The sequence below is a fragment of the Taklimakanibacter albus genome (genome assembly GCF_016595235.1).
In the GTDB taxonomy this organism is placed as follows: domain Bacteria; phylum Pseudomonadota; class Alphaproteobacteria; order Rhizobiales; family Aestuariivirgaceae; genus Taklimakanibacter; species Taklimakanibacter albus.
This window is the reverse complement of sequence record NZ_JAENHL010000008.1, coordinates 2,018,914-2,074,576: the sequence shown is the minus strand read 5'-3', so window position 1 is coordinate 2,074,576 and position 55,663 is coordinate 2,018,914. Positions and strand designations below refer to the sequence as shown.

The window sequence follows — 55,663 nt, the reverse complement described above, 5'->3', positions numbered from 1 at the left end:
CAGCCGGATCGAGCTTCTGATCAATGTCGCCGAGCCGGAAGAGCTTGCGGTTCTCGATCCCGGCCATTGCGACGGCATCGGCCTGATGCGCTCGGAATTCCTGTTTCGTGACGGCCGGCCTCTGCCGGACGAGGAGACGCAATATCGCGCTTATCGCCGCCTCCTCGACTGGGCGGGCGACAAGCCGGTCACCATCCGCACTCTCGATATCGGCGGCGACAAGCCGGTCAAAGGCCTGACGCCGGAAGGCGAGCGTAATCCGTTTCTGGGACTGCGCGGCGTGCGTCTGACGCTTCAGCGCAAGGACGTGTTCACGGCGCAATTGCGCGCGCTGGCGCGGGCCGCCACGCATGGCAATCTCAAGATCATGGTGCCGATGATCACGCTCTCAGCTGAGCTCGACGAAACGGCGGTGCTTCTCGATCAGGTCATGGCCGATCTGGCGCGCGACGGCGTCGCGGCGAAACGCCCGCCGCTCGGCATCATGGTGGAAGTGCCGGCGGTGGCGGTGGCGCCTGAGCTCCTCGCCAAGGCGGCATTCTTCTCGATCGGATCCAACGATCTCACCCAATATGTGATGGCGGCGGGCCGGGACGAGGCTTCCGTCGCTGCCTTGGGCGATCCGGCGCATCCGGCCGTGCTGCGCCTCATCGCCCATGTTGCAAATTATGGCCGCGAGCGGGGCATTTCCGTCAGCCTGTGCGGCGACATGGCAAGCGAGCCCAGGCATCTTGCGGCGCTCATCGCCGCGGGTTTACGAACGCTTTCCGTGTCGCCGGCCTCGATCGCGCGGGTGAAGGCGGCGCTGGCCGAGATCAAACCGATTTGAGGGGAAATGCCGATGAAGAAGCTCATCAACGATGTCGCGAATGTTTTGGCCGAAAGCCTCGACGGCTTCGCAGCAGCCCACGCCGATCTGGTGCAATTGGACGAGGAGCGCAAATTCATCCGCCGCAAGTCGCTGAAAGGCGGCAAGGTGGCGCTGATTTCAGGCGGCGGCTCCGGCCATGAGCCGCTGCATGGCGGCTTCGTCGGCCATGGCATGCTCGATGCGGCCTGTCCGGGCCAGGTCTTCACCTCGCCGACCCCCGACCAGATGATCGCCGCCGCCGAAGCGGTCGACCAGGGCGCAGGGGTTCTCTTCATCGTCAAGAACTATGAGGGCGACCTCATGAATTTCGAGATGGCGAAGGAGATGGCCGGCCGTGATATCGAAACCGTCATCACCAATGACGATGTCGCGGTGGAAGATTCACTCTATACGACGGGACGGCGTGGCGTCGCCGGCACGCTGGTGGTCGAGAAGATCGTCGGCGCCGCCGCGGAAACGGGCCAGGATCTTCAGACGCTGAAAAGCCTGGGCGAAAAGGTCAACAAGCGCTCACGCTCGATGGGGATCGCGCTGACCAGCTGCACCGTTCCCGCCGCCGGCAAACCGACTTTCTCGCTGGGCGACGATGAGATGGAAATGGGCGTCGGCATCCATGGCGAGCCGGGACGGCGGCGCGTGAAGCTGATGCCGGCCGACGCCATCGCCGAGGAGATGATCGTCGCCATCCTGGCCGATCTCGAGGCGGCGAAGAGCTCTCCCGTTCTGCTGTTCGTCAATGGCTTCGGCGGTACGCCGGCGATGGAGCTCTATCTCATGTATCACGCCGCGGCCGGCGCCCTGGCGCGGCGCGGCGTGAAGATCGCGCGCTCGCTGGTCGGCTCCTATGTGACCTCGCTCGACATGGCCGGCTGCTCGCTCACGGTGACGGCGCTCGATGAGGAGATGATATCCTTCTGGGACGCCCCGGTGCACACGCCGGGCCTGCGCTGGGGGATGTAGACACTCAATATTGTCATCCCGGCGAAAGCCGGGATCCATTGAATAGAAAGAACCGGCTGCCGTTCGCCGTGGTTGCGCTGGCCTATTGGATCCCGGCTTTCGCCGGGATGACGGGAGGAGGGCGCGTGCGAGATAGGATGAACGTACTTACCCCTTCCTGACCAGCTTCGGATTTTGTGCGGCGAAGCTGCGGAATTCCTGGTCCACGCGTTCGAGATGCTTGCGCATCGCGTCCTCGGCCTTGGCAACCGAGCGTGAGGCGATCGCCGCGGCGATGGCGCGATGCTCATCGAGCGTGCCCGCCATGCGGCCGCGCACCGGCAGCATCAGCAGGCGCACCCGGTCGAGATGGGCGCGGATCTCGTCCAGCACCATGTTGAATTTCCACAGGCCGCTCGCCTCGATGATGACGCGATGGAATTCGACATCGAGCTCGTAGAAGCGGGTGAGATCGGCGACGCCGCGCGCCGCTTCCTGATAAGCGAGATTGCGCGCCAGAAGCTGCCCGAGATCGGGTGGTGGATTCTTCGTCGTCTCGCACACGGCTTCGACTTCGAGCGCCCGACGGAGCCCCATGAATTGCAGGATGTCGTCGAAGACGATCGGCGCCACGAAGGAGCCGCGCTGCGGCTCGATGACCACCAGCTTCTCGTAACCGAGCCGGCTGATCGCGGCGGTCACGGGCGAAAGCGAGGCATGAAAGCGCCCGCGGATGTCGTTCTTGTCGATGGCGGCGCCCGGCGGCAGCGTGCCGGCGACGATGGCGGCCTTCAGCTCCACATAGATGCGCTCGCTCACCGAGGCGCTGGCGGAATCGCGGGCCGCAAGCTTCGGGGCAAGCTTCCGTCGCGCTCGTGCTGTCGTGCCGTCCACGTTCTCTCTCACCCAATCCCCAAGGTTCCGTATGCCATGCCGGCATCTTGACAGGCAAACCGTCCCTTGAGATACATCCTATATAACTAGAATATTAGTCAGATCAGACGGGAGGAACAAGTGGCGGAACCGGCCTCGGGTCCCGATCACGAACATTTCAGATCTCACCGGTCTGGAATGACGGAGGTGATCGGCTTCCTTCAGGACTTGCATGATCTTGTGGAATGCCGGTGTCCACGCTGCCCGCGCAAATACTGACCGCCGGCGCGGAAGCGGCCGACGGCCTCCTGCGCGTCCGGCGCATCGGCAAGAGTTTTGGTCCGGCACGCGTGCTCCAGGATGTGTCGCTCGACTTGAAGGCAGGCGAGATCCTCGCCGTCGTCGGCGAGAACGGCGCCGGCAAGTCGACGCTGATGAAGATCCTCGCCGGCATCCATGAGGAATATGACGGCGAGATCGCGCTGTCGGGCGCGCCCGTCCGTTTCACCGGCGTGCGCGACGCCGAGCGCCGCGGCATCGCCATCATCCATCAGGAGCTCAATCTCGTTCCGGGGCTCACCGTCGCGGAAAATATCTATCTCGGCCGCGAGCCGATGCGCTTCGGCCTGCTGGTCGACCGCAAGGCGCTTAGCGCCGCCGCCGGCAAGCTCCTGGTCGAGCTCGGCATCCGCATCGATCCCGCGGCGCAGCTCGGCCGGCTGCGCATCGGCGAGCAGCAGCTCGTCGAGATCGCCAAGGCGATTTCGGTCGGCGCCCGCATCCTGATCATGGATGAGCCGACATCGGCATTGTCGCCCGGCGAGACCGAGACGTTGTTCGCCATCGTCCGCCGCCTCGCCGCGGAAGGCGTGGCCGTCATTTATATCTCGCATCGCATGGACGAGATCATGGCGCTCGCCGATCAGGTCATGATCCTGCGCGACGGACGCCATGTCCTCACTGCTCCAATAGAGGATCTCACCCACGCGAGCATCATCACCGCCATGGTCGGCCGCGAGGTGACCTCGGCGCGCCAGCTCCATGAGATCAAAGCGGAAGAGCCTGTCCTGGCGGTGAAGGGCCTGTGGCTCGACGTCATGACGCGGCGCGGCGCCAAACGTGTCATCGACAATGTCAGCTTTGCCGTCAGGCCAGGCGAGATCTTCGGCATTGGCGGCTTGTTGGGCTCCGGCCGCACCGAGATTCTCGAGACGATCTTCGGCGCAGGCAGCGGACAGAGCGGTGGTGAGATCAGGCTCGCCGGCAAGCCGGTTGTCATCGCCTCGCCGCAGCGGGCGCGGGCCCTGGGTCTCGCTTTCGTGCCGGAAGACCGCTAGCTCAAGGGCCTCGTTCTCGCCGATACGATATCGGACAATATCGCTTTGCCGTCTTTCGCCGAGCTGTCACGTTTCGGCTTCAGACGCGTGACGCGCGAAGAACTGGCCGCCACGCGTCAGATCCGCAATCTCGCCATTGCCTGCCGCAGTCCGCGGCAGAAGAGCGCCACTTTGTCCGGCGGCAATCAGCAGAAGATCGTGCTCGGCAAATGGCTGGAGACGCGGCCGCGGGTGCTGCTGCTCGACGAGCCGACGCGCGGCATCGACGTCGGTGCCAAGCAGGAGATCCATGACCTCATTTTAGGGCTGGCGCGCGATGGTTTGGCCGTCATCGTGGTGAGCTCGGAGCTGCCGGAATTACTTCATCTGTCGGACCGCGTCCTGGTGATGAGCGAAGGGCGTCCGCAAGGCATTCTCAGCCGCGCGCAAGCGAGCGAGGAGGCGATCATGCGCCTCGCCGCGCGCGGCCATCGCGATGCGACCATGGCTCTGGAGGATCTGCCGTCATGACGTTGTGGCGCACTTTGTCGGCGACCAAGCTCTATTGGGGCCTCGTGCTGATCTTCGCCATCGGCGTGTTGTTCTCGCCCGAAACCTCGAGCGGCAAGAACATCTTTCTCTCTTACGGCAATCTCACCGACGTGCTGCGCCAGGTGTCGATCATCGGCCTTGCCGCCGTCGGCATGACCACCGTCATTCTCATCGCCGGCATCGATCTGTCGGTCGGCTCGCTGATGGCTTTCGCCTCCGTCGTCACCGGCATGCTGCTCACCCAGGAAGGCTGGACGCCGGCGGCCACCATGGCGGTGCCGGCGCTGGCTTTCGTGGCGTTCATGATCTTCGCCGGATTGACGCGCTTCGTTTTCACCAATCTGGCGCGCGGCGATGCGGCTGTCGGCCATCATGAAACCGTGACACTCGATCCCTTGCGCCGCATCTGGATCCCACTCGCCGCCGGCGCCATCGCGGCGATCCTCGCCGGGCTTTATGCCGCGAGCCAGGTCTCGACCAAATTCGGCGTCATCGCCGTGCTGCTCGTGGTGCCGGCATTGGGCCTTCTTCTCGGCGCGCTCAACGGCGTCATCATCGTGCGCGGGAAGCTTCAGCCCTTCATCGTGACGCTCGCAATGATGGTGGCGGCGCTCGGCATCGCGCGTCTCACCGCCGGCCAGAACAGCGCCGTGCTGCCGGTCTATCCGGGCTCCAACGCCACCGCCGACTTCAACAATCTGCGCTCCATGCTGTGGGGCGTGGCGCCGGTGCCGGGCCTTTTCTTCATCGCTGCGGCGATCATCTATGCCGCCCTTCTGCGTTTCACCGCCTTCGGCCGTTATGTCTATGCGATCGGTGGCAATGAGGAGGCGACGCGGCTGTCGGGCGTCAAGGTCGAGCGCGTCAAGATCGCCGTCTATGCTTTTTCCGGCATGCTCGCGTCGATCGCGGGCATCCTCTATGTGGCGCAATATCGCCAGGGCAAACCCGATGCCGGCTCGGGCCTCGAGCTCGATGCGATCGCCGCGGTGGTGATCGGCGGCACCAGCCTGATGGGCGGGCGCGGCAGCATCGCCGGCACCATCGTCGGCGTGCTCATTTTCGGGCTGCTCTCCAATATCCTGCAGCTCCACAACATCAATTCCAACCTCCAGCTCGTGCTCAAGGGTCTGATCATCGTGGTCACCGTGCTGGTGCAGGAACGCAATCTCGACGGGCTGTTCGGCCGCTGGTCTCTGAAGAGCCAGGACCGGAAGGCGCAAGCGGGGTCGGCTGCGGTGCAGCCGGACAATGGCAAGAAATCGTCATGACAGGAGGAAGACCCATGAAACGCCGTGACTTTATCAAAGTGTCGATGCTGGCGGCCGGGGCGCCCTTGGCCCTCTATCTGCCGCAGGGTTTTGCGCCCGCGCGGGCCCAGGCGAAGTGGAAGATCGGCTTCTCGCAGGTCACCACTATCGAGCCCTGGCGCGTCCAGTTCAACAAGGACATCGAGGCGGAGGCGAAGAAACACCCCGAAGTCGAGCTCATCGTCACCGATGGCGAGGACAAGACCGAAAAGCAGGTGGCAGATGTCGAAAATCTCATCCGCCAGGAGATCAACGCGCTGCTCATCTCGCCCAAGGAATCGGCGGGGCTGACCGGCGTCGTCGAGCAGGCGATCGACGCGAAAATCCCGGTCATCGTGCTCGACCGCAATGTCGAGACCGACCGGTACGCGCAATTCATCGGCGGCGACAATGTGGTGATCGGGCGCGCCGCCGGCGAGCATGCGGTGAAGCTGCTGGGTGGTGCGGGCGCCGCCAAGGGCAAGCTGGTCGAGATCTGGGGCGGCCTCGGCACCCAGGCCTCGCATGACCGCCACAATGGCTTCCATGAATTCACCGACAAGGAGAAGGGCATCGAAAATCTGCTCGACCAGCAATCGGCGGACTGGAAACAGGCGGCGGCCTATGACGTCATGGCCACCGCTCTGCGCAATCATGAGAAGATCGACATGGTCTATGGCCATAATGATCCCATGGCCTATGGCGCTTATCTCGCCGCCAAGGATGTCGGGCGCGAGAAGGAGATCAAGTTCCTCGGCGTCGACGCGCTGCCGAATGAAGGCGTGACCTGGGTTCACAATGGCGAGCTCGCGGCCACCTTCCTCTATCCCACACCGGGCGCCGAAGGCCTGCGCCAGGCGATCAAGCTCCTCAATGGCGAGAAGATCGAAAAGAAGATCGTGCTGCCCACCCTGACGGTGACGAAGGAAAATGCCGATCAGATCATGAAGGACAACGGCTTGTTGTAAGGCTTCCCGCGTCTTTCCCTTCTGCCCGTCCGGCAGAAGGGAAAGCCTGACACGATCACGTGCGGATGAGGGCGGCGAGCGCGCGAATGCGTTCCGCGCTGGTAAACCCGAACAAACGGCGGGCGATGCGCGCGGCGGCGCGATCGCCGCCCTCGCCGGCCTGATAAGCGAGCAAAGCGATCACCAACTTCAAGGGTGTAAGGCCGAGCTCGGCGGCGGCCGCTTTCATGCCATCCCGCTGCGCCAGTGTCTTGAGCTCCTCCTGCAGCGCCGGTGCAAGCTGCGTGAGATCGCCGGCCAGAAGACGCTCAGGCTCGGACGCCCAGTCCATCTTGAGGATGAGCCTTCTGGTCGTTTCCCGATGGTCCAGCTTCGTCGAGACACGCTCGCTGCGGCGGCGCATGAGCATGGCGGGTGCGGGCGCCATCAGCTCGGCGAAGTCCATGACGGACTCGGCCAGAGCGGGCGCCGGCAGGCCGACCGGCCGCTGGCCGGGCAGCATCTCCTGTGTGACGCCGGCTTCATCGACCAGGACCAGGCTGGTCAGATGCGACACGAGGCCTTCGCGTTCGGCGAGCTCGGCCGCTTCGGCCTCGTTCAAGGTCGGCAGCAGGAAGCTCGCCGCGGCGGCGGCCACGGCGCGGCTCGTGGTGGCCGGCGCGCCGGCCGTGGGAGAAACGTCATGGCTCACCGTCACCATCATGCCGGAGCGCCGGAAGGTCGTCGGGTCCGTCCGGCGGCCGGCACCGCGAAGGCTGCCGAGTGAAGCCGCGAGAAGGTCGTCGAGATCAGCGCCGCCGCTCACGAAGATGTCGCCGCCGGTCAGCGCGGCGAGATGGCCGACATTGGCCTCGAGACTGTCCTCCCCGACCAGCACGACGCTGATCGGGCGACCCATGCGGGCCAGTTCCTGCACGTCGAGCGCGTGGCTTTTGCCGTCGGTGATCAGCAGGATGCTGTCGGCGACAGATCCCTGGATCACCGCCGTGAGGGCCGCGCCGATTTCCGTTCCGCCCGCGGGCGCCGAGAGGTGGTCGATAAGCCGGCCGAGCCTGCCGGTGCCGACCCAGCGCACGCGGCTGTCGAACTCCCACAGATCGACGGCATCGTTGGGCGACAGACCATTGGCGAGCTTCCGCAGGGCCGCCACGACGTGATCATGCTTGCTCGCGGCGTCGCGGCCCGCGCGCACCTGGTCCCGCATGGAGCCTGAATGATCCACCAGGATGGCGATGTTCAGGGAGGCGTCCGGTGCGGGCGCCGGCAGCAGCGCGAGAGACACGGCGCGGCCATCGGCGGCTGTTCCCCGCGCTGTCCCTGAGCGCCAGCCATCGATGACGAGATCGATCGGGCGGTTCAGGACAAGCTTCGCTCTTCCATCGGCGAGAGGTCCGCCGGCGAGACGAACCTGTGCGCCGGGGGCGTGAACCGTGAGGGTGCCGGACAAAAGCGCGCCGCCGGTTTTGAGATCATCCGACTCGGCGAGTGGCGACCTGCCATAGACATCGCCGACGGTGACCGGGATGCGTAAGTGCCCCGTGGCCGCAACGACGGTAAGTGTCGTGACCCATTGCGTCCTGACCTCGATCTCCGCGCCGGCCGGAATATTGGCCACCGAGAGCATATGGATGCCGCGCAGAACTTCCTCGTGGAGAACCGCCGATTTGCCGCGTTCGATGGCGTCTTCATAGGTCGACCGCGCCTTGTTGCGGATTTGCGCCCGGGCGATGAGCGCGCGGCCGGCGATCTTCACCCGGAGATCGAAGAGCGTCGCGTGGACCGGCATCGGAAAAGTGAGGGTGGCCTCGATCGGTTTTTCTTCCGTGTTGCGGAAGAGGCGGGTGGTGGTGACGATGGCGAGGCCGCCGTCGATGACGACATCGAAATCGGTACCGGAAAGCGGAACGGGATGCGCGGCGGCGCGCCGCCCGAGAAAGATCTGCAGCGGATCATGGAGGACGGCGGAGCTAGCGATCGGCATCGGGACTCTCCTTGAGAAGGTCTTCGAGAAGCGCCTGGACCGCCGCGACGATGGGGCGGGGATCGGTCCCGCTCTTGAGCAGTCCGGGGGCGATGGTGAGGGTGACGTCGGGCGTGACCGGAAAGGGGATGCCTTCCTTGGCCTCCAGCATCAGCTTGATGGCGGCGGGCGGAAATCCCAGCTCGCGGAGGCGGTTGTAGCGGTGGATGGCATCGAGATGCTGCTGGCCGTAGCTGGCATTCGCCCTTCCGCCGTCGGGCGGCGGCATGAACCCCTCCGAAATCAGGTAGCGGATCTGGCGTTCGGTGATGTGGGTCGCGGCGATGAGGTCACGGATATTCACGGCGTCTCCTTTCGACAATAAATATGTCGAAAGGAGATCGGCCGCAAGTCTTTTTACAAAGTTTTTGTCGAAAGGGCCAGAGGCGCCTCCACCTTCTGCGCGATCGCGCCGAAGATCGAATGGCCGCTTCGATCCATCATCTCGATCCGGACCTCATCGCCGAAGCGCAGGAAGGGCGTATTGGGTTTCCCGTCGCGGATCATCTCGATCATACGCAATTCGGCGATGCAGGAATGACCGCGCCGGCCCTCCGGATCCTTGTTCGACACCGTGCCCGAGCCGATGATCGAGCCGGCGCAAAGTGGCCGCGTCTTGGCCGCATGCGCGATGAGCTGGCCGAAATCGAACGTCATGTCCTCACCTGCCTCGACGCGCCCGAAAGGTTTGCCGTTGAGATCGACATGGAGCGGCAGGTGGAGTTTGGCCCCATCCCACGCATCACCCAGCTCATCGGGCGTCACCGCCACCGGCGAGAAGGCGGAGGAGGGCTTCGACTGGAAGAAGCCGAAGCCTTTTGCAAGTTCAGCCGGGATCAGGCCACGCAGCGACACGTCATTGACCAGCAGCACGAGCCTGATGCGCGCGCGGGCGTCGCTTGACGAGATGCCCATCGGCACATCGCCCGTCACCACGGCGACCTCGCCTTCCATGTCGATGCCCCAGGCCTCGTCCGCCATGGTGATCGGATCACGCGGGCCTAAGAAAGAATCCGAGCCGCCCTGATACATCAAGGGATCGGTCCAGAAGCTGTCCGGCATCTCGGCGCCGCGTGCCTTGCGCACCAGTTCGACGTGATTCACATAGGCCGAACCGTCGGCCCATTGAAACGCGCGCGGCAAGGGCGATGCGCATTCGTGTTCATGGAAACGGAAGGACGGCACCGACCCATGCTCGAGCTGCTCGGCGAGATCGGTCAGCCTGGGCGCCACCCGGTCCCAATCATCCAGCGCTCTTTGGAGAGTGGGGGCGATGTTGAAGGCCTCGGTGGCGCGTGTCAGATCGCGTGAGACGACGACGAGCTTGCCGTCGCGGCTGCCATCCTTCAGCGATGCAAGCTTCATGGTGCTCCTGTGAATTTCTTGGTCAGCCCCGCCCAGCAGTCGATATAGTCGGTCTGCAGGGTTTCGACGCTCGCCGCATATGAAGTGAGATGCTGCGGAAAACGCGTCTCGAACATGAAAGCCAGCGTGTCGGTGAGCTTGTGCGGCTTCAGCTCGACGGTGCTGGCTTTTTCGAAGGCCGTCGCATCGGGCCCATGCGGCAGCATGCAATTATGCAGGCTGATGCCGCCCGGCACGAAGCCGTCAGGCTTGGCGTCATATTGCCCATAAATCAGCCCCATGAATTCCGACATGATGTTCATATGGAACCAGGGTGGGCGGAAGGAATGCTCGGCGACCGACCAGCGTTCGGGGAAGATGACGAAATCGACATTGGCGGTGCCTTCCTCGCCGGAAGGCGCCGTCATCACCGTGAAGATCGACGGGTCGGGATGGTCGAACAGGATGGCGCCCACCGGTGAGAAGGTTCTGAGGTCATATTTATAGGGCGCGTAATTGCCGTGCCAGGCGACGACATCGAGTGGCGAATGGCCGATCCTGGTGACATAGAACTTGCCACCCCATTTGACGGTGAGCTCGGACGGCGTCTCCTTGTCTTCGAAGGCGGCGACCGGCGTCTTGAAATCGCGCGGATTGGCGAGGCAGTTGGCGCCGATAGGCCCACGATCGGGCAGCGTGAATTTGGCGCCGTAATTCTCGCACAGATAACCGCGCGCCGGACCGTCGAGAAGCTCGGCGCGGAATTTCATGCCGCGCGGGATGATGCAGATCTCGCCGGGCGTGACGTCGATGCGGCCGAGCTCGGTCCAGAAGCGCAAGCCCCCCGATTGCGGCACCACCAGCATCTCGCCATCGGCATTGAAGAAATATTCATCTTCCATCGAGCGGTTGACGAGGAAGACCGCGGCCGCCATGCCGGTCTGGGTATTGACGTCGCCCGCCGTCGTCATGGTGCGGATGCCGGTGACGAAAGTCGTCGCCGCATTGGGCATCGGCGGCGGCCCCCAACGCAATTGCCCGATGGCGAGGTCATGCTCGTCGAGACAAGGGGCGGTCTTCCAGAAGGGAATATCCGTCCTGGTGAAGCGCCCCGTATGTTTGACGGAAGGGCGGATGCGATAGAGCCAGGAGCGCTCATTGATGCCGCGCGGTGCGGTGAAGGGCGAGCCCGACAATTGCTCGGCATAGAGCCCATAAGCACAACGCTGCGGCGAGTTCTGGCCGGAGGGCAGGGCGCCGGTGAGCGCCTCGGTTTCGAAATCGTTGCCGAAGCCCGGCATATAGCCGGCAAGGATCGCGCTCTTCATCGGCGCCTCCATCATAATAGTTTTACATGCAACTATCTAATAGTTGCATCTGAAACTAATTATGTCAAGATGGGCCATGGCCGATTTCGCGCTCACTTGTTTCCTGCCTTTCCGGCTGAACCGGCTGGCGGCGGAGATTTCGGAACAGCTGGCGACGCTCTATGCCGAGCGTTTCGACATCGACATCCCGCAATGGCGGGTGCTCGCCACCTTGTCGGCGGGCGAGACCTGGACCGCCAAGGCCATCGTCGCATCGACCCGCACCCATAAATCGACCATCAGCCGCGCGGTCGAGGCTTTGAGCCGGCGGGGCCTCATCGAAAGCATCCGGGCACCCGACGACAAGCGCGCCTTCCATCTCCGTCTCACCGCAGCGGGCCGTAAGCTATTCCGCCAACTCGAGCCATTGGTGCTCGATTATGAGCGGGATCTTCTGGCACGTTTGAGCGAAAGCGAGGGCCGCGCCCTCGCCAGAGGCATCGGGGCGCTCGAAAAAGCGTTGAAGCTCGAGGAGAGGCGTGATGAAGCTTTATAGCTATTTCCGCTCGTCGGCCGCCTATCGCGTGCGCATCGCCCTCAATCTGAAAGGCATCGAGGTCGAGCAGGTCGGCGTGCACCTGGTGAAGGAGGGCGGTCGGCAGAACACGCCCGAATACCGCGCCCACAATCCGCAAGGCCTTGTCCCGGCCCTCGAGCTCGATGATGGCACCGTCATCACCCAGTCGCTCGCCATCATCGACTATCTGGAGGCCATCCGCCCCGAGCCGCGCCTGGTTCCCGCCGATCCGGTCCTGGCGGCCAAGGCCCGGGCCGTGGCGCTGACGATTGCCTGCGACATCCACCCGCTCAATAACCTTCGCGTGCTCAACTATCTCAAAGGTCCCCTGGGGCATTCGCAGCAGGAGGCGGATGAGTGGTATCGGCACTGGATCCTCGAAGGTGGCCTCGACGCAGTGGAGGCTTTGATCGAGGGCGGGCGTTTCTGCTTCGGCGACAGCCCGTCGGTAGCCGATATCTGTCTCATCCCGCAGGTCTTCAATGCGCGCCGCTTCAAGATCGACATCTCGCACTTGAAGAAAATCGAAGCGGTCGACCGGCACTGCAAGGAGCTGCCGGCTTTCCTGGACGCCCACCCCCGACGGCAACCCGATACTGAAATATAATGTTCAGCTGCCGCCGGCTGGGATAGTCTGGTGAGATCATGGACCTCATCAGCCTTGTCCAGCAATATGGCCTCATTCTCGTTTTCGCGAGTGCTTTCATCGAGCAGCTCGGCCTGCCGCTGCCGTCCTATCCGGTCCTCGTGGCGGCGGGCGCGTTGAGTTATGCCGGCGGTGACTCGCTCGTTCTGATCACCGCCATCGGGATCGCCGGCGTGCTGTTGGGCGATCTTGTCATCTATTCCGCCGGCGCCCGCTTCGGGCAGCGCGCTCTATCGGTGGTCTGCAAATTGAGCTTCGCGCGCGACAATTGTGTCAGGCGGACGCAGGACCGCTTCTCCCATCATGGCGCCTTGGCGCTGCTTTTCGTGAAGTTCCTTCCGGGCTTTGCGCTGGTGCTGGTCCTTCTCTGCGGCGTCTCCAGGCTCGCCATTCCGACTTTTCTCCTCCTCGATGGGCTGGGCGCCGCGGCCTATGTGGCGCTTCCGGTCGTGCTGGGGCATCTCTTCCGCAACACGGTCGATTCCGCTCTGGAGATGGTGGCGCGCTGGGGCGAGTATGGCATCGCCCTCGTCGTCGGCCTTCTGCTTCTCTATGCCGCCTACCGGGTGATCGACCGGCAGCTCTTCATCCGGCGGCTCAAGATGGCGCGCATTTCAGCGCAGGAGCTCGTCGGCCTTATCGATGCGGGGAAAGCCCCGGTCATCTTCGATGTCCGCACCGCCGAGATGCGCCGTAAGGAAGGCATCATACCGGGATCGATCGGCGCGCATCCGGACGAGATTTCTGGTGTCGCCAAAAACTATGCGCGTGATGCCGAGATCATCATCTATTGCTCGTGCCCCAATGAGGCGTCCGCCGCCGTCGCCGCCTTGCATCTGAAGCGGGCCGGTTTCAAGAAGATCCGGCCGCTCCAGGGTGGGATCGAGGCCTGGGCCATGGCCGGCCAGCCGATCCACGATGCCGAACCGCAGAACCGGCCCGCCGAAGGAAGCCTGAGCTACAGCGCCAGCAGGTGATCGTCGCGCAGGATTTCGAGCGCGATCTCGGAGCGCACCCGGTCGACGGTCTGGTGCATCAACAGCACGCCATTGACGAGATCGCGCAGGCCGTCGAGATCGGCGACGCAGACTTTCAGGAGATAATCGAAATCGCCGGTCACCGCATGCGCCTCCAATATGCCGGGTGTGAGGCGCACCAGGTCGCGGAAACGCCGCGCATTGCCGTCCGAATGGCCTTTCAGCTTCACATGCACGAAAGCGGTGACGGCGAAACCTAAGGCCCGCGCATCGAGATCGGCGCGATAGCGGCGGATCAGGCCCGATTGCTCGAGCGCCTGACGCCGCCTCACCGCCTGTGATTCCGACAGGCCGACCTCCTGGGCGAAATCGGCTCGCGCCAGGGCGCTGTTGCGCTGGAGGGAGTTCAGTACTTTCCGGTCGAATTCATCCATATGGCGCTCGTTTCCGTGCAAATTTGAGGAAGATGAGCACTATTATGCCCGAAAACGACAGGTCTGGCGACTTATTATGGACATTCGCAACCGTGAGGACTTCCCATGGGCCCTTATCCGCATGACGCACCGCCGCCCGAGATCGGCCCCGACAATCCGGCCGGCACCGACGGTTTTGAATTCGTCGAATTTGCGCATCCCGAGCCCGAGAAGCTCAGCCTGCTTTTCGGCAAGTTCGGCTTCACCCCCGTCGCCCGCCACAAGACCAAGAACATCACCGTCTGGCGCCAGGGCGACATCAACTACATCCTCAATGCGGAAGCCCACTCCTTCGGCATGAATTTCGTCGGCCGGCACGGGCCGTGTGCGCCGTCCATGGCCTGGCGTGTCGTCGACGCCGAACATGCATTTCGCCATGCCGTGTCGCTTGGCGCCGAAGCCTATGAAGGGGCCGACAAGACGCTCGATGTCCCCGCCATCAAGGGCATCGGCGGCAGCCTCCTCTATTTCGTCGACCGCTACGGCGCCAAGGGCTCGCCCTATGAAGCGGAATTCGACTGGCTGGGCGAGAAGGATCCGAAGCCCAAAGGCATCGGCTTCTATTATCTCGATCATCTGACCCACAATGTCTTCCGCGGCAATATGGACAAGTGGTTCGGCTTCTATGCCAAGCTCTTCAATTTCCGCCAGATCCGCTTCTTCGATATCGAGGGCAAGTTTACCGGGCTCTTCTCACGCGCGCTGAATTCGCCCTGTGGCAAGATCCGCATCCCGATCAACGAAAGCGCCGACGACAAAAGCCAGATCGAGGAATATCTGCGCAAATATAAGGGCGAGGGCATCCAGCATATCGCCATCGCGACGGAAGACATCTATGGCGCCACTGACGCGCTGGCCGACAATGGCGTGAAATTCATGCCGCCGCCGCCCGCGGCTTATTATGAGAAATGCGCCGAGCGCGTGAAGGGCCATCAGGAACCCATCGAGAAGCTCAAGAAACACGGCGTCCTCATCGACGGTGAAGGTGTCGTCGATGGCGGCGAGACCAAAGTGCTGCTGCAGATCTTCTCGAAAACCGTGATCGGCCCGATCTTCTTCGAGTTCATCCAGAGGAAGGGTGACGACGGTTTCGGCGAGGGCAATTTCCGCGCTTTGTTCGAAAGCATCGAGGAGGATCAGGTGCGCCGCGGCGTGCTGGGGCCATCCAGAGCCGCTTGACGACCACCGTCACAACGGGGGCAGCCGCCGCTTCAAGGTCTGCGCTTTGACGATGGCGGTGTTGGTTTCGGCCTTGTCGCCGATACGGTCGATGATCTCGTCCATCTCTTCGATCGAGCGCACATGCAGCCTGGCGACGAGGCAGTCGTCGCCCGTGACCTTGTCGCATTCGGTGAATTGCGGGATCTCCTCGATCATCTGCTGCACGCGCGCCATCTGTGCCGGTAATGGCCTGATGCGCACGATCGCCTGCAGTGCGTAGCCGAAGGACTGCGGATTAACCTCCACCGTGAAAGCGCGGATCACGCCGCGCTCCTCCAGCCGCTTCAGCCGCTCGGACGCGCTGGGCGAGGACAGGTTCACTCGGGCCGCCAGCTCTTTCAGCGACAGGCGGGCATTCTCCGCCAGGAGATCGATGATCTGCCGATCCACTTCGTCGATCATGTAAATCCTCTATTCTGCCTCTGTAAATGAGGAGTGTAGCACGATTTGCCTTATTTTATCCATATAAATCCCCTTCGCAGCCGAATAGAAAAGCGTTAGATCACGATCAATTCAGGTCTTTACGACCTGAATTGATAAACGTGATCGGAATCTTAAGTTGGCGCGTGATCGGGCGGAAAACCGGTATCCACTTTTCCTGATCCCGCGCTAGAAGCTGGCCTTCTCAGGAGTGGACCGTGCAGAACAACGCAAATTGCGCCGTGGCCGAAGGCGGACCGTCGCCCGCCTCGCAGACGGGCCTTGCCGCGCTCATGGCGTTGACCGCGATGATCGTGGTGCAGGCGGGCGCCGCCTTTGCGCAGCCGACCATGGCCGCTTACGGGCCTTTCGCCACCACCTGGGGCCGGCTCGCCTGGGCGGCGATCATGCTGTTCATCATCGTGCGTCCCGATATTCGCCGCTATCGGCCGCGGGAGCTTCTGCTCACCCTGGCGCTCGGCGCCACCATGGCGGCGATGACACTCACCTTTTTCGTGGCGATCATGCGCGTGCCGCTCGGCCTCGTCGTCGCCATCGAGCTGCTGGGTCCGCTCACCGTCGCGGCCTTCGGCTTCGCGAGGAGCTGGCGCATTCTCTGGCTGGTGCTGGCTTTCGCCGGTGTTCTCCTTCTGGCGCTGAATCTTGAAGGCTGGACCATCGATGTCCTGGGCTTCGGCTTCGCGCTCCTCGCCGGTGTCGGCTGGGGCACCTATATCGTTCTGAACAAGAAGGTCGGCCGGATCTTCCGCGGATTGGACGGGCTCGCCATATCCTTCGTCGCCGCCGCGGTGATCGCAACACCCTTCGGTCTCTATGAGACCGGCTTCACCTTGCCGTCGGGCCTTGTTTTCGAGACCATGGGCCTTGCCATCCTGACGCCGCTTCTGCCCTATGCGCTCGAGATGATGTCGCTGCGCCGCCTGTCGCAGGCGAGCTTCGGCATCCTGATGAGCATCGAGCCCGCTGTCGCGGCCCTCGCCGGCTACATCATTCTGAGCGAGGCCTTGAGTCTGCAGCAGCTCGCCGGCATTGCGCTCGTCGTCTGCGCCGGCGCCGGGGCGGTTGCGAGCTCGCGTGAGCATTAGCTCAGCCCGCCCTGCTCGCCGATCCATAAGTATCACCGACACCATCGTATAATGGTCTTGGCGTCGTTGCCGCCCGACCTTTCATCGCATCCGACCAATCTGGAGAACCTAGGAGGTTGTCATGTCGATGAAATCGCTATCGCCTACACGTCGTGAGCTTCTTGCCACGGCAGTTGCCGCAGGTGCCCTGAGCATGCTTCCCGGAGCGCTTCAGGCAGCGACAGGACGCGACGCGATCCGCCCCTTCGCGATCGAAGCCGCGGAAGCGGATCTCGCCGATTTGCGCCGGCGCCTCAAGGCGACGAAGTGGCCCGAACGGGAGACGGTGAAGGATTCATCGCAGGGCGTGCAGTCCGCGACGATCAGGAAGCTCGCGCAGTATTGGGCGACCGATTACGACTGGCGCCGGATCGAAGCGAAGCTGAAAGCCCTTCCGCAGTTCGTAACCGAGATCGACGGGCTCGATATCCATTTTATTCACGTGCGCTCGCAGCATGAAAATGCGCTGCCGGTCATCATCACGCATGGTTGGCCGGGCTCGATCCTTGAGCAGCTCAAGCTCATCGACCCACTGACCAACCCGACCGCCCATGGTGGTAGTGCCGCCGATGCCTTCGACGTGGTCATTCCGTCACTGCCGGGTCATGGCTACTCTGCCAAGCCCGAAACGACCGGCTGGGACCCCCAGCGCGTCGCGCGGGCCTGGGTCGTGTTGATGGAGCGTCTTGGCTACAAGCGCTATGTAGCGCAGGGCGGCGACTGGGGCGATGCCGTGACGGAGCAGATGGCCTTGCTGACGCCGCCGGGACTGCTCGGCATCCATGTGAACATGCCGGCCACTGTTCCTGACGACGTGGCGAAGGCTCTCACCGTTGGCGGCCCGCCGCCGTCCGGCCTCTCGGCCGATGAGCAGAAGGCCTATGACCAGCTCAACACTTTCTACAAGCACGGTCTCGGCTATGCGATCGAGATGTCCAACCGTCCCCAGACTCTCTACGGGATCGTCGATTCCCCGGTCGGCATGGCGGCGTGGATGATCGATCACGACGAGAAAAGCTATCAGCTCATCGCGCGGGTTTTCGACGGACATCCTGAAGGCCTGACGCGGGACGACATTCTCGACAACGCCACGCTCTACTGGTTGACCAACAGCTCGATCTCGGCGGCGCGGCTCTATTGGGAAAGCAAGCTCGCCTTCTTTGCACCGAAGAACGTCACCATCCCCGTGGCGGTGAGCGTCTTTCCGGACGAGCTCTATGAAGCGCCGCAGAGCTGGGCGGAACGGGCCTATCCCAACCTCATCCATTACAACAAGCTCCCCAAGGGTGGTCACTTCGCCGCCTGGGAGCAGCCGGCGCTGCTGACGTCCGAGCTTCGCACGGCGTTCAGGCCGTTGCGCAAAGCAAGCTGAAACGACAGGACGGTGGAAGGATGATGGACCGGGTGCTAAGCCCGGTCTATCGCTGTTTGGGCCGGCACCCATCCAGGAAAAGCCGCGCGCAATTGCGGGCCCGCTTGACGATCTCGGCGTGATCCGGCGGCGGCTTGAGGCCGAGCATCATGGCGCGCTGCGGCTCCATCACCATCATGCCTCTCAGCATGCCGACGGCGGTTGCGGTGTCATCGATTTCGATCATGCCGCGATCACGTTGCTGCCGCAGCCATCCTTCCATGGTCTGCGTCGTGCGGCGCAGCGCAAGCTCGTCGAAGGCGGCGGCGATCTCGGGAAAGCGGTCGCATTCCGCAAGCACGAGGCGGAGGCTCGACACCGTGTCCGGGTCGAAGGTCAAGGTGCCATAGGCGATCAGGATGTGCTCGAGCGCCTCATCCACCGGCAGCCCGTCGAGATGCTCCTCGTCCATTTCCAGAATGAAGCGAGAAATCCGCGCCGAGATGACACTCTGAAACAATTCGGCCTTGGTCGGGATCAGGCGGTACATGGTCTTGGTCGACACACCGGCGCGCTCGGCCACCCGGTTCATGCTGGCGCCGGCATAGCCGCTGGCATGAAATTCCTGGCGGGCCGCCTGGAGGATCATCTGCCGCGTCTCGTCATCGGGCCGGATTTGCGGCCGCCCGCGGGGGCGTTTTGAGACTTTAGTATTATCGACCATAGTCATTTTCCAAATTCTATTGACAACGGGTCTGGCCAGGCATATTTAGGAAAATATCAGTTTTCCTAAAAAGAGCAAGCCGGATTTTCGGCCCTCGCAGTGCAGGAAAGGTTCGGGCCATGAGCAAACATGAAGCAGCTTTTACAGCGGAAAAGACCATTCCAACCGCCGAAGCGATGCCCGGTTTGAAGCTGCCGGAAGAAGTTCCCCTTCCGGTTCCGGCAATAGCGGTGGATGTACCCAAGGCCGGCCTGAAGCGCTGGCTGCGCGCCGCACTGTTTGCCGGCGTCGCTCTTGCCGCGCTGGGAGGCGCCGCCGATTACGGCTGGACCTATTGGACGTCCGGTCGCTTCCTGGTTTCGACCGATGACGCCTATGTCAAGGCCGACAGCACGACGATCGCCCCCAGGATCTCCGGCTATATCGCGGCGGTTTTGGTCAATGACAACCAGCCGGTGAAGGCCGGAGGGATCCTGGCCCGCATTGATGACCGCGACTTCAAGGTCGCCCTCGAAAAAGCCCAGGCTGATGTCGCGGCGGCGGAAGCCAATATCGCCAACAAGCAGGCGGCGCTCGTCGCCAAACAGGCCGAGATCGACGCTGCCCGGGCGACGGTCGTGGTCGATGAGGCGAATGAGACTTTCGCCGAGCAGGAAAACAAGCGTTATGCCGAGCTTGCCAAGAAGGGTTTCGGCACGGTTCAGAACGCGCAGCAGGCGGCCTCCCGCCTGGACGCCGCCCATGCGGCGGTCGCGCGCGACACGGCGGTGCTCGCCAATACCACCAAGCAGCTCGATGTCGGCAAAGCCGAGCTCGCCCAGGCTGAGGCCGCGCTCGCCGGCGCCAAGGCGGCGGAGGACCAGGCCCGGCTCAATCTCTCTTATACGAGCCTCGTCGCTCCCATTGACGGCCTGGTCGGCAACCGGACCTTACGCGTCGGCCAGTATGTCCAGGCGGGCACGCAGCTTATGGCGGTCGTGCCGACCCATGATGCTTACATCATCGCCAATTACAAAGAGACCCAGCTCACCGACGTCCGTGCCGGACAGCTGGTCGATGTCGAAATTGACACGTTCCCGGGTCAGGTCTTCAAAGGCCATGTCGACAGTCTCTCGCCGGCCAGCGGCCAGGAATTCGCCTTGCTGCCGCCCGACAATGCCACCGGCAACTTCACCAAGGTGGTGCAGCGCATTCCGGTGAAGATCGTGCTTGATGAGAAAGGCCCGCTTTCAGTCGTTCTGCGGACCGGCATGTCGGTCTATCCGACGATCGATACGAGGTCCGAGCCGACCCAGACCGCGTCCATATCCAAAGCGATCAACTGAGGCGTCCCCACGAGGAAATCATGGCGGGAGGCTATGATGTCAACCCAGACCAATATTTCTTCTCCTCCGGCGTCCTCCGAAAAGGCCAGCATGGCGACCTGGATTGCGGTGCTCGCCAGCATGATCGGCGCCTTCATGGCGATCCTCAACATCCAGATCACCAACGCCTCGCTGCTCGACATCGAAGGCGGCATCGGGACCGGCGTCGATAACGGCGCCTGGATCTCGACTTCCTATCTCATCGGCGAGATCATCGTCATACCGCTGACCGATTATCTGAGCCGCGTCTTTTCCTTCAGGCGCTACATGCTGGCGAATGTGGTTCTGTTCGCGCTGTTCTCGGCGGCCTGTGCCTTCGCTCATGATCTGAGCTCGATGATCGCGCTGCGCGGTCTCCAGGGTTTTGCCGGCGGCGTGCTGATCCCGATGGCCTTCACCATGGTGTTGACCCGGCTGCCCAAATCGCAGCAGCCGATCGGCCTCGCCATGTTCGCGCTGTCGGTCACCTTCGCGCCGGCCATCGGGCCGACCATCGGCGGCTATCTCACCGAGAATTATGGCTGGCAGACCATCTTCTTCGTCAATGCGCTGCCGAGCCTGCTGATGTTCGTGGCGCTCTATTTCACGCTCGAGCGGAAGCCGATGCAGCTGTCGCTGCTCAAAGAGGGCGACTGGGCCGGCATCGTCACCATGGCCATCGGGCTTGCGGCGCTGCAGACCGTGCTCGAGGAAGGCAACAAGGACGATTGGTTCCAGTCTCCTTTCATCGTCAAGCTGGCTTTGACGGCGGCGCTGTTTCTCACCGCCTTCATCATCATCGAGCTTACCGTCAAGAAGCCGCTCGTCCAGCTGCGCCTTCTCAAGCAGCGTAATTTCGGCATCGGCATATTAGTCAATGTGCTGGTCGGCGTGGCGCTTTTCGGCACCGTCTATATCCTGCCGCAGTATCTGGGCCAGGTGCAGCGTTACAATGCCGAGCAGATCGGCTTCGTTCTCGCCTGGACCGGCTTGCCGCAGCTTCTCATCATTCCGCTCGTGCCGCTGCTGATCAAGCGTTTCGACGTGCGTCATGTCGGCTTCGTCGGCATCAGCATCTTCGCGGCGAGCGCCTTCATGAACATCAATCTGTCGCTCGACAGCGCCGGCGACCAGTTCTTCCTGCCTAATATCGTGCGCGCCATCGGCCAGGCCCTGGTCCTGACACCGATCAGCGTGATCACGACCGCGGGCATTGCACCCGCCGAGGCGGGTGCGGCCTCAGGCCTCTCGAACATGCTGCGCAATCTGGGCGGTGCGGTCGGCACGGCCACGCTGGCGACGGTGCTCACCAAGCGCGAGCAGTTCCATTCGAATATCATCGGCCAGTCCGTCACGATCTATCGGGACGAGGTGCGTGACCGGATCGCCGACCTGACGCAGTATTTCACCGCTCATGGGGTGACCGATATCGCGCTTGCTCAGCACAAGGCGATCGCCGTCATCGGCGCGACCGTTCATCGTCAGGCGTTGATTCAGGGCTTCAGCGACACTTTTGCCGTGATCGGGACGGTCCTGGCCCTCGCGGCGGTGGCGCTGCTCTTCACCCGCAAGATCAAGGTCGGTGGCGGCGGCGCTCATTGAGCGGCGGCGTTGAACCCATCCCAGCAACGGAGGTGACGGCAATGTATTCGTATCAGTCGATATATTCGGACGCCAGGCCGAAGCCGGCCGCTCTTGTCCACGAGGCACCCATCATATTCATCATCGATGAAGATTCTGCCACGCGCCGATCCCTGGAAGTGTTGGTCCGATCCGCCGGCTGGCAGCCGGAAGCCTTCTCATCCGCGTACGAATTCCTGACTCACCCGCGGCCGTCGGGTCCCAGCTGCGTGATTCTCGATGTCGACCTGCGCGATCTCGGTGGGCTTGAGGTGCAGAAGCTTGTCTCAGCCGAACGCCGCGACTTGTCCTTTGTGTTCGTCACCGACAATCGTGATCTCTCGACGGCCGTCAAAGCGATGAAAGCGGGCGCGGTCGACTTCCTGACCAAGGCGGAGGACGAAGAAGTCCTGCTGGGCGCCATTGACGAGGCACTGGCGCGCAGCCGCTCAGTCCTGGCCGGCGATACCGAAACACGCAATTTGCGGGATCGCCATGCTTCGCTCAGCCGCCGCGAGCAGGAGGTCATGGCCCGGGTCGTCGCGGGCCTGCGCAACAAGCAGGTGGCCTACGAGCTCGGCATCAGTGAAATCACGGTCAAGGTGCATCGCGGCCACGCCATGCGCAAGATGCTGGCGCGCTCGCTGCCGGACCTCGTCCATATGGCGTCGCAGCTCGGCATTGCTCACCAGTGAACGATGGCAAGAGGGCGGTCACATGGAGTTGACAATTGCCACGATCCTGGTCGCCCTCGCCGGCGTGTTCCTGATCTCTTTTATGCGGGGTGCGTTCGGGGGCGGATTCGCCATAATCGGGATTCCACTCCTGTCGCTGGTGATGGACCCGGTCACCGCCGGCGGCCTGCTCGCGCCTCTGTTCATCGCCATGGATCTGGTCGCGTTGCGCTACTGGAGGCCCTCGACATGGTCGAAGCCCGACCTTGCGCTGCTTTTGCCGGGACTCCTGATCGGCATCGGGATTGGCTATCTGCTGTTCCGTATACTGGACCACCGCGCCATCGCGATCATGATGGCGGCAATCACGTTGATTTTTGTCGGACTCTGGTTTGCCGCCGGGGCCAAAGTGACGATCCGTCCGCGTTCGTCGCCGAAGGCGGTCACGGCCGGCTTCGCTTCCGGAATCACCACCATGGTGGCGCATTCGGGCGGACCGCCGCTTGCGATGTATCTGTTGCCCCTCGGCCTCAGCAAGGAAATCTATGCGGGAACGACGAGCCTGTTCTTCACCGTCGGCAATGCAGTCAAGGCAGTGCCGTGGCTGCTGCTGGTGAGGCCGACCGCTCCCGTCTGGATATTGATGGCGGTCTGCCTGCCCGTCATTCCTGCCGGTATCTGGCTTGGCTGGCGGCTTCACGGCCGGCTGGACCAGCGCCAGCTCTATCGGGCCTGCTACGGACTGCTGGTCGTGACGGCCTTGAAATTGTTGTGGGATGGGGTTTCGGGCTATCTCGCCTGACCCGATCCAAAGCTTTAGCCGCCACCATCGTATAATGGAATTGACCTCGGCCTGTGACGATCTTTGGTATGATGCATAGGGCGGCGATGCCATTTTCCGTCGTTCCCTAATGACCAGCTCGTCGCATTGCAATACGAAGAGGATACCATGGACAAGCCCCGCGAAACCATCGATCAGCGCCGCCGCCTTCTCGTCGGCGCCGCGGCCATGACCTTCGCCGCGATCGATCTCGGCGCCAAAAAAGCCGCCAGGGCGGCGGTAACTTCCTTCGGTGCGATCAAGCAGATCGAGGCTGGCATGCTCAATGTCGGCTATGCGGAGGAAGGTCCGGCCGACGGTCCGCCCGTCATCCTGCTGCATGGCTGGCCTTACGACATTCACACTTATGTCGATGTCGCTCCCTTGCTGGCGGCTAAAGGCTATCGTGTGATCGTGCCTTATCTGCGCGGTTACGGACCGACGCGTTTCCTGTCGGATGAGACGATACGGAATGGCCAGCAATCGGTGATCGCCGTCGACATCATCAATCTCATGGATGCGCTGAAAATCGAAAAGGCCACGATCGGCGGCTGCGACTGGGGCGCGCGGACCGCCAATATTCTGGCCGCCCTCTGGCCCGAGCGCTGCAAGGCGCTGGTCTCCGTCAGCGGCTATCTCATCGGCAACCAGGAGGCGGGCAAGCAGCCGCTGCCGCCCAAGGCCGAGCTGCAATGGTGGTATCAGTATTATTTCGCGACCGAGCGTGGCCGCGAAGGCTATGAGAAATATACCAATGACTTCGCGCGGCTCATCTGGCAGCTGGCGTCGCCCAAGTGGAATTTCGACGAGGCGACCTTCGCGCGCAGTGCCGCCGCTTTCGTCAATCCGGATCACGTCGCAATCGTGATCCATAATTACCGCTGGCGCCTCGGCCTCGTCGAAGGCGAACAGATATATGATGCATTCGAGAAGCGGCTGGCGAAGGCGCCCGTCATCCACATCCCTACGATTACGCTCGAAGGCGACGCCAATGGCGCCCCGCATCCCGAGCCTGGCGTCTATGCGAAGATGTATTCAGGCAAATATACGCATCGCAACCTGACCGGCGGCATCGGACATAATTTGCCACAGGAAGCGCCGCAGGCTTTCGCTGACGCCATCATCGATGTTGGCGAATAGGCTCCGCACTTTCCCAGCTCGTCATCCCGGCGAAAGCCGGGACGACGATGGGGAGCGGAGATGCGTATTCACGCTGCCTTCAGCAGTGTCTCCATGGTGCGGCCGATCTCCGAAGGTGACGGCGAGATCGCCACACCGGCATCGCGCAACAGTTCCACCTTCTCGCTGGCGCTCTCACCGAAAGCCTGAATGATGGCGCCGGCATGGCCCATGCGCCGGCCTTTCGGCGCCGAGAGACCCGCCACATAAGCGGCGACCGGTTTCGTCATATGCTCTCTGATATAGGCGGCGGCTTCGGCTTCCTGCGGTCCGCCGATCTCGCCGATCATCATCACCGCATGGGTGTCGGGATCGTTTTCGAACAATTCGAGGATGTCGCGGAAGGACGAGCCGTTGATCGGATCGCCGCCGATGCCGACGCTGGTCGAGATGCCGATGCCGAGGTCCTTCATTTGCGCCGCGGCTTCGTAACCGAGCGTGCCGGAGCGCCCGACGACGCCGATATGACCGGGCAGATAGATATGTCCCGGCATGATCCCGAGCAGCGACTTGCCGGGCGAGATGATGCCGGCGCAATTGGGCCCGACGAGCTGCATGCGGTTCTCGCGGGCGTAGCGGCGCATGTAGCGCTTCACCCGGATCATGTCCTTGGCCGGAATGCCGTCGGTGATGGCGACGCAGAGCTTCAGCCCCGCGTCGGCCGCCTCCATGATCGAATCGGCCGCGAAAGGCGGCGGCACGAAGACGATCGCCGCGCTGGCTTCCGTCTTCTCCACCGCTTCCTTGATCGTGTCGAAGACCGGCACATTATGGACCATGGAGCCACCTTTGCCGGGTGTGACGCCGCCAACGATATTGGTGCCATAGGCGATCATTTCCTGGGTGTGGAAGCTGCCGATCTTGCCGGTGATGCCGAGGACCAGGACGCGGGTCGCGCGATCGAGAAGGATTGTCATGAGGCCACCTTTGTCAGGCTGTCATTGCGCCACGCGGCGACCGCGCGGCTCGCCGCTTCGGCGAGTGTGCCGGCGCGGATGATGGGAAGGCCGGAGCGCGCCAGGATCTTGCGCCCTTCTTCGACATGGGTGCCGGCGAGGCGCACCACCACCGGCATGTTGAGGGGGGTTTTCTGCAGCGCCATCACGATGCCTTCCGCCACCCAGTCGCAGCGGTTGATGCCGGCGAAGATGTTGACGAGGATGGCGCGCACATTCTGGTCCGAGGTGACGAGCCGGAACGCCTTGGCGACACGTTCGGGCGTGGCGCCGCCGCCGATATCGAGAAAATTCGCGGGCTCGCCGCCCGCCGCCTTGATCATGTCCATGGTCGCCATGGCGAGGCCGGCGCCATTGACGATGCAACCGATCGAGCCGTCGAGCCCGACATAGGAAAGACCGCGGTCATTCGCACGTGTCTCGCGCGGATCCTCCTGCGACTTGTCGCGCAGTTCCGCGATATGCGGCAGGCGGAACAGGGCGTTGTCGTCGAAGGTCATCTTGGCATCAAGCGCGATGAGCCGGTTGTCCTCGGTGACGACCAGCGGATTGATCTCGACCATCGTCGCATCGAGCTCCTCGAAGGCTTTGTAGCAGCCGAGAATGGTGTTGACCGCCTGCTGCGTCAGCGCCGGCTCGAGGCCGAGGCCGAAGGCGATCTCGCGCGCCTGGAAGGCCGGCATGCCGACCGCCGGTTCGACGACGCTGCGGATGATCGAGTTGGGTTCGCGCTGGGCGATCTCCTCGATTTCCATGCCGCCGGCGCTCGAGGCCACTACCATCACGCGCTCCGACTTGCGGTCGAGCACCAGGCCCAGATAGATCTCGCGCTTGATGGCGACGGCGCCTTCGACATAGACGCGATAGACGGTCTTGCCTTGGGGCCCGGTCTGATGGGTGACGAGGCGTTTGCCGAACAGTTCGTCGGCCTCCTCCTCGACCTGATGCTCGGAGGAGCAGAGTTTGACGCCGCCCGCCTTGCCGCGGCCGCCCGAATGGATCTGCGCCTTGACGATCCATTTGCTGCCCCCGATGTCGCGGGCGCGATAGGCCGCCTGCTCGGGGCTGTAAGCGAGACCGCCTTGCGGCACCGCGACGCCGAAGCGCGAGAGGATTTCCTTCGCCTGATATTCGTGGATGTCCATCTTCAAGCCGCCTTTGCGAGCTGTGCCGGTTGGGTGCGGTGGAAATGCTCGATCGCCGCGGCGACACCACTGCCGGCGGTGAAGGGAACGCCCTGGTCGCGCAATGTGAGCTCGACGCCCGACAAAGCGGTCAGCACCATCAGCTCGTTGAGATCGCCCAGATGGCCGATGCGGAAGACGCGGCCCGCGACCTTCGACAGGCCGACGCCGAGCGAGAGTCCGTAAGCTTTGTAGGCATGGCGCACGAAGGCGTTGGAATCGAAGCCGTCCGGCAAATAGATCGCGCTCACCGTGTCGGACTGCCAGTGCGGTGCTGCGGCGCAGAGCTTCAGGCCCCAGGCGGAAACCGCCTGGCGCACGGCTTCGGCGAGGCGGTGATGGCGCTGGAACACATGCTCGAGGCCCTCGGCGAAGAGGAGATCGAGCGAGGCGCGCAAGCCGCGCAGCATATGGGTCGGCGGCGTATAGGGGAAATAGCCGTCCTTGTTGACGCGCGCCATGTCGGCGAAGTCGAAATAGCAGCGCCGCGACTGCGCGTCTTGCGCCTGGGCGAGCGCCTTCTGGCTGACGCAGAGAATGGCGAGGCCGGCCGGCATCATGAAGCCCTTCTGGGAGCCTGAGACGGCGATATCGACGCGCCAGTCCTCCATGCGGAAATCGATGCTGGCGATCGAGCTGACGCCGTCGGCGAAGAGGAGTGCCGGATGGTCTGCTTCATCGAGCGCCTTGCGCACGCCCGCGATATCGCTGGTGACGCCGGTCGCGGTTTCATTGTGGGGGACGAGCACCGCCTTGATCTTGTGGTGGCGATCGGCCTTGAGGCGGGCGGCGAAAATATCGACCGGCACGCCTTCGCCCCAGGGCGCATCGACGACGTCGACCTCGAAGCCGAGCCGGATGCACATGTCGATCCACAGATGCGAGAACTGGCCGAAACGGGCGGCGAGCACCTTGTCGCCGGGCGACAACGTGTTGGTGAGGGCGGCTTCCCAGCCGCCGGTGCCGGAAGAGGGGAACAGGAAGGCCTGACCGGTCCTGGACTTGAAGACCTTCTTCACGTCCTCGAACAGCGGCAAGGTGAAGGCTGGTAGGTCGGGCGCCCGCTGATCCTCCATAGGGACATCAACGGCCCGGCGCACCGCATCCGGCACATTGGTAGGCCCTGGAATGAAAAGGCCGCGAACACCTGGCATGGTTTCCTCCCTCGCTGGTGATTTGCTTATGTGTGCATTATCTCACCGGGTAGGGTCCCGCGCACAACGTCCCTATCACCTGCTTTTGGATGTCCATAAGGATAGGAGATTTCCTATCCTTTAGAATGGTGGTGTGCTAATTGTAAGCCAAGTGACCTACCCATCAGTATGGGATTTGATCAAATGGCCGATCAGGCGCCTATCGACATCGCCCTGGGGGACGGCAATCCCCTGATGCTGGCGGCCCTGTCCGACTTCATCGATCGCGACAAGGCCTTCAGCCTGGTGGCGACCGCCGCCTCGGCGGAAGGATTTCTTGCCGCCGTCACGCGGGTGCCGGTCCGGGTCGGGCTCATCGACTGGAATCTCCCCGTGATGGGGGGTGAGCGCCTCCTCGATACGCTGCGTCTGCGGCCTTCGCCGCCGCGGCTGATCGTCTATGGGGCGGCTGAGGAGCCCGAGATCCTGCGCCGCGCCATGGCGGCGGGCGCCGCCGGTTTCTCACCACGCCACCAGTCGCCGGAGCAGCTTCTGGTGATGGCGCGCGCCGTGGCGCAAGGCCAGATGATGTTTCCCTTCATCGATGTGCGCGAACTTGCCCGCGATCCCGCGAGCGCTCTCACTCTGCGCGAGCGCACGCTGCTCGCCGCTTTGGCGCGCGGCCTCGACAACAAGTCGCTAGCGCGCGAACTCGATATTTCGGTGAACACGGTGAAATTCCACCTGCGCAATCTCTATGAGAAGCTCAATCTCTCGAGCCGCGCCCAGGCTATTGCGTTTTATTACTCTTCCGGTGCGCATCGGGATGATGGCGGCCGCTGAGCACCCTCGCCCCGCTTCAGCGGGGAGAGGGTAGGGGCCCGCCGCGCAGCGGCGGGAAGGGGGAGGGGCCTGTCAGCAGCATCATCTCTTCCCGATCAATCGGAAAAATCACTTTATCTCACATCGAGATCAATCACGAAGAGGCCCCTCACCCTCCCGTTGCGTTGCAACGGGTCCCTCCCTCTCCGCTCTGCGAGGGGCGAGGGTAAAAATCATCCGCCAACGGATGAATTCGTCACTGCGACCGAATTGCCGCTTGACGTGATCCCGCTTCCTCCTGTTGTCTCATCGCCCTGTCACGTCACCCGAGAGGTCTTCCATGAGCTTCCACACCGTCGAACAGGCCGCCGCAAGGCTCAACCGCAGCGAGCTCGCCGTGCCCGGCAGCCAGCCGCAGCTCTTTGAAAAGGCAGCGAAATCGGCCGCCGACGTGATCTTTCTCGATCTCGAGGACGCGGTCGCACCGGACGACAAGGAGCAGGCGCGCAAGAACATCATCCAGGCCATCAACGATATCGACTGGGGCCGCAAATCACTCTCGGTGCGCATCAACGGCCTCGATACCCACTATATGTATCGCGATGTCGTCGACGTTCTCGAGCAGGCGGGCGACCGTCTCGACCTCATCATGATTCCTAAGGTCGGCACCGCCGCTGATGTCTATGCCATCGACATGATGGCGACGCAGATCGAGACCGCCAAGGGCCGCAAGAAGAAGATCGGCTTCGAGCTCATCATCGAGACGGCGCTCGGCATGCAGAATGTCGAGGCGATCGCAGGCGCCAGCCGCCGCAATGAATCGCTGCATTTCGGCGTCGCCGACTACGCCGCCTCGACGCGCGCCCGCACCACCAATATCGGCGGCGCCAATCCCGATTATTCGGTGCTGACCGACAAGCTCGATGACGGCTCACGCGCCACGCATTGGGGCGACATGTGGCATTATGCGCTCGCCCGTATGGTCGTCGCGGCCCGCGCCAATGGCCTGCGTCCCGTCGATGGTCCTTTCGGTGACTTCTCCGACGCCGATGGCTACAAAGCCGCCGCCGGCCGCGCCGCGGTGCTGGGCTGCGAAGGCAAATGGGCCATCCATCCCTCGCAAGTGACGCTCGCCAACGAGGCGATGGGGCCTAGCGAGAAGGATGTCGCACGCGCCAAGCGTATTCTTGTCGCGATGGAAGAAGCGGCGAAAGCCGGCAAGGGCGCCGTGTCGCTCGACGGCCGCCTCATCGATTACGCCTCGATCCGCCAGGCCGAGGTCTTGGTCAAGAAGGCCGAGCAGATCGCCAAGGGGTGAGAAGTCTCAGTTAGGCGAAGCTGCTTCCAACTTTCCCCTCTCCCGTTGCGTAGCAATGGGAGAGGGTGCCCGATAGGGCGGGTGAGGGCTCTTCGCTCCGCAAAGATCGTTGGAAGGAAGAGCCCTCATCCGGCCTTCGGCCACCTTCTCCCACGCTTCGCGCAGGAGAAGGGGAAAATCTCGAAAGACTTCGTGTCCTCTCCTACAGCTTCACCCCATTCAGCTGGCACATCAGATTGACCAGGCGCGGCACATATTTGTCGCCGTAGCCATGCGTCGAGCCGAGCACCAGCGTCTGGTGCACCGCTTCCGCCACGAAGGAGGATAGCGGCATCGCCTGCGTCATGGTGGTGTAGTAGCGGACATCCTTGCGGGCGTTGTCGATGGCGAATTTGGCGGCCGAGTCGTCGTCGGCGAGCGGCACCTTGATCAGGCGCTCGAACATCACCGAGCGGGCGCCGCCCGCCATGGCGATATCGTTGAGCGCCTGCATGTCGACCTTGGCCTTGAGCCCGGCGGCGATGCCCTCCGCCACCACTGCCGCGGTGCCGATGGCGATGTAATTGTTGATGAGCTTCAGCGTATGTCCGGCGCCGACGCCGCCGGCATGGATGATCGTATCGGCGAAACATTCGATGACCGGCCTGATCTCGGCCAGTATCTTCTCATCACCACCCGTCATCACGCCGAGCTTGCCCTCTTCCGCTTCCTTGGGCGTGCGGACCAGCGGTGTATCAACGAAATGCGCGCCCTTCGCTTCGATCGCCGCCGCCACTTTGAGCGTCGAGGACGGTTCCGCCGTCGAGCAGTCGGCGATGATCATGCCGGGGCGGATCCCCTCGAGCAGCCCGTCCTTGCGGAACAGCGTCTCCTCCACTTGCGGCGAGCCGGTGACGCACAGAAATACGACGTCGCTCTTCTCGGCGACCTCGCGCGGGCTTTTCGCCTCCTTGGCGCCCTTGGCGATGAGATCGTCGATCGGCGCCCGGTTGCGGTGCGCCAGCACGGTGAGCTCATAGCCCTTGGTGACGATATTCTTGCCGATGCCGTGGCCCATCAGGCCGGCGCCGATCAGTCCGATTTTTTTCTTCGTCATGGCCGTTGTGCTCCTGCTTTTCGAATGGATTAGCGTTGCTGCCGGTCGCCGCCGGCGATGGTGATGACCGCGATGATGATCACGCCCGTCATGATCAGGCGGATGCCGGCGCTGGCGCCGAATGTATTGAGCATCGTGTCGAGAAGATAGATGAAAAGCGCTGCCCCCCAGATGCCCGGCACATTGGCGCGCCCGCCCGCCACCGAGGTGCCGCCGATGACCACGACGGCGATCGAGGCGAGGAGGAAGCCTTCACCCATATTGAGGGCGGCGCCGCCGGAAAAGCCCGACAGCACGATGCCGGTGACGCCGGCGAGAAGCGCGCTCAAAAGATAGGTCGCGAAACGGGTGAGATCGACATTGAGCCCGGCGAGCCGTGCGGCGCGCGGATTCTGTCCGATGGCGAGCACGGTGCGGCCATAGAGCGTACGTTTGATCAGGAGGGCGATGCCGATCGACAAGGCGAGGACGAAGATCGCCAGCAGCGGCACCCCCAATATGCGCGTGGTGGCGAAATCCGCCAGCATCGGCGGCGGCTTGATGCGGATGCCGCGGCCATAGGAGATCGCCGTCGACAGGATGAGGAAGCTCGACGACAGCGTCGCGATGATCGGCGGAATGCGCAGCAGCCGGATCAGCCCGTAATTGAAGAGACCGACGACAAAGCTCGCGCCCAAGGCGGCCAAGATGCCGATCAGCAGTCTGGCATTATCGGTGTCCATTACTTTCGTCGCCACGACGCCGGCGAGTGTGATCGTCGCCGGAATGGAGAGATCGACATTGCCGGGCCCGGTGGTGATCACCATCATCTGGCCGAGGCCGATGATGATGGTGAAGGTGGCGAAAGAAAGAGCGGCAGTGAGGATCTCGCCCGCCCCCTGGCCGCCGGTGAAGGCGATGGTGGCGAGCCACACCGCGATCATCGCGATGAAGGACCAGATCCAGGGCTGAGCGCGCAGTTTTGTCCAGATGTTCGTCATCGCCGTGCCTCGCCGGCCGAGATGAGCGCCCGCAGCGCCAGCACGATGATCAGGATCGCGCCTTGCGCGCCGATCTGCCAGTCGGGCGAGATACGCATGAAGATGAGGAACGAGCCGGCGAGCGCCAGGGTGAGCGCGCCGATCACCGCGCCGAAGGGCGACACCCGGCCGCCGACGAATTCACCGCCGCCCAAGATGACGCCGGCAATGGCATAAAGCGTGTAGCGGTCGGCGATATGAGCATCGGCCGAGGTGGTGAGGCCGATGAGGGAGAGGCCCGACAACACGCCGAAGAATCCCGCCAGCCCATACATCACCATCTTGGTCTTGAGCTCCGACCAGCCGGCCCGCGCCATGGCGCGCGGATTGCCGCCGGTGCCGCGCATGATGACGCCATAGGAAGAGGTCATGAGCCCGATATGGACGAGAAGGGCGATGAGGAGGGCGGCGATGATCGGAAAGGGGATGAGCGGCACCTGCAGCGACATGATCGCCTTCAGCCAGTCTGGCGCCTTGCCGCCGGGCGAGGGCAGGATCATCACCGCGATGCCGAGCCAGATGAAGGAGGCGCCGAGCGTCACCACGATCGAGGGCAGGTTGCGCAGATGGATGAGCGCCGCCATGGCGGCATAGGCGCCGATGCAGAGCAGCAGCGCCAGGATGCCGAGCACCGGCGTGTCATGAAGGTAAGTCGCGCCGATGCAGCCGACCAGGCCGACGAAGGGACCGATCGACAGATCGAGATCGTTCACCGTGATGATGAACATCTGGGCGATGGTGGCGAGCGCGATCGGCACCGCATATTGCAGCATCAGGTTGAGGCCGAAATAGCTCATGGTGCGCGGCTGCGCATAGAAGGTAGCGGCGAGCACGAGGGCGAGCGAGGCCAGGGGTAGGAGCGCCCGCAAGGTTTTGCGGTTGAGCGCGAGCGCCGTCATGTATCCCGGCCTCTCCTGTTCTCCCCCTCTCCCGTCCGCAGGATGGGAGAGGGTGCCCGATAGGGCGGGTGAGGGCTCTTCCGATTGCGCAGATAGCTCAAGAAAAGAGCCCTCATCCGGCCTTCGGCCACCTTCTCCCATTGCTTCGCAACGGGCGAAGGGAAAACGTGGGAGTAGCTCGCGCTCTCACGAGATCCCATATGAGACCGCCCTGACATCACGCACTCTCCGCGAAGGACGCGTGCAGCACCTTGTCCTCGCTCAGCTCATCGCCCTGAAGCTCGGCGACGATGGCGCCGTTGCGGAAAATATAGGCGCGGTCGCAATGTTTGAGCTCGTCGATCTCGGTCGTGTACCAGACGAAGCTGCGGCCTGCTTCCGCCTCGGCGCGGATCATCTCATAGACTTCGAGCTTGGTGCCGATATCGACGCCGCGCATAGGGTCGTCCATCAGCACGATATCGGCCTTGGATCCGAGCGCCCGGGCGAACAGCGCCTTCTGCTGGTTGCCGCCCGACAGCGTCAGAATGTTGTTGTTCATGTCGGGCGTGCGGATTCCGATGCGCTGCTTCCAGTTACGCGCCATATTGTGCTCGTGCTCCGGCCTGATCAGCGGACCTTTTCTCAGATGGCGAAGCGCGCTCACCGTTACATTCTCGCCGATGGACCACAGATTGAAGACGCCGTCCGACTGTCGGTCGCCGGCGATGAAGGCGGCGCTGTGCTTGCGGGCGCCGTCGAAAATCTGGATCAGCATACGTGTCTGGCCGTGCCCGGCGAGACCCGCGAGACCGACGATCTCGCCCTTGCGCACCGAGAGTTTCCCGGTTTGCGTCGCGGTGAGCGGCGTCGCCTCGATGGTGAGCGCGCTCGAAATCCGCCGGCGCGCGGTGGTCCCGGGGCCCGCCTTCTCGGCGGTGGCGCCCATCGCGGCGACGAGCGAATGGCGCGTGAAATTCTGGGCCTCCTTCTCGGCGACGACCTTGCCGTCCTTCATCACCGCGATGCGGTCGCAATAATCGAGCACGTCGCCAAGGAGATGCGAGATGAGGATGGTGCTGGTGCCGCGCGCCACTTCCTGGCGCATGAAGGTCAGGAGCTGCCGGGCGGTCACCGCATCGAGCGAGGAGGTGGGCTCGTCGAGGATGACGACGCGCAGCGGCTCGTCGGTGACGGTGAAGGCGCGCGCGATCTCCGCCATCTGGCGCTGGCCGATATTGAGATCACCCGCTTCCTGATCGACATCGATGCCATGGCCGGGAAAGATCTCGTCGAGCTTTTCGCCGATGAGCCGGCGCGCCTTCGCCTTCCAGCCGATACCTTTAAGGGCGCGGTGGACGATGCGGACATTCTCGGCCAGCGTCAGATTGGGGCAGAGCGACAATTCCTGGAACACGCAGCGTATGCCATGCGCCGAGGCATTGCTGGCGCTGTATTGCCGGCTCACATCCTGCGTGCCGATGACGAGGCGGCCCTGGTCGGGTTTCAGCGTGCCGGCGAGCACATGCATGAGCGTGCTTTTGCCGGCGCCATTATGGCCGACCAGCCCCAGGCATTCGCCGGGCTTGAGCAGGAGATCGACGCCGGCGAGTGCGCGGACGGCGCCGAAGCTCTTCTCGATAGCGGTGAGGGTGACGGCGGATTCGAGGATGTCTGACATAAGGCCCGTCATACCCTCGCCCCCAGCGGGGGAGAGGGAGGGCCCCAATGCAGAGCATTGGGAGGGTGAGGGGGAACGGACGGCAATTTCTTCTGGCTCTTTGCAACGAATTCGATGCCGGTTCCCCCTCACCCTAACCCTCTCCCCCGCTGGGGGAGAGGGGATTCTCTGCGAATTCGGGAAAGAGAGAAGCCTTGTCGGTTACTTTCCGGCGACGACCTTCTCGGCGTCCGCCTTCGAATATTCGACATTGGCGACGCCGCCCTTTTCCGTCGTCTCGAGGCTCTTTTCGAGGTCGGCCTGGTTGATCTGCAGGAACGGCACCACCAGGTCCTTCGGCACTTCCTTGCCGTCGAGGATCATCTGCGCCACCCAGAAGGCGAGCGTCGAGACGCCGGGCGCGATCGAGACCGACATGGTCTCATAGCCATTGGCGTCCTTCTGCTCCTTCCACCAGGCGAGCTCGTCCTGGCGGTTGCCCATGATGATGAGCGGCGTCGGACGGCCGGCCGCCTTGAAGGCCTGCGCCGCGCCATAGCCGTCGCCACCTTGCGTCACAACGCCCTTCACTTCCGGCAGCGAGGGCAGGATGCCGGCCACCGCCTTCTGTGCCACTTCCTGGGCCCAGTCGCCATGCACCGAACCGACGATCTTGAACTGCGTGTGTTTGCCCACACCTTCCTCGATGCCCTTGTGGATTTCGTCGTCGACGAACACACCGGCGAGGCCGCGGATCTCGAGCAGATTGCCGCCGTCTTTCATCTTTTCAGAGAGATAATCGAGTTGGACAGCGCCCATTTTCTTGAAATCGACGGCGATGCGCCAGGCGCAGGGCTCGGTCACGATGCCGTCGAAGGAAACGACGATGATGCCGGCGTCGCAGGCTTGCTTGACCACGCCATTGAGCGCGTCGGGCGAGGCGGCATTGAGGACGATGGCATTGTAACCTTGCAGGATCAGATTCTGGATCTGCGCCGCCTGCTCGGTCACCTGGTTTTCCGAGGTGGTGAAGGGGTCGGCCGCCGCGACGATGCCGTCGGCCACCGCTTGCTTGGTCACCTTGTCCCAGCTCTTCAGCATCGATTGCCGCCAGGAATTGCCGGCATAGTTATTGGAAAGCGCGATCTTCTTGTCTTTGGTGTCGGCCGAGGCAGGCATGGCGAACGTGATCGCGGCGAGTGCTCCGGCAACTAAAAGCGAAGTCTTCTTCATGATGATGGACTCCTCCCAAGGGTATTTGTTGACTGAAGGCGTTTTTCTTAAAGCTTGCCCGCTAACATGTTAGCAGAGCCGCGCATCCGCGCAACGCCCATTTGTCATACTTATGCGCGAACCTTATCTTTTTGTTTTCGCACCGGCTTTGCGCGCCCGTGGCTTGCCGGCGGAGTTGAGCTTACCACCCTCGTCGATGGTTTTTTGCGTGGTCTGCAGGAGCTTGCGCACCGCATCCCGGGCGCGGTCGGGCTTCTTCGTCCGGATCGCCTCGAGAATGGCCAGATGCAGCGGCAGCACTTTCATCCGGTTGCGTAAGTGGGCGACGGTCACCGAGAAGAGATTGGCGAGCAGCGATTCGATGACGCGGCCGAAAGGTGGGATGAACTCATTGCCGGACGCGTTGAGGACCGCGAGATGGAATCTGACATCCGCCGCGTTCCACGCCGCTTCATCGCCGACCGCTTCCGCCATCGCCTGATAGGCGGCCTCGATCTCGACGAACTGCCCGGCGGTGCGATGCAGGGCGGCGAGGGCGGCCGCTTCCGGCTCGATCATCATGCGGATCTGCTGCACGTCATTGGCGAAACGCTGGAAATCGACGGTGGTGCAGTACCAGCTCAGCACATCCCGATCGAGCAGATTCCAGGCGTTGCGCGGCTCGACGCGCGAGCCGATCTTGGGACGCGACTGGATGAGCCCTTTGGCGGAGAGCATCTTCACCGCCTCGCGGACCGCGGTGCGGCTCACCTTGTAGAACTGGCCGCATTCCGCCTCATTGGGCAAAAGCGCGCCCGGCTTGTAATCGCCGCGCACGATGCGCTGGCCCAGATCATGCGCCACTTTGTTATAGAGACTTTTGCGCGCCGCACCTTTATCCGCCGGCTTGCGTTTCGTCCCCGCCATGATCAACATCCTCGACTTGTCTAAAACCCCGCTCCAGCATAAAGCAGTTCAATCATCAGACAAATGAGTTTTCTCAAGGTTTCGCGATGACTGCAGAGTTGAGCATGATCGCCGTCGACTGGGGCACCAGCAACCGGCGCGCCTGGGCGCTCGATGGGGCCGGCCATGTGCTGGCCGAGATCGGCGACGGCGAAGGCCTGCTCGCTGTCAAGCAAGGCGGCTTCGCCCGCTCCTTCGCCGATTTCGCCGCACCCTGGCTTGCCGCCGGCCGGTCCGTGCCGGTTCTGATGTGCGGCATGGTCGGCAGCAAGATGGGCTGGGCCGAGGTGCCCTATATCGCCGCCCCCGCCGATCTGGCAAGTCTTTCACGCAATCTCCAGCACGTCGCCTTCGACGGCGGCGCGCGCATCGCCATCGTGCCGGGCGTCTCCTGTATTCATGACGGCGTGCCGGATGTGATGCGGGGTGAAGAGTGCCAGGTCCTGGCCGTGCTGGCCGAGCGCAAATTGCGTGATGCCTGCCTGCTGCTTCCCGGCACCCATTCCAAATGGGTCCAGGTGAAGGACGGCAAGCTCGCTTCCTTCCGCACCTACATGACGGGCGAGCTCTATAACGCGCTCACCTCCTCGGGCACGCTGGCGCAGCTCATGGAGAAGAGCGCGCCGGATCGCGACGCCTTCCTGAGCGGTCTCGCCCGGGCGCGACAGGCGGATGCCGGCGCTCTTACCCACGCCCTCTTCGGCGTGCGCACGCTGGGCCTCTTCGGCAGCCTGCCGCGCAGTGGCTTGAGCTCCTATCTGTCGGGGCTGCTGATCGGCACGGAAATGCAGGATGCAACTGCCTGGTCCGGTGCGGATGCGGTGATCGCCGTCGGCTCGCCGAAGCTTCTCGACAATTACCGGATCGCCGCCGAGGTCTTCGGCCTCGCTTTTGAGGCACATGACAACGCAGCGCTGCTGCCGCCGGCACTGTTCATGATCGCCCGCGATGCGGGCCTCGTGACCTGATGAGTGGTATTTATGCCACATACGGCGATATTGAGTATTTGTAATGCCCTCATGCGTCGGGCGCGTGTTGTGTGTGAAGCCCGTCTCTGCCAGAATTTACGCAACGACGGCGAGGGGACCATGAAAACCATAAAAGCTCTGGGTTGCGCGGGCCTTCTTATTTGCACGACTTTGGTTGCGCCTTCCGTAAAGGCAGCCGACCTTACCGAGACGGAGCCGTCCTGGACCGGTCCCTATATCGGCGTGAATATCGGCTATGGCTGGGATGAAGGTGAGGCCGACTTCTCACCATACCTTACCGACCCTACAATCGAAGGTCTTCCTGAGGCTTTGCAGGCCGTGGTCGATGCTGGCTCCTTTCCCAAGGATCTGTCGCCCGGCGCCGATGGAATCCTGGGCGGTGGCCAGGTCGGCTACAATTGGCAGCTGTCGTCCGACTGGGTCGTGGGCATCGAGGCGGACCTGCAGGCGTCCGACATTGACGGCTCCAAGTCCGAGCGCAGATCACCGATGTTTTTCGACGAGACGGAAACAAGTGCTGGCAAGCAGGTCGACTGGTTCGGCACGCTTCGGGCCCGCGCCGGTTATCTGGTCAATCCGCAGTGGCTTCTCTTCGTGACCGGCGGCCTGGCCTATGGCAAGACCAGCCTGAGCTTTAAGGAAACCGACATCAGCCAGGGCTGCACGGCCTTCAACATATGCGCGGACGATGACTCATCCGGCGTCAAAGTGGGGTGGACGGTCGGGGCCGGCGCAGAGCTGATGCTGGCGCAGGACTGGAGCCTCAAGGCCGAATATCTTTACATCGATCTGGGCGAGCGGTCCTTCAACGCGGAAACGACCGTTCCCGAGGTTCCTGTCGATTTCGACGTCTCTGCCGATTTTCACGAGCATATCGCGCGGTTCGGGCTGAACTATCACTTCTTTTGAGCCGCGGCGCTCGACAGCGATCTAGTTTTGCAGGAGATCCGCCATCGCGTCCCGCGCGATGACGGCGCCTGGATATTGGATGACGCGGCTTGCCAAGGCATGCGCCTTGCGCACGCTGTCGAGAACCGAAGCGCCGTTCAGCCTGGCCGCCAGATAGCCGGCATTGAAGCTGTCGCCGGCGCCGGTCGTGTCACGCGGCTGGGCGACGCGGTCGAGCATCACGCTGCCCTGCTTGGTGAATACCGGGCCGCCGCCGGTCTTGACCACGATTTCCTCAGGCCCCAGGGCGGAGAGCTCGCCGATCCACTCTTCCGCACTCTGCGTCCTGGCGAAGATCGCATCGAGATCGTCGGAGGAGGGCAGAACATGAGATGCGGCCGCGATCGCCTGCTGCATCCACTGCGCCGCTTCCGAACGGTCGGCCCACAAACGCGGGCGGTAATTGGTGTCGAAGGCGGCGAGGCGTCCACTCGACTTGAGCCGCCGCATCAGCTCGATGAGGCGCTTGCGCCCGGTTTCTCCGAGAACGGCGAGCGTGATGCCGCTGGTGAAGATCGCATCCGAGCTTGCCAGGGTTTCGGCAAGCTCAGGCGCCTCGAACATCTGCCGGACCGGCGCCTCGCCGCGCCAATAGCTGAAGGAGCGTTCGCCCGTGTCGTCGGTGTCGATGATGTAGAGCCCGGGCCGGCGGCCGGGCACCCTTGCGATATGGCGGCAATCGATGCCTTCATTCTCGAAGCTTTCGATCATCCAGTCGCTCAGCGGGTCATCGCCAAGCCGGGTGACATACTGGACGCGCGCCGTCCGAGGATTGAGCAGCCGCGCCAGATAGACGGAGGTGTTGAGCGTGTCCCCGCCGATACGGCGGTCATAGGTGAGCGGCCCGCTCAATGAACGGGCCAGCTCGATCATCGGTTCGCCGATGGCGGCGAGGGTCAGGGGCTTGGCCATGTGGCGTTCATAACCTGTGATCGGGTGAATTGGGTATCGGTTTTCGGTTCTACCGACCGCTAAACCAAGGATTCCGAACAGGATTTTGCGTTTGAGATCCGCCGCGCCGCCGATCTAGAACGCTTCTAATCTATTGAACATGCTGGATTTTTTGCCGCGCCCCTGGAATCGCGATTGACAGGAGCGGCTCCCATCGAATAACTGACTAAATCAGTCGGATTATTTGGTTCCCAATGGTCTCGTCATGAGTGCCCAATTCTGCCCCGCGAGCTGCCCCTTGAAGCTCCTCGACCGCAAGCCCGAAAGGCTGGTGGTGACGGGCCTGCGCTGCTGCATGGCGGGTTATGCCTATGGCGACATCGAATGCTGGGAAACCGCCTGGCGCAGCTATTCCATGGAGCTCGGCACCGACGACGCCCGCAAGCTCATGGGCGAATTGCAATATTGGGTGCGCACGCTCCGGGCGCACAGCACTCGCCCGCTTTCCGTCTTTCCGCATGGCTGCGGCCATGTCTGCCGCGACGAATGCATGGCGCTGTCGCTGATCGCGGCGCTCCAGGATCATGATCAGCCGGCGGCGTTGCTGGCGGCGCGCCATCTTTCGGGCGCCCATGAAGGCGATGCGCCGCTGGAGCTCGCGGCCGCCGGGCGGAGCTATGCCGACGCGTTGATCGCGGCCGGCCAGAAGCTGTTGAGCGTTCCCGCATCCGTCATCCACTCCATCGCCGCCTTTGGCAGCGGGCCCGCTGCGGCGCAGGAGACACTCCATTGAGCTACCCATGCAGCGCGATCTCAGAAGGGGACTTACCATCATGAAGCGGCATCTTTTGGCGTTCACCGCCGGCACAGTCCTGACACTGGCCTCGGTCATTTCGATTGCGCGGGGCGCCGAGGCGACGCCCGACGCCGTCGTCAAGCACTATGGTGACGTCGCCGAGGCGATGTATACCGACGCCCAGTCAGCGGCCGCCGATCTCGGCAAGGCCATCGACGCGCTGATCGCCAATCCTACCGAGGATACGCTGAAGGCGGCGCGCGCCGCCTGGAAGGAAGCGCGTCCCTGGTATCAGCAGACCGAAGGGTATCGGTTCGGCAACAGCATCGTCGATGACTGGGAAGGCAAGGTGAATTCTTGGCCGCTCGATGAGGGCCTCATCGACTACACCGACAAGGGCTCCTATGGCGAAAGCTCGGATGAGAATCCGCTCTACACCGCCAATGTCATCGCCAACAAGTCGATCCGCATCGGCAATGACACGGTCGATGCGACGACGATCGACGCCGCTCTCCTGGAGAAGCTGCAGGGCGCCGGCGACAATGAAGCCAATGTCGCGACCGGCTATCACGCCATCGAATTCCTGCTCTGGGGCCAGGATCTGAACGGCACCAAAGCGGGCGCCGGCAACCGTCCCGTCACCGATTACGACACCAAGAACTGCACCAATGGCAATTGCGACCGCCGCGCCGCCTATCTCAAGGCCGCCAGCGATCTGCTGCAGTCCGACCTCGCCGAAATGGTCGCCAACTGGAAGGCCGATGGCGCCGCCCGCAAGGATCTCGGCGGCAAGGGCGTCGAAGGTGGTCTCTCGACCATCCTCACCGGCCTGGGCTCCCTCTCTTATGGCGAGCTCGCCGGCGAACGCATGAAGCTCGGCCTCATCCTGCATGATCCGGAAGAGGAGCATGACTGCTTCTCCGACAACACGCATAATTCGCATTATTTCGACGAAGCCGGCATGATCTCGATCTATGGCGGCACGCTCAAGCGCCGCGACGGCTCGACGCTGGAAGGCCCGGGCCTCGCCGCCCTTGCCACTGCCAAGGCGCCCGCCGAAGCCAAGAAGCTCGACGCGCTGATGGCCGATGCCGAAAAGAAACTGGGTGCGATCCGCGACCGGGCGGAAAGCGGCAAGGAATCATACGATCAGATGATCGGCCAGGACAATCCAGAGGGCAATGCACTGGTGCAGGCGGCGATCGACGCCCTTGTCGCGCAGACGCGCGGCATCGAGGCGGTGGTCGCCGCCCTCAATCTCAAGATCTCGGTCGAAGGCTCCGACAGCCTCGATGATCCGTCCAAAGTTCAGTGAGGCCAGCGCCATGCTCAGATACCGACGCCACGTCCAGTCCTTCACCGAAGCCGAGATCGCCGAGAAGCTCAAAGTCGCCGAGGCGCTCAGGGGCGAAGGCAAGCGGGTCTACGAGATCGCCCGTGTTCTGGGCGTCACAGACACCACTTATTACAACTGGCTGAAGCGGGCCGAGAAGCCGTCCCGTTCCGGTGAAGCGGAATTGCGCCGCCTGCGCCGTGAAAATGCGCAGCTCAAGCGCGCGGTCAAGTCGCTGGCCGGCATTGCCGGGGTCGCGCAAGGGTAAGCCATGATCGTCTGCCAGTGCAACGTCATCACCTCCCGTAACATCAAGGAGGCCGTGGGCCGCCTGATGGAGCTGGACGAGCTCGAGGTGGTGACGCCGGGCGCGGTTTTCCGCTGTTGTGGCCAGCGCCCGCAATGCGGCGGCTGCATGCCGCACCTGGTTAAGCATATGGAGGCGGCGGTTCTCGAAATTCGGGCCTCGGCTTGCCAAGATCACCAATCTGCACCATTCTCCGCCGAAGAGTCGGGACAAGTGGAGAAGGCGGATGAAGGGTCACAAGAAGGTCATCGAATATCTGAACAAGGGCTTGCGCAGCGAGCTGACCGCGGTGAGCCAGTACTGGGTTCATTTCCGGCTCCTGGAGGATTGGGGCTTCACGAAGCTCGCCAAGAAGGAGCGCGAGGAATCGATCGAGGAGATGCATCACGCGGACAAGTTCATCGCCCGCATCGTGTTTCTCGAAGGGCACCCGAATTTGCAGACGCTCGACCCCTTGATGATCGGGCAGAATATCAAGGAAGTCCTGGAATGCGACCTGAAGGCCGAATACGGCGCCCGTGATCTGTATCGCGAGGCCTACAAGGCCTGCAACGAGGTCGGGGATTACGTTTCCATGGAGCTCTTCAAGGAGCTTCTCGCCGATGAGGAAGGCCATATCGATTTCATCGAAAGCGAGCTCAGCCTGCTCGAGAAGATCGGGCTGGAGAATTACGGCCAGCTGCAGGCTGATTCCACCGACAAGAAAGAGTAAGACGCAACGCGAATTCTCCCTCCACCGCCGAAGGCGGGGAGGGTGGCGCGCGGAACGCGCGACGGGTGGGGTTTGTCCGCCTGACAATCTTTTCAAACATGCAATGAGCGAGCTCATCAGCTTGACTGCGGAGCGCTCTCTCGCGGAGAGACCCCACCCGTCCGCCCTACGGGCGTCCACCCTCCCCACGCTTCGCGTGGCGGAGGGAGGTTGCTCGCCATGCTGACGCGCAGGGCCGTTCTCACCGCAGTTGCCGGGGGCCTCGCTGCCCCCGCTTTGCTGTCGCTGTCGCGCGCCGATACGGGAAGGCCCTTGCTGCCGGCGCCTGCTTCCGCCGGCACGCCGGTAACCCATGAGGTGACGCTCGAAGCGAAGCCGCGCGCTGTGAAGCTCCTGGGCGACGATGGGCCGGCGAGCACGCTGTGGACGTACAATGACGAGCTCTATCCGATCCTGCGCCTGAAGCGCGGCGACCGTCTGCGCGCCACGCTGAAAAACGGCCTCGCCGAGCACACCTCCATTCACTGGCATGGTGTGCGGGTCCCGAACGCGATGGATGGCGTCCAATATGTGACGCAGCCGCCGGTCGAGCCCGGCCGGAGCTTCCTCTATGATTTCACGCTTCCCGATACGGGCACCTTTTTCTTTCATCCCCATTGCAACGAGAGCGGCCAGGTCGGCCATGGGCTGGTCGGCGTGCTGATCGTCGAGGGCGACGAGAGCCGGCCTTTCGATCATGAGCTGGTGCTCGTCGCCAAGGACTGGCGGCTCGATTCCGCTGGCGGCTTCCTGCCGTTCTCGACCGACAGCGGCGCCGCCCGCGCCGGCACCTTCGGGACGCTGCGCACCGTCAATGGCCAGCGAAAGTTCACCGCCAAAGTTCCGGCCTCGGCCGATATCCGCCTGCGCCTGCTCAATCTCGATGCGACCCGGATGATGGATGTGGGCGTCGAAGGGGCGGATGCCCGCATCATCGCCGTCGACGGCAACCCGCTTCCCGCTTTGCATCTCGATTCCTGGCGGGTCGGCGCAGCCTCGCGCGTCGATCTGGTGCTGCGTACCCCCAAAGCGGGGAACAAGGTGCTGCTGCGGGACTATTTCCCGGCCGAGATCTTCGATCTGGCCGAGCTCGAAGCGGAAGGGCCTGACCGGCAATCAGGTGCCTTCGACCCGGCGCCGCTTTATGCCTCCGACATACCGGAGCCCGATCTCAGGGCGGCGGAACCGCAGGCCTATGTGTTCGGCGCCGCTTCCGATTCGATCGCCAGTTTCATCGACACGCTCGATCCCAACGATCCGCTGTCGAAAATCATATTGGATGAACTGTGCACCGCCGAGCGTACATTCTGGGCGATCAACAAACGGTCCTGGCCGAATGATGGGCATCGCAACCTGCCGCCGCCGCTGGCGCGGCTCCAGGCAGGCAGGAGCTACCGGTTCATGCTGCAGAATGCGACACCACATCCGCATCCGATCCATCTGCATGGGCATACGTTCAAGGTGCTCTCGTCCTCGAAGCGCAGCCTGCCCGTCCATCATGCCGACACAGTTCTGGTTCTCCCTAAGGAACGTATCGAGATCGCCTTCGTCGCAACGCCCGGTCGGTGGATGTTCCACTGCCACATATTGGAGCATCTGGAGACCGGCATGATGGGTTATTTCGCGAATACATGACGGCGCTCCGTTTCGCTCTCGCTAGCCTCCTAGGATTGGCCGCAACATCATTTGCTTCTGCCGATGAGCTCGATCCGGCGGTGGGCAAAGCCTTGTTCGATCGCAAATGGGTGCAGGCGCCGGCCTCCACCAATTCGGCTGACGGCCTGGGCCCGCTTTTCAATGCCGGCTCCTGCGCCGCCTGCCACAAGAACGGCCAGGCCGCGCGCTTCTCGAGCGTCGACGGTGTCCTGGGCAGCGCCGGTTTTGTCGTCCGCCTCGGCGATGCGCAGGGTCATGCCGATCCGCTGCTTGGCCGCCAGCTCCAGGAGCACGCCATTCCGGGTCTCCTCCCCGAGGCTCGCATCGAGCCTTATCTTGAGAAGGGGACCGACGGCCTGCCGCTGATGCGCGCCAGGATCACCTATAATGACGCGCAACCGGCGCCGGGAACCCATACGGAGTTCCGCGTCGCGCCCTCGCTGGTCGGCCGCGGCCTGATCGCCCGGGTTGCCGAAAAAGAAATTCTCAACCATGCCGATCCCCAGGACCGTGATGGCGACGGCATCAAGGGCCGCGTACGCATCGTGTCGACGCCGGAAGGCTCGCGCATCGGACGTTTTGGCTTGAAGGCGACCGGGGTGAGCATCGCCGACCAGACCGCCGACGCCATGATGCTGGATATGGGCCTGTCCTCGCCTTTCAGGCCCGATCCCTATGGCGATTGCACCGCGGCGCAGATCAAATGCCTCGCCAATGCCAATGGCCGTAGCCCCAGTTCTGACGGAGAGGAAATTTCGCGGGCGATGATCGAGATGGTCGCGGCCTATGTCGCCACTCTCACGCCACGTCCGGTTCCCGCCAATGCCGACGGTGCCCGTCTCCTCGCCGCAACGGGCTGTGCCGCCTGCCATGTCCAGACGCTGAAGTCCGAAGCCGGCGACGCTTTGCCAGTCTTCACCGATCTCCTGTTGCATGATATGGGCGATGGCTTGGCGGGTGGCTTTCCCGATGGTTATGCCACCGCGCGGGAATGGCGCACCGCCCCTTTGATCGATCTGGCGTCGCAGAACGGCAAGCGACGCTATCTGCATGACGGGCGTGCCGCCACATTGGATGAAGCCATACGCTGGCATGGCGGCGAAGCCCAGAAGGCGAAGGAACTTTATATGAATCTGTCCGCCGCGGACCGGACCAAACTGATCGACTATCTGGGATCGTTGTAATGCGGTTTGTCCGGGGGCTGCTTCTGTGCGTTACGCTGCTCTTCTGGGCAGTGCCTGCGCATGCGGCCGAGGATGTCCTGGGCCGGCTCGTCGAGCGTTTCATCATCCCGCATTACCAGGCGCTCGCTCTGACCGCCGATGCGCAGGAGAAAGTCTGGGCGGATTTCTGCGCCAAGCCCGATCCGGAAGGGTTCAAGCTCCTCAAACGCGCCTATCTCGCCACCGCCGACACATGGTCCGGGATCGAGTTCCTGCGGTACGGGCCGATCAGTGAGGAGTTCCGTGCCGAGCGACTGTCCTATTGGCCGGAACGAAAGAACGCCACCGCCAAGAGCCTGGCGCAGCTGCTCGAAAAGGATGGCGTCGCCGATCTGACGCCCGAACTCTTCGTCAAGAACAGTGTCGCCGCGCAAGGTCTGCCGGCGCTCGAGCGTCTGCTGTTCGATACAAATGCCGAGACCGAGATGCTGAGCGGCGAGCGCCGGGCGCGCCGCTGCGCGGTGGGCCAGGCGATTGCCTGGAACGTCGTGATCATTGCGCATGATGTTCGCCTCGGCTGGATCAATGAAGTGGTGGGCCAGCTCGCCGATCCCGCCATCGCCAAGGAGGCGACGTCGCGCATCGCCACCGACTTCCTCGCGTCTTTCGCCTATATCCGCGATTCGAAATTGCGCCCGGTGCTCGGGCGTGAGATCGGATCGGCGCGCCCGCAATTGGCCGAGAGCTGGCGTAGCGGACGCTCGAAACGCGCGCTGGTGCTCAATCTCGAAGCGCTTCTCGATGTCGCCAAGCTCATCATGAAGGGCAAGGACGGCTACACGCCCGAGGCCATCGCGACGGCGGCAAGTGTCGCCGACGAATTGCCTGAGGATTTCAGCAAGGCGGTGGTCGAGGCCAAGCAGCGGCCGCCTTTCTTCCTGCTGCTCGACGCGGTGGCGGCGGCGCGCGACAAGGCGCATGACGAGATTCCGGGCGTGCTCGGCATCACGGTGGGGTTCAACAGCCAAGATGGTGATTGATCGCCGCGCTATCCTGAAAGGCCTGGCGGCCGCTGTTGCCGCGGGCCTGGCGCCCGGCCGTGCTTCGGCCGCGCGGCGCCCGCCGCTTTATGTCTCCTGCCGCATGGATGCCGAAGGCAAAGCCTCGGCCACCATGTTCTCGCTCGATGGCCAGGAGATCTTTTCCACCCTTCTCCCCACCCGCGGCCATGATGCGACGGCGCGGCCCGCTTCCTCCGAGATCGTCGTTTTCGCCCGCCGGCCCGGCAACTGGTTCGCCGTCATCGATGCCACGAAGGGCGGCGAAGCGCGCACGATCCTCGCCGCCAAGGACCGGCACTATTACGGCCATGGCGTCTTCACGCCCGACGGCCGTCTCCTCTACGCGACGGAGAACGACATAACGAGCGGCGCCGGCCTGCTCGGCATCTATGATGCGGGCGACGCCTATCGCCGCATCGGCGAGATCTCGTCGCGTGGCATCGGCCCGCATGATCTGGCCTTCCTGCCCGACGGCAAGACGCTGGTCGTCGCCAATGGCGGCCTGCGCACCGCGCTGGAAACGGGTCGTGAAGTGCTGAACCCGGACGACATCCAGCCCAATATCGCGCTCATCGAGGCGGCGCATGACCAAACCCTGGCGGCGCTCCAGCTCCACCAGCCCTATCGCGCTCTGTCGATCCGCCACATGGCGGTGGCGCGGGACCGAACCGTGGCGTTCGGCTGCCAGTATCAGGGTGATCCCAATGATCTGCCGCCGCTCGTCGGCACGGTGAGCGCCGACGGCAAGATCGGCCTCTTCGAAATGCCGGAGGTCGAGCTGATGGGCATGTCGAACTATGTCGGTTCGATCGCGCTCGACAAATCAGAGGACATCGTCGCGGCGACGAGCCCGCAAGGCGGCAGTGTCGCTTTATGGAACCGGCGCACGGGTGAGTTTCTCACCACCGAGCGCATGGGCGATGTCTGCGGCGTGGCCGCCCTTCCCGAAACCCACGATTTCCTGCTCACCTCCGGCAATGACGGCGTGCGCTCTTACGTCGAAGGCGCGGAGACTATGGCGCGCGTGACCGGCGACAAGATGCAGAAGTGGATCTGGGACAATCACCTGCTGCCGATCGACGTGTGAAGCCTTCCCGGCCTCACCTCAATACACATGCCCCTTCACCGCCGTCAGCCGCACGGGTGCGCCGACTTCGATTCCGGCGCGGGTCAGCCGATGCGCCGGCATATCGACCTCCACCGGCTTCTCGAGTCCGGCGACTTCCACATCGACGCGCGCGATCGGACCCACCACCGAGAGGAAGCGCACCGTGCCGACGCCCGCGGCGTCCTTGACCATGTCGATGTCATGCGGGCGCACATAGATATTCTCGGCCCCGACCAGCGCCGGCCTGACCGTGATCGCGTCGAGATCGATGGCCGGATGCGCCATCTTGCCGTCGGCCCAGGTGAGCGGGATGCGGTTGGCGCTGCCGAGGAATTCGCAGACGAAGGGATTGGCCGGATTCTCGTAGATCTCGGCCGGCTTGCCGATCTGCTCGATGCGGCCCTGGCTCATCACCACCACCCGGTCGGCGATCTCCATCGCCTCTTCCTGGTCGTGGGTGACGAAGATCGACGTCATGCCGGTCTCTTCATTGAGACGCCGGAGCCAGCGCCGCAATTCCTTGCGCACCTTGGCGTCGAGCGCGCCGAAAGGCTCGTCGAGCAGGAGCACGATCGGCTCGATGGCGAGCGCCCGCGCCAGCGCCACCCGCTGCCGCTGGCCGCCTGACAGTTCGGACGGGTACCGTTTGACCAGGCGTTCGATCTGCACGAGTTCGAGCAATTCATGCACGCGTTTGGCGATATCGGCCTTGGACGGGCGCAGATGCCGGGTTCGCACCGTCAACCCAAAGGCGACATTGTCGAACACCGTCATATGGCGGAACAGCGCATAATGCTGGAAGACGAAGCCGACGCCGCGCTCACGCGCATTGACGCGCAGCACGCTCTTGCCTTCGATGCGGACATCGCCGGCATCCGGCCATTCGAGCCCGGCGATGATGCGCAAGAGCGTCGTCTTGCCCGAGCCCGAGGGGCCGAGCAGCGCCAGCAGCTCGCCGCGATTGACCGACAGGCTCACGCTCTTCAAGGCGACGAAGCCGTCGAAGTCCTTGGTGATGTCGATGGCGTCGATGCTCATGCGTGTCCCTTTTTCCATTCGAGCAGACTCTGCGCGGCGAGCGTCACGAAGGCGAGTAGCGCCAGGAGGGAGGCGACGGCAAAGGCGGCAGTGAAATTATATTCGTTGTAGAGGATCTCGACATGCAGCGGCATGGTGTTGGTCTTGCCGCGGATATGGCCGGAGACGACCGACACGGCGCCGAACTCGCCCATGGCGCGCGCATTGCAGAGCAGCACGCCATAAACGAGGCCCCATTTGATATTGGGCAAGGTCACAAGGAAGAAGGTCTGGAAGCCCGAGGCACCGAGCGACACGGCGGCTTCTTCATCTTCGGTGCCTTGCTCCTGCATGAGCGGGATGAGCTCACGCGCGACGAACGGGAAGGTCACGAACATGGTGGCGAGCACGATGCCCGGCAGCGCGAAGATGATCTTGATTCCGGTGCCCTGCAGCGCCGGGCCGAACCAGCCTTGCAGCCCGAACATCAGGACGAAGACGAGGCCGGCGATGACGGGGGAGACCGAGAAAGGCAGGTCGATCAAGGTCAGCAGGAAGCTCTTGCCCCTGAATTCGTATTTGGCGATCGCCCAGGCCGCCATCACGCCGAAGACGAGATTGACCGTGACCGAGATGAGCGCCGTAATCAGCGTGAGGCGGATGGCCGACAGCGTCGTCTTGTCGAGCAGCGCCAGGACATATTCGCCCCAGCCTTTCGAAAGGGCTTGCGCGAAGACGGTGATGAGCGGCAGCCCGATCAAGAGCGCCATCACCAGGAAGGCGAGCGCGATGAGCAGGATGCGAATGGGCAGCGGGTCGCGGTTCATGGATCTCAGCCGGTTCCCTGGCGTTTGCGGCCCCAGGCCTGCAGCACATTGATGAGGAAGAGCAGAGCGAGCGAGGCGAGGAGCATCGCCACCGCGATGGCGGTCGCCTGCTCATATTCGAATTCCTCGAGCTTGATGACGATGAGCAGCGGCGCGATCTCCGACACCATCGGCAGATTGCCGGCGATGAAGATCACCGAGCCATATTCGCCGACCGCGCGGGCGAAAGCGAGCGCGAAGCCGGTGAGGAGGGCAGGCAGGATCGCCGGCAGGATGATGCGCCGGAACGTGGCGAAACGCGTGGCGCCAAGGCAGGCGGCTGCTTCCTCGGTCGCCTGGTCGATATCGGCAAGCACCGGCTCGACGGTGCGCACCACGAAGGGCAGACCGATGAAGATGAGGGCGACGAGAATGCCGAGCGGTGTAAAGGCGATCTTGAGGCCGATCAGTCCGAAGAGGAAGCCCAGCGGCCCATTGGGCGCATAGAGGCTGGTGAGCGCGATGCCGGCGACGGCGGTCGGCAGCGCGAAAGGAATGTCGACCATGGCGCTTAAGATGCGGCGCAGCGGAAATTCGTAACGCACCAGCACCCAGGCGATGAGAAGCCCGAGCACCAGATTGATCGCCGCCGCGATGAGCGACAGGCCGAAGCTGAGCTTGAGCGAGGCGAGTACGCGGGCGGTGAAGATCGTGTCGAAGAAACCCGAAAAGCCGAGCGTCGCCGCTTTCAGCACGAGGCCCGACAGCGGGATCAGCACGATCAGGCTGAGCCACATCAAAGTGAGACCGAGCGTGAGTCCGAAGCCCGGGATCACGCTCGGCTTGCGCCATCGGCTGGAGAGAGTTGTCACTGTGGGATCAGGCCCAAAGAGAAGAGGGGAGGCGCACCTTTACCCTCGTCCCCTTCAGGGGAGAGGGAAGGGCCCAATGCGAAGCATTGGGAGGGTGAGGGGGACAGGGCGGTAAGGTTCTGCAGCTTCTGGCGGAAGCTGTTCCACCGGTTCCCCCTCACCCTAACCCTCTCCCCCGTGGGGGGAGAGGGGATATCATCGAGATGCGCCACCTCAATTGCTCGGCTTGTAGATCTGGTCGAAGATGCCGCCATCGGCGAAGTGGGTTTCCTGCGCCTTCTTCCAGCCGCCGAATTCATCGTCGATGGTGAAGAGCGAGATCTTCGGGAAGGCGTCCTTGTACTTCGCCGCGACCGCGGCGTCGCGCGGACGGTAGAAGTTCTTGGCCACGATCTCCTGGGCTTCCGGCGTATAGAGGAAGTTCAGATAGGCTTCGGCCTGCTTGCGGGTGCCCTTCGCATCGACGACCTTGTCGACGACGGTCACCGGCGGCTCGGCCAGGATGCTCTCGCTCGGCACGACGATCTCGAACTTGTCATTGCCGAATTCCTTCAGCGCCAGGAAGGCTTCATTCTCCCAGGCGAGCAGCACGTCGCCAATGCCGCGCTCGACGAACGTGACGGTCGAGCCGCGGGCACCCGTGTCGAGAACCGGCACGTTGCGGTAGAGATCGGCGACGAAGGTGCGCGCCGCAGCCTCATCCTTGTTGTTCTTGTGCAGCGCATAGGCCCAGGCGGCCAGATAGTTCCAGCGGGCGCCGCCGGAGGTCTTCGGGTTGGGCGTGATCACCTGCACGCCTTGCTTGGTCAGATCGGACCAGTCCTTGATGCCCTTGGGATTGCCCTTGCGCACCAGGAAGACGATGGTCGAGGTATAGGGCGAGCTGTTGTCGGCGAGCCGCTTCTGCCAGTCGGCGGCGATCAGGCCCTTCTTGGCGATGGCGTCGATGTCATAGGCGAGCGCCAGCGTCACCACATCGGCTTCGAGACCGTCGATGACGGCGCGCGCCTGCTTGCCCGATCCGCCATGCGACTGCTGGATGGTGATCGCCTCGCCGGTCTTGGCCTGCCAGTCCTTGGCGAAGGCCGTGTTCAGCTCCTGATAGAGCTCGCGGGTCGGATCATAGGAGACATTGAGGAGCTCGCTGTCGGCGAGCGCTGCGGTCGAAAACAGTGCCGACACAGCGGCAAAGGCGAGGAATGTACGTCGAAACATGAGCTTACTCCTTGTTTGAGTTAGTCAAAGCTTCGCCGGTTCAAGGCGCATGGAATTGCACCTTAAGCGGCAACGTTCAGAGGATTTGGAGGTTCCGGGGCAACCCCGGGGCAGGCTGAAATCAGGCCCGACAGCTGCGGATGGGGAACAATGCGTCGCGCGGCGCGGTCGGGTCGTCCATCAAGCGGTCGAACTGGAGCTCGAAACCGCAAGCCGTGCCGAAGTCGTCGGGCGGGGCCATGATGGCCTCGCTTTCGGGAGCGGAGGCCTTATGCCGCCAGAACGGCAGAAAAGATTTGATAGAGGCCATCGGATTTCTCCTCAGCGGTGAACACGATAATCTCTACTGGCTTTATAGAATTAGTCAAGCAATACATCAGTAACAAATTTTTCTCAACGAAATCAGGATATTACGTCCTAAAAACCGGACGATCGTTCTTTAAAAAGATCGTGAGTCTGAAAAATCACGCCATTTGCGGCAGGGATTCCAGATCGATGGCGCGTCCGGCGGCGGCATCGGCGATCGTGGTGCGCTCCAGCACCTGGCGGGTCGGCTCGATGACTCGGGCGAAGACCTTGCGGATCTCGCAGGTAAACTCGTCCTTGCAGTCCTCGCAGCGCGCATAGGCGATGATGCTGAGGCAAGGCAGCGGCGCGATCGGCCCGTCGATGGTGCGCAGCACCTGCGCGAAGGTGATCTCGGAAGCGGGCTTGAGCAGCGCATAGCCGCCGCGATTGCCGCGCCGGCTCTGCACCATGCCCTGGTTTTTCAGGCGCAGCAGGATCTGCTCAAGGAACTTCTTCGGGATCTTCTCGGTCGTGGCGATATCGGAGGTCTGGGCCGCACTTCCTGGCGTGATGCGTGACAGCGCGATGAGGGCGCGCAGTGCATATTTGGCTTGGCGTGAGATCATGACAGTTACCTAAAGCATTTTACGCGTAAATAAAATCATTCAGCCCGGCCGAGGCCCATAGAGATGGCATTCCGCCCGGGCGCTGCCGCCTTGGGCGATGGACGGTGGCGGCGTATGCCGGCAGATGTCCATGACCTTCGGGCAGCGCGGATGGAAGCGGCAGCCCGCCGGCACCGCTTCGGGTGAGGGCGGGTCGCCCTTGAGCACGATACGCGGACCTTTCTTGGCGCCGGGCACCGCCGAAACCAGCGCCTCGGTATAGGGATGGCGGGGCTGGCGCAGCACTTGCGTCGCCGTGCCTTCCTCGACGATGCGGCCGAGATACATGACCAGCACCCGGTCGCTCACATGCTCGACGACCGAGAGGTCATGCGAGATGAAGATATAGGAAAGGTCGAGGCGCGATTTGAGGTCGATCAGCAGATTGAGGATCTGCGACTGGATCGACACGTCGAGCGCCGAGACCGGCTCATCAAGAACGAGGAGCTTGGGCTCGAGCGCGATGGCCCGGGCGATGCCGATGCGCTGGCGCTGGCCGCCGGAGAATTCATGCGGATAGCGGTCGAGCGCCGAGCGGTCGAGGCCGACCATGAGGAGCAGATCCTCGACCTTGCGCTGGCGCTCCTGCGGCGAGCCGACGTTATGAATATCGAGCGGCTCGGCGATGATCCGGCCCACCGACATGCGCGGATCGAGCGAGGCGAAGGGATCCTGGAACACGATCTGCATGTCGCGCCGCCTTCTGCGCAAGGCGCCCGGCTTGAGCGCCAGTATATCCTCGCCATCGAGCAGCACCCGTCCCGAGGTTGGCTCGATCAGGCGCAGCACGAGGCGCGCCAGGGTCGACTTGCCGCAACCCGATTCCCCGACAATGCCGAGAGTCTCGCCTTTTCTGAGCATGAGGCTGACGCCGTCGACGGCACGCGCGAGCCCGTCGCCATCGCGCGCCTTGTAATGCTTGACCAGGTTCTCGGCTGTGAGGAGCGGACGGCCGGTCATGGCACCGGATTCCAGCAGGCGGCGAGATGACCGTCGCCGGTGAGCGGCGGCACATCCTGCCGGCAGCGCGGCAGGGCCCGGACACAGCGCTCGGCGAAGCTGCAGCCTTGGCCGCGTTTGCCGGGCGGCGGCACCGTGCCCGGAATGGTGATGAGCGTCTGGCCACGCTTGGCATTGCGCGGCGCCGCGGCGAGGAGGCCGGCGGTGTAAGGATGGCGCGGATTGGCGAACAGCTCTTTCGCCGGCGCCTTTTCGGCGATACGCCCGGCATACATCACGACGACATGGTCGCACATCTCCTCGACCACGCCGAGATCATGGGTGATGAGCAGGGTCGCGATCCGGCTCTCGCGCTGCAGCGCCTGCATCAATTCGAGGATCTGCGCCTGGATCGTGACGTCGAGCGCCGTGGTCGGCTCATCGGCGATGAGGAGCTTCGGCCCGCAGATCAGCGCCATGGCGATCATCACCCGCTGGCGCAAGCCGCCCGACAATTCATGCGGATATTGGGCGTAACGTTTCTCCGGCCGGCCGATGCCGACTTGCGTCAGCATCTCGAACACCTTGGGCCTGGCATCACGGGCTCTGAGACCACGGTGCAGCAGCAGCACCTCGCCGATCTGCTCGCCGATCGTCATGGTCGGGTTGAGGCTCGTCATCGGCTCCTGGAAGATCATGGCGATCTTGTCGCCGCGGATCCTGCGCATCGCCGCCTCGTCGGCTTGCGCCAGGTCCTGGCCGTCGAAATCGATGCTGCCTGCTTCGATGCGCGACGGCGGCGAGGGCAACAACCGCATGATGGTCTGCGCCGTGACGCTTTTGCCGCAGCCCGATTCACCGACAAGGCCCATGGTCTCGCCGGCGGCGACCGTGAAGGAGACATCCTCGACCACCCGGATCGGCCCCTCTTCCGTCGCGAAGCCGATCGAGAGGCCCCGGACGGAGAGGAGTGCCGGCTTCGTCTCCGTCATTCAAACACGACGCGCGGGAAATAGAGCGAGACGACCCAGTTCGGCATGTCGACGATTTCGCTGATCCGGAGATCGGCGCAGACCGAGCACAGCATATAGGCTTCGACGGCGCTCATCTTGTGGCGTTTGGTGAGGAGATCGACCATGCCCATCACCGCTTGCCTGGCACCTTCGAAGAGATCGGGACCGATACCAGTCGTAACCTCGTAGCCTTTGCTATCGAGATGGCGCGATACCGGGCCCGGCGTCGTGAAACGCGGGAAGGCGAGATGGGCGCCTTTGATCAGCTCGAACTTGGCGGCGACCTTGCACGGGCTTTCGATCGCCGTGCCGCAGACTTCACCGTCGCCTTGCGTCGCATGGGTGTCGCCGACGCTGAACAATCCGCCTTTCACCTCGACCGGCAGATACAGCTCGGTGCCGGCCGAGAGGTCGCGGATGTCCATATTGCCGCCCATGCGCCGGGGCGGCACGATCGAATGTGTGCCGGGCTCGGCCGGCGCCAGGCCGATCGTGCCGCAGAAAGGTTTCAGCGGCACCCGCCCGCCCGGGCCATACATCGCCGGGGCGAGGGTCGAGGGATCATATTTCCAGATATGCAGCGCCGGGTCCTTGAACTGATCGGCGAGGAGCCCGAAGCCCGGAATATTCGCGGTCCACCCCCAGCCGGAAGGCGTGAAGGAGAGCAGCGTCACCTTGATCGCATCGCCGGGCTCGGCCCCGTCGATATAGACGGGGCCCGCGACCGGATTGACCTTGCCGAAATCGAGCTGGCTCAGATTGGCCAGCGTCGATTGCGGCGTGATCTGGCCGCCGGAGCTGTCGAGCGGATCGAATTCGATCGATTCCCCGGGCGCGATCTTGACCACCGGCTGGTTGGCATTGGACCAGCCGAAATGGCACTGATGGATAGTGTGGTTGTGTTTATGCGTCATGCTCATCAAGCTCTGGAGTTTATCCCCTCTCCCCCTCC

The 55,663-nt window shown here is 63.2% G+C and carries 54 protein-coding genes and 1 pseudogene (1 of these 55 cut by a window edge); 28 read left to right on the top strand and 27 right to left on the bottom strand.

The features are described 5' to 3' along the window. Together ptsP and dhaK are read left to right on the top strand one after the other, a co-directional pair. A protein-coding gene (gene ptsP / locus JHL16_RS32860) for a phosphoenolpyruvate--protein phosphotransferase (protein ID WP_200189052.1) crosses the window boundary here: on the top strand, positions 1 to 829 show its 3' portion. Its footprint begins 770 nt before the window's first position; 829 of the gene's 1,599 nt are visible here — the last part of the coding sequence; its start codon lies off the left edge, out of view; its stop codon occupies positions 827 to 829. A 12-nt stretch (positions 830 to 841) separates the two neighbouring features. After that, entirely contained in the window at positions 842 to 1,831 is a 990-nt protein-coding gene (gene dhaK, locus JHL16_RS32855) for a dihydroxyacetone kinase subunit DhaK (RefSeq protein WP_200189051.1), read from the top strand. Positions 1,832 to 1,978: 147 nt separating this feature from the next. Here dhaK and JHL16_RS32850 read toward each other — a convergent pair whose 3' ends face one another. Then, positions 1,979 to 2,716: an FCD domain-containing protein gene (locus JHL16_RS32850; RefSeq protein ID WP_200189050.1), complete on the bottom strand. Its 738-nt coding sequence runs from the start codon at positions 2,714 to 2,716 to the stop codon at positions 1,979 to 1,981. Between the two features lie 212 nt (positions 2,717 to 2,928). On the opposite strand from JHL16_RS32850, the pseudogene JHL16_RS32845 reads away from it, so the two are divergent. From JHL16_RS32845 to JHL16_RS32835, 3 genes and pseudogenes are all read left to right on the top strand, one after another. Then, positions 2,929 to 4,530: pseudogene (locus JHL16_RS32845) on the top strand (sugar ABC transporter ATP-binding protein). Next, a complete protein-coding gene (locus tag JHL16_RS32840) occupies positions 4,527 to 5,822 on the top strand; it encodes an ABC transporter permease (protein WP_200189049.1) in 1,296 nt (431 codons plus the stop codon). Before JHL16_RS32845 ends, JHL16_RS32840 begins: the two are co-directional and overlap by 4 nt. A gap of 14 nt (positions 5,823 to 5,836) precedes the next feature. After that, a complete protein-coding gene (locus JHL16_RS32835) occupies positions 5,837 to 6,808 on the top strand; it encodes a substrate-binding domain-containing protein (RefSeq protein ID WP_200189048.1) in 972 nt (323 codons plus the stop codon). A gap of 55 nt (positions 6,809 to 6,863) precedes the next feature. Here the strand turns inward: JHL16_RS32835 and JHL16_RS32830 are convergent, their stop codons facing one another. From JHL16_RS32830 to hmgA, 4 genes are read right to left on the bottom strand one after another with little or no spacing between them, the layout of a single operon-like run. Continuing rightward, a complete protein-coding gene (locus JHL16_RS32830; protein ID WP_200189047.1) occupies positions 6,864 to 8,789 on the bottom strand; it encodes a VIT domain-containing protein in 1,926 nt (641 codons plus the stop codon). Next, positions 8,776 to 9,132 carry a MerR family transcriptional regulator gene (locus JHL16_RS32825; RefSeq protein WP_200189046.1) on the bottom strand — a complete coding sequence of 119 codons (357 nt, stop codon included), beginning with the start codon at positions 9,130 to 9,132 and terminating at the stop codon, positions 8,776 to 8,778. Before JHL16_RS32825 ends, JHL16_RS32830 begins: the two co-directional genes overlap by 14 nt. Before the next feature lie 53 nt (positions 9,133 to 9,185). Beyond that, on the bottom strand, positions 9,186 to 10,193 hold the full coding sequence (locus JHL16_RS32820) for a fumarylacetoacetate hydrolase family protein (protein WP_200189045.1): 1,008 nt from the start codon (positions 10,191 to 10,193) through the stop codon (positions 9,186 to 9,188). Beyond that, positions 10,190 to 11,500, bottom strand: coding sequence for a homogentisate 1,2-dioxygenase (gene hmgA, locus JHL16_RS32815; RefSeq protein ID WP_246771236.1), 1,311 nt, complete (start codon positions 11,498 to 11,500; stop codon positions 10,190 to 10,192). Before hmgA ends, JHL16_RS32820 begins: the two co-directional genes overlap by 4 nt. Before the next feature lie 76 nt (positions 11,501 to 11,576). Between hmgA and JHL16_RS32810 the strand changes: the two genes are divergently transcribed. The 3 genes from JHL16_RS32810 to JHL16_RS32800 are packed head-to-tail and all read left to right on the top strand — an operon-like array spanning position 11,577 to position 13,679. After that, positions 11,577 to 12,035 carry a MarR family winged helix-turn-helix transcriptional regulator gene (locus JHL16_RS32810; protein WP_200189043.1) on the top strand — a complete coding sequence of 153 codons (459 nt, stop codon included), beginning with the start codon at positions 11,577 to 11,579 and terminating at the stop codon, positions 12,033 to 12,035. Continuing rightward, the gene (maiA, locus tag JHL16_RS32805) at positions 12,022 to 12,663 is read left to right on the top strand and encodes a maleylacetoacetate isomerase (RefSeq protein WP_200189042.1); all 642 of its coding nucleotides are present in this window, start codon (positions 12,022 to 12,024) and stop codon (positions 12,661 to 12,663) included. The genes JHL16_RS32810 and maiA overlap by 14 nt, the downstream gene beginning before the upstream one ends. Positions 12,664 to 12,701: 38 nt before the next feature. Further along, positions 12,702 to 13,679, top strand: coding sequence for a rhodanese-like domain-containing protein (locus JHL16_RS32800; protein WP_200189041.1), 978 nt, complete (start codon positions 12,702 to 12,704; stop codon positions 13,677 to 13,679). Here the strand turns inward: JHL16_RS32800 and JHL16_RS32795 are convergent. After that, the gene (locus tag JHL16_RS32795; RefSeq protein WP_200189040.1) at positions 13,661 to 14,113 is read right to left on the bottom strand and encodes an Lrp/AsnC family transcriptional regulator; all 453 of its coding nucleotides are present in this window, start codon (positions 14,111 to 14,113) and stop codon (positions 13,661 to 13,663) included. The two genes, JHL16_RS32800 and JHL16_RS32795, sit on opposite strands and share 19 nt — an antisense overlap. A gap of 105 nt (positions 14,114 to 14,218) precedes the next feature. Between JHL16_RS32795 and hppD the strand changes: the two genes are divergently transcribed. Beyond that, positions 14,219 to 15,331 carry a 4-hydroxyphenylpyruvate dioxygenase gene (hppD, locus tag JHL16_RS32790; RefSeq protein WP_200189039.1) on the top strand — a complete coding sequence of 371 codons (1,113 nt, stop codon included), beginning with the start codon at positions 14,219 to 14,221 and terminating at the stop codon, positions 15,329 to 15,331. Between the two features lie 9 nt (positions 15,332 to 15,340). Here the strand turns inward: hppD and JHL16_RS32785 are convergent, their stop codons facing one another. Further along, positions 15,341 to 15,775 carry an Lrp/AsnC family transcriptional regulator gene (locus JHL16_RS32785; RefSeq protein ID WP_200189038.1) on the bottom strand — a complete coding sequence of 145 codons (435 nt, stop codon included), beginning with the start codon at positions 15,773 to 15,775 and terminating at the stop codon, positions 15,341 to 15,343. A gap of 236 nt (positions 15,776 to 16,011) precedes the next feature. Between JHL16_RS32785 and JHL16_RS32780 the strand changes: the two genes are divergently transcribed. Both JHL16_RS32780 and JHL16_RS32775 read left to right on the top strand, forming a co-directional pair. After that, positions 16,012 to 16,899, top strand: a complete 888-nt coding sequence (locus tag JHL16_RS32780) for an EamA family transporter (RefSeq protein WP_348647312.1) — start codon at positions 16,012 to 16,014, stop codon at positions 16,897 to 16,899. A gap of 121 nt (positions 16,900 to 17,020) precedes the next feature. Continuing rightward, positions 17,021 to 18,310, top strand: a complete 1,290-nt coding sequence (locus JHL16_RS32775; protein WP_200189037.1) for an epoxide hydrolase family protein — start codon at positions 17,021 to 17,023, stop codon at positions 18,308 to 18,310. 46 nt (positions 18,311 to 18,356) lie between these two features. Here JHL16_RS32775 and JHL16_RS32770 read toward each other — a convergent pair whose 3' ends face one another. Further along, positions 18,357 to 19,013, bottom strand: coding sequence for a TetR/AcrR family transcriptional regulator (locus JHL16_RS32770; RefSeq protein ID WP_200189036.1), 657 nt, complete (start codon positions 19,011 to 19,013; stop codon positions 18,357 to 18,359). 119 nt (positions 19,014 to 19,132) lie between these two features. Between JHL16_RS32770 and JHL16_RS32765 the strand changes: the two genes are divergently transcribed. The 5 genes from JHL16_RS32765 to JHL16_RS32745 all read left to right on the top strand — a co-directional run bounded on the left by JHL16_RS32765 (position 19,133) and on the right by JHL16_RS32745 (position 24,610). After that, positions 19,133 to 20,338, top strand: coding sequence for an HlyD family secretion protein (locus JHL16_RS32765; protein ID WP_200189035.1), 1,206 nt, complete (start codon positions 19,133 to 19,135; stop codon positions 20,336 to 20,338). Positions 20,339 to 20,374: 36 nt separating this feature from the next. Continuing rightward, positions 20,375 to 21,958 (top strand): DHA2 family efflux MFS transporter permease subunit, encoded by a 1,584-nt coding sequence (locus JHL16_RS32760; RefSeq protein WP_200189680.1) that lies wholly within the window; start codon positions 20,375 to 20,377, stop codon positions 21,956 to 21,958. After that, a complete protein-coding gene (locus JHL16_RS32755) occupies positions 21,955 to 22,671 on the top strand; it encodes a response regulator transcription factor (RefSeq protein WP_246771234.1) in 717 nt (238 codons plus the stop codon). The genes JHL16_RS32760 and JHL16_RS32755 overlap by 4 nt, the downstream gene beginning before the upstream one ends. Positions 22,672 to 22,693: 22 nt before the next feature. Beyond that, positions 22,694 to 23,452: a sulfite exporter TauE/SafE family protein gene (locus tag JHL16_RS32750; protein ID WP_200189034.1), complete on the top strand. Its 759-nt coding sequence runs from the start codon at positions 22,694 to 22,696 to the stop codon at positions 23,450 to 23,452. A gap of 147 nt (positions 23,453 to 23,599) precedes the next feature. Then, positions 23,600 to 24,610, top strand: a complete 1,011-nt coding sequence (locus JHL16_RS32745; protein WP_200189033.1) for an alpha/beta fold hydrolase — start codon at positions 23,600 to 23,602, stop codon at positions 24,608 to 24,610. Positions 24,611 to 24,678: 68 nt separating this feature from the next. On the opposite strand, the gene sucD is transcribed toward JHL16_RS32745, so the two are convergent. Genes sucD through JHL16_RS32730 form a run of 3 tightly spaced genes read right to left on the bottom strand, consistent with a single transcriptional unit; the run spans position 24,679 to position 27,943 of the window. Then, a complete protein-coding gene (sucD, locus tag JHL16_RS32740; protein WP_200189032.1) occupies positions 24,679 to 25,566 on the bottom strand; it encodes a succinate--CoA ligase subunit alpha in 888 nt (295 codons plus the stop codon). Next, positions 25,563 to 26,750 (bottom strand): malate--CoA ligase subunit beta, encoded by a 1,188-nt coding sequence (locus JHL16_RS32735; RefSeq protein WP_200189031.1) that lies wholly within the window; start codon positions 26,748 to 26,750, stop codon positions 25,563 to 25,565. Before JHL16_RS32735 ends, sucD begins: the two co-directional genes overlap by 4 nt. A gap of 2 nt (positions 26,751 to 26,752) precedes the next feature. Continuing rightward, complete coding sequence (locus JHL16_RS32730; RefSeq protein WP_200189030.1) at positions 26,753 to 27,943, bottom strand: aminotransferase class V-fold PLP-dependent enzyme; 1,191 nt, start codon at positions 27,941 to 27,943, stop codon at positions 26,753 to 26,755. 183 nt (positions 27,944 to 28,126) lie between these two features. Here JHL16_RS32730 and JHL16_RS32725 point away from each other — a divergent pair, with 183 nt between their 5' ends. Both JHL16_RS32725 and JHL16_RS32720 read left to right on the top strand, forming a co-directional pair. Beyond that, positions 28,127 to 28,765 carry a response regulator transcription factor gene (locus tag JHL16_RS32725; RefSeq protein WP_200189029.1) on the top strand — a complete coding sequence of 213 codons (639 nt, stop codon included), beginning with the start codon at positions 28,127 to 28,129 and terminating at the stop codon, positions 28,763 to 28,765. Between the two features lie 319 nt (positions 28,766 to 29,084). Further along, positions 29,085 to 30,062, top strand: a complete 978-nt coding sequence (locus tag JHL16_RS32720; RefSeq protein ID WP_137860006.1) for an HpcH/HpaI aldolase/citrate lyase family protein — start codon at positions 29,085 to 29,087, stop codon at positions 30,060 to 30,062. A 202-nt stretch (positions 30,063 to 30,264) separates the two neighbouring features. Here the strand turns inward: JHL16_RS32720 and JHL16_RS32715 are convergent, their stop codons facing one another. The 6 genes from JHL16_RS32715 to JHL16_RS32690 form a co-directional block, all read right to left on the bottom strand. After that, positions 30,265 to 31,188 carry an NAD(P)-dependent oxidoreductase gene (locus JHL16_RS32715; RefSeq protein ID WP_348647329.1) on the bottom strand — a complete coding sequence of 308 codons (924 nt, stop codon included), beginning with the start codon at positions 31,186 to 31,188 and terminating at the stop codon, positions 30,265 to 30,267. Next, on the bottom strand, positions 31,188 to 32,138 hold the full coding sequence (locus tag JHL16_RS32710) for an ABC transporter permease (RefSeq protein WP_200189027.1): 951 nt from the start codon (positions 32,136 to 32,138) through the stop codon (positions 31,188 to 31,190). Before JHL16_RS32710 ends, JHL16_RS32715 begins: the two co-directional genes overlap by 1 nt. Continuing rightward, positions 32,135 to 33,076 (bottom strand): ABC transporter permease, encoded by a 942-nt coding sequence (locus JHL16_RS32705; RefSeq protein ID WP_200189026.1) that lies wholly within the window; start codon positions 33,074 to 33,076, stop codon positions 32,135 to 32,137. Before JHL16_RS32705 ends, JHL16_RS32710 begins: the two co-directional genes overlap by 4 nt. 217 nt (positions 33,077 to 33,293) lie before the next feature. Next, positions 33,294 to 34,736 (bottom strand): sugar ABC transporter ATP-binding protein, encoded by a 1,443-nt coding sequence (locus JHL16_RS32700; RefSeq protein WP_246771233.1) that lies wholly within the window; start codon positions 34,734 to 34,736, stop codon positions 33,294 to 33,296. Positions 34,737 to 34,937: 201 nt separating this feature from the next. Further along, positions 34,938 to 35,948, bottom strand: a complete 1,011-nt coding sequence (locus tag JHL16_RS32695; protein WP_200189024.1) for an ABC transporter substrate-binding protein — start codon at positions 35,946 to 35,948, stop codon at positions 34,938 to 34,940. A gap of 123 nt (positions 35,949 to 36,071) precedes the next feature. Then, complete coding sequence (locus JHL16_RS32690; RefSeq protein ID WP_200189023.1) at positions 36,072 to 36,854, bottom strand: FadR/GntR family transcriptional regulator; 783 nt, start codon at positions 36,852 to 36,854, stop codon at positions 36,072 to 36,074. 104 nt (positions 36,855 to 36,958) lie between these two features. Between JHL16_RS32690 and JHL16_RS32685 the strand changes: the two genes are divergently transcribed. Together JHL16_RS32685 and JHL16_RS32680 are read left to right on the top strand one after the other, a co-directional pair. Then, positions 36,959 to 37,861, top strand: a complete 903-nt coding sequence (locus JHL16_RS32685; protein WP_200189022.1) for a 2-dehydro-3-deoxygalactonokinase — start codon at positions 36,959 to 36,961, stop codon at positions 37,859 to 37,861. Between the two features lie 120 nt (positions 37,862 to 37,981). Then, positions 37,982 to 38,791 (top strand): outer membrane protein, encoded by an 810-nt coding sequence (locus JHL16_RS32680; protein ID WP_200189021.1) that lies wholly within the window; start codon positions 37,982 to 37,984, stop codon positions 38,789 to 38,791. A gap of 21 nt (positions 38,792 to 38,812) precedes the next feature. Here the strand turns inward: JHL16_RS32680 and JHL16_RS32675 are convergent, their stop codons facing one another. Next, complete coding sequence (locus tag JHL16_RS32675; RefSeq protein ID WP_246771232.1) at positions 38,813 to 39,742, bottom strand: sugar kinase; 930 nt, start codon at positions 39,740 to 39,742, stop codon at positions 38,813 to 38,815. Between the two features lie 244 nt (positions 39,743 to 39,986). Between JHL16_RS32675 and JHL16_RS32670 the strand changes: the two genes are divergently transcribed. From JHL16_RS32670 to JHL16_RS32635, 8 genes are all read left to right on the top strand, one after another. Then, entirely contained in the window at positions 39,987 to 40,514 is a 528-nt protein-coding gene (locus JHL16_RS32670; RefSeq protein WP_200189020.1) for a hypothetical protein, read from the top strand. A gap of 40 nt (positions 40,515 to 40,554) precedes the next feature. Further along, a complete protein-coding gene (locus JHL16_RS32665; protein ID WP_200189019.1) occupies positions 40,555 to 41,832 on the top strand; it encodes an imelysin family protein in 1,278 nt (425 codons plus the stop codon). Positions 41,833 to 41,842: 10 nt separating this feature from the next. Next, a complete protein-coding gene (locus JHL16_RS32660; RefSeq protein ID WP_171028714.1) occupies positions 41,843 to 42,118 on the top strand; it encodes a transposase in 276 nt (91 codons plus the stop codon). 265 nt (positions 42,119 to 42,383) lie between these two features. Continuing rightward, positions 42,384 to 42,869, top strand: coding sequence for a bacterioferritin (gene bfr / locus JHL16_RS32655; RefSeq protein WP_200189018.1), 486 nt, complete (start codon positions 42,384 to 42,386; stop codon positions 42,867 to 42,869). A 219-nt stretch (positions 42,870 to 43,088) separates the two neighbouring features. Further along, positions 43,089 to 44,543, top strand: a complete 1,455-nt coding sequence (locus tag JHL16_RS32650; protein WP_200189017.1) for a multicopper oxidase family protein — start codon at positions 43,089 to 43,091, stop codon at positions 44,541 to 44,543. 35 nt (positions 44,544 to 44,578) lie between these two features. Then, positions 44,579 to 45,748 (top strand): di-heme oxidoredictase family protein, encoded by a 1,170-nt coding sequence (locus JHL16_RS32645; RefSeq protein WP_200189016.1) that lies wholly within the window; start codon positions 44,579 to 44,581, stop codon positions 45,746 to 45,748. Continuing rightward, positions 45,748 to 46,767, top strand: coding sequence for an imelysin family protein (locus tag JHL16_RS32640; protein WP_200189015.1), 1,020 nt, complete (start codon positions 45,748 to 45,750; stop codon positions 46,765 to 46,767). The genes JHL16_RS32645 and JHL16_RS32640 overlap by 1 nt, the downstream gene beginning before the upstream one ends. Continuing rightward, entirely contained in the window at positions 46,757 to 47,875 is a 1,119-nt protein-coding gene (locus tag JHL16_RS32635) for a DUF1513 domain-containing protein (protein ID WP_200189014.1), read from the top strand. The genes JHL16_RS32640 and JHL16_RS32635 overlap by 11 nt, the downstream gene beginning before the upstream one ends. Positions 47,876 to 47,893: 18 nt before the next feature. Here the strand turns inward: JHL16_RS32635 and JHL16_RS32630 are convergent, their stop codons facing one another. The 9 genes from JHL16_RS32630 to JHL16_RS32590 form a co-directional block, all read right to left on the bottom strand. Continuing rightward, positions 47,894 to 48,934, bottom strand: a complete 1,041-nt coding sequence (locus tag JHL16_RS32630; protein WP_200189013.1) for a sulfate/molybdate ABC transporter ATP-binding protein — start codon at positions 48,932 to 48,934, stop codon at positions 47,894 to 47,896. Next, entirely contained in the window at positions 48,931 to 49,740 is an 810-nt protein-coding gene (gene cysW / locus JHL16_RS32625; protein WP_200189012.1) for a sulfate ABC transporter permease subunit CysW, read from the bottom strand. Before cysW ends, JHL16_RS32630 begins: the two co-directional genes overlap by 4 nt. A 5-nt stretch (positions 49,741 to 49,745) precedes the next feature. Continuing rightward, entirely contained in the window at positions 49,746 to 50,591 is an 846-nt protein-coding gene (gene cysT, locus JHL16_RS32620) for a sulfate ABC transporter permease subunit CysT (RefSeq protein WP_200189011.1), read from the bottom strand. 213 nt (positions 50,592 to 50,804) lie between these two features. Further along, positions 50,805 to 51,806, bottom strand: a complete 1,002-nt coding sequence (locus JHL16_RS32615; RefSeq protein WP_200189010.1) for a sulfate ABC transporter substrate-binding protein — start codon at positions 51,804 to 51,806, stop codon at positions 50,805 to 50,807. Between the two features lie 121 nt (positions 51,807 to 51,927). Next, positions 51,928 to 52,116 (bottom strand): hypothetical protein, encoded by a 189-nt coding sequence (locus tag JHL16_RS32610; RefSeq protein ID WP_200189009.1) that lies wholly within the window; start codon positions 52,114 to 52,116, stop codon positions 51,928 to 51,930. Positions 52,117 to 52,270: 154 nt separating this feature from the next. Beyond that, positions 52,271 to 52,720 (bottom strand): RrF2 family transcriptional regulator, encoded by a 450-nt coding sequence (locus JHL16_RS32605; protein ID WP_200189008.1) that lies wholly within the window; start codon positions 52,718 to 52,720, stop codon positions 52,271 to 52,273. Positions 52,721 to 52,759: 39 nt separating this feature from the next. Further along, on the bottom strand, positions 52,760 to 53,719 hold the full coding sequence (locus JHL16_RS32600) for an ABC transporter ATP-binding protein (RefSeq protein WP_200189007.1): 960 nt from the start codon (positions 53,717 to 53,719) through the stop codon (positions 52,760 to 52,762). Beyond that, a complete protein-coding gene (locus JHL16_RS32595) occupies positions 53,716 to 54,690 on the bottom strand; it encodes an ABC transporter ATP-binding protein (protein WP_200189006.1) in 975 nt (324 codons plus the stop codon). The genes JHL16_RS32600 and JHL16_RS32595 overlap by 4 nt, the downstream gene beginning before the upstream one ends. Beyond that, positions 54,687 to 55,625 carry an acetamidase/formamidase family protein gene (locus JHL16_RS32590; RefSeq protein ID WP_200189005.1) on the bottom strand — a complete coding sequence of 313 codons (939 nt, stop codon included), beginning with the start codon at positions 55,623 to 55,625 and terminating at the stop codon, positions 54,687 to 54,689. The genes JHL16_RS32595 and JHL16_RS32590 overlap by 4 nt, the downstream gene beginning before the upstream one ends. Positions 55,626 to 55,663 lie beyond the last annotated feature (38 nt).

Excerpts from the sequence above, each read along its gene's own strand:
- JHL16_RS32835 (WP_200189048.1), top strand. The coding sequence starts at position 5,837 with ATGAAACGCCGTGACTTTATCAAAGTGTCGATGCTGGCGGCCGGGGCG.
- JHL16_RS32605 (WP_200189008.1), bottom strand. The coding sequence starts at position 52,720 with ATGATCTCACGCCAAGCCAAATATGCACTGCGCGCCCTCATCGCGCTG.
- maiA (WP_200189042.1), top strand. The coding sequence starts at position 12,022 with ATGAAGCTTTATAGCTATTTCCGCTCGTCGGCCGCCTATCGCGTGCGC.
- JHL16_RS32635 (WP_200189014.1), top strand. The coding sequence starts at position 46,757 with ATGGTGATTGATCGCCGCGCTATCCTGAAAGGCCTGGCGGCCGCTGTT.
- JHL16_RS32610 (WP_200189009.1), bottom strand. The coding sequence starts at position 52,116 with ATGGCCTCTATCAAATCTTTTCTGCCGTTCTGGCGGCATAAGGCCTCC.
- JHL16_RS32675 (WP_246771232.1), bottom strand. The coding sequence starts at position 39,742 with ATGGCCAAGCCCCTGACCCTCGCCGCCATCGGCGAACCGATGATCGAG.
- hppD (WP_200189039.1), top strand. The coding sequence starts at position 14,219 with ATGGGCCCTTATCCGCATGACGCACCGCCGCCCGAGATCGGCCCCGAC.
- JHL16_RS32685 (WP_200189022.1), top strand. The coding sequence starts at position 36,959 with ATGATCGCCGTCGACTGGGGCACCAGCAACCGGCGCGCCTGGGCGCTC.
- cysW (WP_200189012.1), bottom strand. The coding sequence starts at position 49,740 with ATGAACCGCGACCCGCTGCCCATTCGCATCCTGCTCATCGCGCTCGCC.
- JHL16_RS32665 (WP_200189019.1), top strand. The coding sequence starts at position 40,555 with ATGAAGCGGCATCTTTTGGCGTTCACCGCCGGCACAGTCCTGACACTG.
- JHL16_RS32765 (WP_200189035.1), top strand. The coding sequence starts at position 19,133 with ATGAGCAAACATGAAGCAGCTTTTACAGCGGAAAAGACCATTCCAACC.
- JHL16_RS32595 (WP_200189006.1), bottom strand. The coding sequence starts at position 54,690 with ATGACGGAGACGAAGCCGGCACTCCTCTCCGTCCGGGGCCTCTCGATC.
- hmgA (WP_246771236.1), bottom strand. The coding sequence starts at position 11,500 with ATGAAGAGCGCGATCCTTGCCGGCTATATGCCGGGCTTCGGCAACGAT.
- JHL16_RS32600 (WP_200189007.1), bottom strand. The coding sequence starts at position 53,719 with ATGACCGGCCGTCCGCTCCTCACAGCCGAGAACCTGGTCAAGCATTAC.
- sucD (WP_200189032.1), bottom strand. The coding sequence starts at position 25,566 with ATGACAATCCTTCTCGATCGCGCGACCCGCGTCCTGGTCCTCGGCATC.
- JHL16_RS32830 (WP_200189047.1), bottom strand. The coding sequence starts at position 8,789 with ATGCCGATCGCTAGCTCCGCCGTCCTCCATGATCCGCTGCAGATCTTT.
- JHL16_RS32735 (WP_200189031.1), bottom strand. The coding sequence starts at position 26,750 with ATGGACATCCACGAATATCAGGCGAAGGAAATCCTCTCGCGCTTCGGC.
- JHL16_RS32690 (WP_200189023.1), bottom strand. The coding sequence starts at position 36,854 with ATGGCGGGGACGAAACGCAAGCCGGCGGATAAAGGTGCGGCGCGCAAA.
- JHL16_RS32750 (WP_200189034.1), top strand. The coding sequence starts at position 22,694 with ATGGAGTTGACAATTGCCACGATCCTGGTCGCCCTCGCCGGCGTGTTC.
- JHL16_RS32800 (WP_200189041.1), top strand. The coding sequence starts at position 12,702 with ATGGACCTCATCAGCCTTGTCCAGCAATATGGCCTCATTCTCGTTTTC.
- JHL16_RS32680 (WP_200189021.1), top strand. The coding sequence starts at position 37,982 with ATGAAAACCATAAAAGCTCTGGGTTGCGCGGGCCTTCTTATTTGCACG.
- JHL16_RS32640 (WP_200189015.1), top strand. The coding sequence starts at position 45,748 with ATGCGGTTTGTCCGGGGGCTGCTTCTGTGCGTTACGCTGCTCTTCTGG.
- JHL16_RS32670 (WP_200189020.1), top strand. The coding sequence starts at position 39,987 with ATGAGTGCCCAATTCTGCCCCGCGAGCTGCCCCTTGAAGCTCCTCGAC.
- JHL16_RS32630 (WP_200189013.1), bottom strand. The coding sequence starts at position 48,934 with ATGAGCATCGACGCCATCGACATCACCAAGGACTTCGACGGCTTCGTC.
- dhaK (WP_200189051.1), top strand. The coding sequence starts at position 842 with ATGAAGAAGCTCATCAACGATGTCGCGAATGTTTTGGCCGAAAGCCTC.
- JHL16_RS32820 (WP_200189045.1), bottom strand. The coding sequence starts at position 10,193 with ATGAAGCTTGCATCGCTGAAGGATGGCAGCCGCGACGGCAAGCTCGTC.
- JHL16_RS32660 (WP_171028714.1), top strand. The coding sequence starts at position 41,843 with ATGCTCAGATACCGACGCCACGTCCAGTCCTTCACCGAAGCCGAGATC.
- JHL16_RS32590 (WP_200189005.1), bottom strand. The coding sequence starts at position 55,625 with ATGACGCATAAACACAACCACACTATCCATCAGTGCCATTTCGGCTGG.
- JHL16_RS32700 (WP_246771233.1), bottom strand. The coding sequence starts at position 34,736 with ATGTCAGACATCCTCGAATCCGCCGTCACCCTCACCGCTATCGAGAAG.
- JHL16_RS32650 (WP_200189017.1), top strand. The coding sequence starts at position 43,089 with ATGCTGACGCGCAGGGCCGTTCTCACCGCAGTTGCCGGGGGCCTCGCT.
- JHL16_RS32775 (WP_200189037.1), top strand. The coding sequence starts at position 17,021 with ATGTCGATGAAATCGCTATCGCCTACACGTCGTGAGCTTCTTGCCACG.
- JHL16_RS32695 (WP_200189024.1), bottom strand. The coding sequence starts at position 35,948 with ATGAAGAAGACTTCGCTTTTAGTTGCCGGAGCACTCGCCGCGATCACG.
- JHL16_RS32710 (WP_200189027.1), bottom strand. The coding sequence starts at position 32,138 with ATGACGAACATCTGGACAAAACTGCGCGCTCAGCCCTGGATCTGGTCC.
- JHL16_RS32760 (WP_200189680.1), top strand. The coding sequence starts at position 20,375 with ATGTCAACCCAGACCAATATTTCTTCTCCTCCGGCGTCCTCCGAAAAG.
- JHL16_RS32720 (WP_137860006.1), top strand. The coding sequence starts at position 29,085 with ATGAGCTTCCACACCGTCGAACAGGCCGCCGCAAGGCTCAACCGCAGC.
- JHL16_RS32810 (WP_200189043.1), top strand. The coding sequence starts at position 11,577 with ATGGCCGATTTCGCGCTCACTTGTTTCCTGCCTTTCCGGCTGAACCGG.
- JHL16_RS32705 (WP_200189026.1), bottom strand. The coding sequence starts at position 33,076 with ATGACGGCGCTCGCGCTCAACCGCAAAACCTTGCGGGCGCTCCTACCC.
- JHL16_RS32840 (WP_200189049.1), top strand. The coding sequence starts at position 4,527 with ATGACGTTGTGGCGCACTTTGTCGGCGACCAAGCTCTATTGGGGCCTC.
- JHL16_RS32795 (WP_200189040.1), bottom strand. The coding sequence starts at position 14,113 with ATGGATGAATTCGACCGGAAAGTACTGAACTCCCTCCAGCGCAACAGC.
- bfr (WP_200189018.1), top strand. The coding sequence starts at position 42,384 with ATGAAGGGTCACAAGAAGGTCATCGAATATCTGAACAAGGGCTTGCGC.
- JHL16_RS32615 (WP_200189010.1), bottom strand. The coding sequence starts at position 51,806 with ATGTTTCGACGTACATTCCTCGCCTTTGCCGCTGTGTCGGCACTGTTT.
- JHL16_RS32745 (WP_200189033.1), top strand. The coding sequence starts at position 23,600 with ATGGACAAGCCCCGCGAAACCATCGATCAGCGCCGCCGCCTTCTCGTC.
- JHL16_RS32770 (WP_200189036.1), bottom strand. The coding sequence starts at position 19,013 with ATGGTCGATAATACTAAAGTCTCAAAACGCCCCCGCGGGCGGCCGCAA.
- JHL16_RS32730 (WP_200189030.1), bottom strand. The coding sequence starts at position 27,943 with ATGCCAGGTGTTCGCGGCCTTTTCATTCCAGGGCCTACCAATGTGCCG.
- JHL16_RS32785 (WP_200189038.1), bottom strand. The coding sequence starts at position 15,775 with ATGATCGACGAAGTGGATCGGCAGATCATCGATCTCCTGGCGGAGAAT.
- JHL16_RS32725 (WP_200189029.1), top strand. The coding sequence starts at position 28,127 with ATGGCCGATCAGGCGCCTATCGACATCGCCCTGGGGGACGGCAATCCC.